Origin of the sequence: Streptomyces sp. NBC_01077, from assembly GCF_045162855.1 — a bacterium.
In the GTDB taxonomy this organism is placed as follows: Bacteria; Actinomycetota; Actinomycetes; order Streptomycetales; family Streptomycetaceae; genus Streptomyces.
Genome location: NZ_CP108669.1, coordinates 8498784 through 8556090 on the forward strand (window position 1 = coordinate 8498784; position 57307 = coordinate 8556090).

General features: G+C 71.6%; 48 protein-coding genes and 1 pseudogene (2 of these 49 only partly in view). 28 read left to right on the forward strand and 21 right to left on the reverse strand.

Going from position 1 to position 57307, the window contains the following annotated elements; genetic code table 11:
• Window positions 1–305, reverse strand: the 5' portion of a protein-coding gene (locus tag OG462_RS38225; RefSeq protein ID WP_406065103.1) for a CGNR zinc finger domain-containing protein. It extends 286 nt beyond the left edge of the window; 305 of the gene's 591 nt are visible here — the first part of the coding sequence; its start codon is at window positions 303–305; the stop codon falls past the left edge of the window.
• Window positions 306–447: 142 nt separating this feature from the next.
• Between OG462_RS38225 and OG462_RS38230 the strand changes: the two genes are divergently transcribed.
• Entirely contained in the window at window positions 448–1704 is a 1257-nt protein-coding gene (locus tag OG462_RS38230) for an MFS transporter (protein WP_406065105.1), read from the forward strand.
• 60 nt (window positions 1705–1764) lie between these two features.
• Window positions 1765–1916: pseudogene (locus OG462_RS38235) on the forward strand (transposase); the annotation flags it as partial.
• An 86-nt stretch (window positions 1917–2002) separates the two neighbouring features.
• Here OG462_RS38235 and OG462_RS38240 read toward each other — a convergent pair.
• On the reverse strand, window positions 2003–2509 hold the full coding sequence (locus OG462_RS38240) for a DinB family protein (RefSeq protein WP_406065106.1): 507 nt from the start codon (window positions 2507–2509) through the stop codon (window positions 2003–2005).
• Between the two features lie 407 nt (window positions 2510–2916).
• On the opposite strand from OG462_RS38240, the gene OG462_RS38245 reads away from it, so the two are divergent.
• On the forward strand, window positions 2917–3291 hold the full coding sequence (locus tag OG462_RS38245; protein ID WP_406065108.1) for a VOC family protein: 375 nt from the start codon (window positions 2917–2919) through the stop codon (window positions 3289–3291).
• 75 nt (window positions 3292–3366) lie between these two features.
• On the opposite strand, the gene OG462_RS38250 is transcribed toward OG462_RS38245, so the two are convergent.
• From OG462_RS38250 to OG462_RS38260, 3 genes are all read right to left on the reverse strand, one after another.
• On the reverse strand, window positions 3367–4731 hold the full coding sequence (locus OG462_RS38250; protein WP_406065109.1) for an amidohydrolase: 1365 nt from the start codon (window positions 4729–4731) through the stop codon (window positions 3367–3369).
• Between the two features lie 196 nt (window positions 4732–4927).
• Window positions 4928–6223, reverse strand: coding sequence for an amidohydrolase family protein (locus tag OG462_RS38255; protein WP_406065110.1), 1296 nt, complete (start codon window positions 6221–6223; stop codon window positions 4928–4930).
• Window positions 6224–6432: 209 nt separating this feature from the next.
• Window positions 6433–7062 carry a GntR family transcriptional regulator gene (locus tag OG462_RS38260; protein WP_406066869.1) on the reverse strand — a complete coding sequence of 210 codons (630 nt, stop codon included), beginning with the start codon at window positions 7060–7062 and terminating at the stop codon, window positions 6433–6435.
• 288 nt (window positions 7063–7350) lie between these two features.
• Here OG462_RS38260 and OG462_RS38265 point away from each other — a divergent pair, with 288 nt between their 5' ends.
• Window positions 7351–9084 carry a BCCT family transporter gene (locus tag OG462_RS38265; protein ID WP_406065111.1) on the forward strand — a complete coding sequence of 578 codons (1734 nt, stop codon included), beginning with the start codon at window positions 7351–7353 and terminating at the stop codon, window positions 9082–9084.
• A gap of 21 nt (window positions 9085–9105) precedes the next feature.
• Here the strand turns inward: OG462_RS38265 and OG462_RS38270 are convergent, their stop codons facing one another.
• The 3 genes from OG462_RS38270 to OG462_RS38280 form a co-directional block, all read right to left on the reverse strand.
• Complete coding sequence (locus OG462_RS38270) at window positions 9106–10392, reverse strand: sugar ABC transporter permease (RefSeq protein WP_406065113.1); 1287 nt, start codon at window positions 10390–10392, stop codon at window positions 9106–9108.
• Window positions 10389–11174 carry an ATP-binding cassette domain-containing protein gene (locus OG462_RS38275; protein ID WP_406065115.1) on the reverse strand — a complete coding sequence of 262 codons (786 nt, stop codon included), beginning with the start codon at window positions 11172–11174 and terminating at the stop codon, window positions 10389–10391. Before OG462_RS38275 ends, OG462_RS38270 begins: the two co-directional genes overlap by 4 nt.
• 141 nt (window positions 11175–11315) lie before the next feature.
• A complete protein-coding gene (locus tag OG462_RS38280) occupies window positions 11316–12407 on the reverse strand; it encodes a sugar ABC transporter substrate-binding protein (RefSeq protein ID WP_406065117.1) in 1092 nt (363 codons plus the stop codon).
• A 172-nt stretch (window positions 12408–12579) separates the two neighbouring features.
• On the opposite strand from OG462_RS38280, the gene OG462_RS38285 reads away from it, so the two are divergent.
• Window positions 12580–13344, forward strand: a complete 765-nt coding sequence (locus OG462_RS38285; protein ID WP_406065119.1) for an ankyrin repeat domain-containing protein — start codon at window positions 12580–12582, stop codon at window positions 13342–13344.
• A gap of 72 nt (window positions 13345–13416) precedes the next feature.
• On the opposite strand, the gene OG462_RS38290 is transcribed toward OG462_RS38285, so the two are convergent.
• Together OG462_RS38290 and OG462_RS38295 are read right to left on the reverse strand one after the other, a co-directional pair.
• Window positions 13417–17484: a molybdopterin-dependent oxidoreductase gene (locus OG462_RS38290; protein ID WP_406066870.1), complete on the reverse strand. Its 4068-nt coding sequence runs from the start codon at window positions 17482–17484 to the stop codon at window positions 13417–13419.
• 276 nt (window positions 17485–17760) lie between these two features.
• Window positions 17761–18534 carry a hypothetical protein gene (locus tag OG462_RS38295; protein WP_406065121.1) on the reverse strand — a complete coding sequence of 258 codons (774 nt, stop codon included), beginning with the start codon at window positions 18532–18534 and terminating at the stop codon, window positions 17761–17763.
• Between the two features lie 182 nt (window positions 18535–18716).
• Between OG462_RS38295 and OG462_RS38300 the strand changes: the two genes are divergently transcribed.
• Window positions 18717–19169, forward strand: coding sequence for an SRPBCC family protein (locus OG462_RS38300; protein WP_406065123.1), 453 nt, complete (start codon window positions 18717–18719; stop codon window positions 19167–19169).
• Window positions 19170–19278: 109 nt separating this feature from the next.
• Here OG462_RS38300 and OG462_RS38305 read toward each other — a convergent pair whose 3' ends face one another.
• From OG462_RS38305 to OG462_RS38320, 4 genes are all read right to left on the reverse strand, one after another.
• Window positions 19279–20535, reverse strand: a complete 1257-nt coding sequence (locus OG462_RS38305) for a serine hydrolase domain-containing protein (protein ID WP_406065125.1) — start codon at window positions 20533–20535, stop codon at window positions 19279–19281.
• A gap of 160 nt (window positions 20536–20695) precedes the next feature.
• The gene (locus OG462_RS38310; RefSeq protein WP_406065127.1) at window positions 20696–21577 is read right to left on the reverse strand and encodes a DUF4436 domain-containing protein; all 882 of its coding nucleotides are present in this window, start codon (window positions 21575–21577) and stop codon (window positions 20696–20698) included.
• A gap of 46 nt (window positions 21578–21623) precedes the next feature.
• Window positions 21624–22808 carry an agmatine/peptidylarginine deiminase gene (locus OG462_RS38315; RefSeq protein WP_406065128.1) on the reverse strand — a complete coding sequence of 395 codons (1185 nt, stop codon included), beginning with the start codon at window positions 22806–22808 and terminating at the stop codon, window positions 21624–21626.
• 341 nt (window positions 22809–23149) lie between these two features.
• The gene (locus OG462_RS38320) at window positions 23150–23782 is read right to left on the reverse strand and encodes a TetR/AcrR family transcriptional regulator (RefSeq protein ID WP_406065130.1); all 633 of its coding nucleotides are present in this window, start codon (window positions 23780–23782) and stop codon (window positions 23150–23152) included.
• A gap of 176 nt (window positions 23783–23958) precedes the next feature.
• On the opposite strand from OG462_RS38320, the gene OG462_RS38325 reads away from it, so the two are divergent.
• The 15 genes from OG462_RS38325 to OG462_RS38395 all read left to right on the forward strand — a co-directional run bounded on the left by OG462_RS38325 (window position 23959) and on the right by OG462_RS38395 (window position 39911).
• Window positions 23959–25596: a protein kinase domain-containing protein gene (locus tag OG462_RS38325; protein ID WP_406065132.1), complete on the forward strand. Its 1638-nt coding sequence runs from the start codon at window positions 23959–23961 to the stop codon at window positions 25594–25596.
• Window positions 25597–25677: 81 nt separating this feature from the next.
• Window positions 25678–26259, forward strand: a complete 582-nt coding sequence (locus OG462_RS38330; RefSeq protein ID WP_406065134.1) for a TetR/AcrR family transcriptional regulator — start codon at window positions 25678–25680, stop codon at window positions 26257–26259.
• Between the two features lie 367 nt (window positions 26260–26626).
• The gene (ureA, locus tag OG462_RS38335) at window positions 26627–27391 is read left to right on the forward strand and encodes an urease subunit gamma (protein WP_406065136.1); all 765 of its coding nucleotides are present in this window, start codon (window positions 26627–26629) and stop codon (window positions 27389–27391) included.
• A complete protein-coding gene (locus tag OG462_RS38340; RefSeq protein ID WP_406065138.1) occupies window positions 27388–29139 on the forward strand; it encodes an urease subunit alpha in 1752 nt (583 codons plus the stop codon). Before ureA ends, OG462_RS38340 begins: the two co-directional genes overlap by 4 nt.
• Window positions 29140–29229: 90 nt before the next feature.
• On the forward strand, window positions 29230–30243 hold the full coding sequence (locus OG462_RS38345; RefSeq protein WP_406065140.1) for an agmatine/peptidylarginine deiminase: 1014 nt from the start codon (window positions 29230–29232) through the stop codon (window positions 30241–30243).
• Between the two features lie 74 nt (window positions 30244–30317).
• Window positions 30318–32006 (forward strand): ABC transporter substrate-binding protein, encoded by a 1689-nt coding sequence (locus tag OG462_RS38350; RefSeq protein WP_406065142.1) that lies wholly within the window; start codon window positions 30318–30320, stop codon window positions 32004–32006.
• Window positions 32003–32962 carry an ABC transporter permease gene (locus tag OG462_RS38355; RefSeq protein WP_406065144.1) on the forward strand — a complete coding sequence of 320 codons (960 nt, stop codon included), beginning with the start codon at window positions 32003–32005 and terminating at the stop codon, window positions 32960–32962. The genes OG462_RS38350 and OG462_RS38355 overlap by 4 nt, the downstream gene beginning before the upstream one ends.
• Complete coding sequence (locus OG462_RS38360) at window positions 32959–33819, forward strand: ABC transporter permease (protein ID WP_406065146.1); 861 nt, start codon at window positions 32959–32961, stop codon at window positions 33817–33819. The genes OG462_RS38355 and OG462_RS38360 overlap by 4 nt, the downstream gene beginning before the upstream one ends.
• A complete protein-coding gene (locus OG462_RS38365; protein WP_406065148.1) occupies window positions 33816–34829 on the forward strand; it encodes an ABC transporter ATP-binding protein in 1014 nt (337 codons plus the stop codon). The genes OG462_RS38360 and OG462_RS38365 overlap by 4 nt, the downstream gene beginning before the upstream one ends.
• Window positions 34822–35673, forward strand: a complete 852-nt coding sequence (locus OG462_RS38370; protein WP_406065150.1) for an ABC transporter ATP-binding protein — start codon at window positions 34822–34824, stop codon at window positions 35671–35673. The genes OG462_RS38365 and OG462_RS38370 overlap by 8 nt, the downstream gene beginning before the upstream one ends.
• The gene (locus tag OG462_RS38375; RefSeq protein ID WP_406065152.1) at window positions 35660–36823 is read left to right on the forward strand and encodes an agmatine/peptidylarginine deiminase; all 1164 of its coding nucleotides are present in this window, start codon (window positions 35660–35662) and stop codon (window positions 36821–36823) included. Before OG462_RS38370 ends, OG462_RS38375 begins: the two co-directional genes overlap by 14 nt.
• A 219-nt stretch (window positions 36824–37042) precedes the next feature.
• On the forward strand, window positions 37043–37531 hold the full coding sequence (locus OG462_RS38380; RefSeq protein WP_406065154.1) for a DUF1269 domain-containing protein: 489 nt from the start codon (window positions 37043–37045) through the stop codon (window positions 37529–37531).
• A gap of 50 nt (window positions 37532–37581) precedes the next feature.
• Window positions 37582–38676, forward strand: coding sequence for a chemotaxis protein (locus tag OG462_RS38385; protein WP_406065156.1), 1095 nt, complete (start codon window positions 37582–37584; stop codon window positions 38674–38676).
• Window positions 38677–38724: 48 nt separating this feature from the next.
• Window positions 38725–39366, forward strand: a complete 642-nt coding sequence (locus OG462_RS38390) for an FxLYD domain-containing protein (RefSeq protein ID WP_406065158.1) — start codon at window positions 38725–38727, stop codon at window positions 39364–39366.
• Between the two features lie 41 nt (window positions 39367–39407).
• Window positions 39408–39911, forward strand: coding sequence for a DUF1269 domain-containing protein (locus tag OG462_RS38395; RefSeq protein WP_406065160.1), 504 nt, complete (start codon window positions 39408–39410; stop codon window positions 39909–39911).
• Window positions 39912–39980: 69 nt separating this feature from the next.
• On the opposite strand, the gene OG462_RS38400 is transcribed toward OG462_RS38395, so the two are convergent.
• Together OG462_RS38400 and OG462_RS38405 are read right to left on the reverse strand one after the other, a co-directional pair.
• Window positions 39981–41243: an arginine deiminase gene (locus OG462_RS38400; RefSeq protein WP_406065162.1), complete on the reverse strand. Its 1263-nt coding sequence runs from the start codon at window positions 41241–41243 to the stop codon at window positions 39981–39983.
• Between the two features lie 69 nt (window positions 41244–41312).
• Window positions 41313–42773, reverse strand: coding sequence for a basic amino acid/polyamine antiporter (locus OG462_RS38405; RefSeq protein WP_406065164.1), 1461 nt, complete (start codon window positions 42771–42773; stop codon window positions 41313–41315).
• Between the two features lie 439 nt (window positions 42774–43212).
• Between OG462_RS38405 and OG462_RS38410 the strand changes: the two genes are divergently transcribed.
• The 3 genes from OG462_RS38410 (at window position 43213) to OG462_RS38420 (ending at window position 46969) form a co-directional block, all read left to right on the forward strand.
• On the forward strand, window positions 43213–44622 hold the full coding sequence (locus OG462_RS38410) for a family 2B encapsulin nanocompartment shell protein (protein ID WP_406065166.1): 1410 nt from the start codon (window positions 43213–43215) through the stop codon (window positions 44620–44622).
• A gap of 110 nt (window positions 44623–44732) precedes the next feature.
• Window positions 44733–46070 (forward strand): family 2 encapsulin nanocompartment cargo protein terpene cyclase, encoded by a 1338-nt coding sequence (locus OG462_RS38415; protein WP_406065168.1) that lies wholly within the window; start codon window positions 44733–44735, stop codon window positions 46068–46070.
• 14 nt (window positions 46071–46084) lie between these two features.
• A complete protein-coding gene (locus OG462_RS38420; protein ID WP_406065170.1) occupies window positions 46085–46969 on the forward strand; it encodes a geranyl diphosphate 2-C-methyltransferase in 885 nt (294 codons plus the stop codon).
• 76 nt (window positions 46970–47045) lie between these two features.
• Here the strand turns inward: OG462_RS38420 and OG462_RS38425 are convergent, their stop codons facing one another.
• Window positions 47046–47954, reverse strand: a complete 909-nt coding sequence (locus OG462_RS38425) for an adenosine kinase (RefSeq protein ID WP_406065172.1) — start codon at window positions 47952–47954, stop codon at window positions 47046–47048.
• 249 nt (window positions 47955–48203) lie between these two features.
• On the opposite strand from OG462_RS38425, the gene OG462_RS38430 reads away from it, so the two are divergent.
• The 3 genes from OG462_RS38430 to OG462_RS38440 all read left to right on the forward strand — a co-directional run bounded on the left by OG462_RS38430 (window position 48204) and on the right by OG462_RS38440 (window position 51783).
• A complete protein-coding gene (locus OG462_RS38430) occupies window positions 48204–49346 on the forward strand; it encodes a S1 family peptidase (protein WP_406065174.1) in 1143 nt (380 codons plus the stop codon).
• A gap of 148 nt (window positions 49347–49494) precedes the next feature.
• Window positions 49495–50559: a chitinase gene (locus OG462_RS38435; protein WP_406065176.1), complete on the forward strand. Its 1065-nt coding sequence runs from the start codon at window positions 49495–49497 to the stop codon at window positions 50557–50559.
• A gap of 360 nt (window positions 50560–50919) precedes the next feature.
• Window positions 50920–51783, forward strand: coding sequence for a DUF1684 domain-containing protein (locus tag OG462_RS38440; protein ID WP_406065178.1), 864 nt, complete (start codon window positions 50920–50922; stop codon window positions 51781–51783).
• Here OG462_RS38440 and OG462_RS38445 read toward each other — a convergent pair.
• Window positions 51773–53134, reverse strand: coding sequence for an amidohydrolase (locus OG462_RS38445; RefSeq protein WP_406065180.1), 1362 nt, complete (start codon window positions 53132–53134; stop codon window positions 51773–51775). The two genes, OG462_RS38440 and OG462_RS38445, sit on opposite strands and share 11 nt — an antisense overlap.
• Window positions 53135–53285: 151 nt before the next feature.
• On the opposite strand from OG462_RS38445, the gene OG462_RS38450 reads away from it, so the two are divergent.
• On the forward strand, window positions 53286–53456 hold the full coding sequence (locus OG462_RS38450; RefSeq protein WP_030757923.1) for a thiazolylpeptide-type bacteriocin: 171 nt from the start codon (window positions 53286–53288) through the stop codon (window positions 53454–53456).
• 98 nt (window positions 53457–53554) lie between these two features.
• Here OG462_RS38450 and OG462_RS38455 read toward each other — a convergent pair whose 3' ends face one another.
• From OG462_RS38455 to OG462_RS38465, 3 genes are all read right to left on the reverse strand, one after another.
• A complete protein-coding gene (locus OG462_RS38455; RefSeq protein WP_406066871.1) occupies window positions 53555–55474 on the reverse strand; it encodes a TOMM precursor leader peptide-binding protein in 1920 nt (639 codons plus the stop codon).
• Window positions 55475–55587: 113 nt separating this feature from the next.
• Window positions 55588–56343, reverse strand: coding sequence for an ABC transporter permease (locus OG462_RS38460; protein WP_406065182.1), 756 nt, complete (start codon window positions 56341–56343; stop codon window positions 55588–55590).
• A 2-nt stretch (window positions 56344–56345) separates the two neighbouring features.
• Window positions 56346–57307: the 3' portion of an ABC transporter ATP-binding protein gene (locus OG462_RS38465; protein WP_406065184.1), read on the reverse strand. 10 nt of this gene lie beyond the right edge of the window; 962 of the gene's 972 nt are visible here — the last part of the coding sequence; its start codon lies off the right edge, out of view — the gene reads right to left on this strand; its stop codon occupies window positions 56346–56348.

The following is a 57307-nucleotide window of genomic DNA, read 5'->3' on the forward strand; positions in this document are numbered from 1 at the left end:
GCCGCCCGGTACATGTCTGCGAGGTCCGCAGAGGCTTCGGTGTCGTCCTCGAAGAGGGCCGCGTAGGCCCTCTCGCGTGCTTCGACGACCTGCTTCCGTTCCCGCTCGGCCCGGGCGTCGTCGCGGCCGGCGAGATCGCGCAGGGATGCGGCCTCGTCCGCGCTGATCAGGCCGGCTTCGATGCACCAGTCGAGGACGTCGGTGAAGGTGTTCAGCCCCTCCTTGCGTTCGGATCCGCCGAGCCGCCAGGCCACGGTGTTCACCAGGTCGAGCATGCGGTCACCCGAGATGTGGCCGAACCTCACCCTCAGCTCCTCTCGCAGCCCGAAGCTCTGCTGCCCGCCGGAAAGATCTCATGGTCAAAAGCATTATTGCATGTGAGGTCATCTTCTTGGCATCATGCCCAATCGGCCCATCGCCCGTGAGATCACCGCCAGGAGACCGACCGTGCCCGCTGCTGTCCTCAGACCGTTCACCGCGCTGTGGGCGTCCCAGGCGTCCTCGAACCTCGCCGACGGGCTGCTGCAGGCCGCCGCCCCGCTGCTCGTCGCCACACTGACCCGTGACCCGCTCGTGGTGGCGGGCATGACGGTGGTGCAGTTCCTGCCCTGGCTGGTCGTGACCCTCCCCGCCGGCGCGCTGGCCGACCGCATGGACAGGCGCCGGATACTCGTCGTCGGCAACGGGCTGCGCGCGGCCGGGTTTGCGCTGCTCGCCCTCGCTCTGGCCAGTGGATGGCACCACGTCGCCCTCCTCTACGCCGCGGTGTTCATAGCCGGCTGTGCCGAAACGATGGTCGACAACGCCGCCCTGACGATCCCGCCCCGCCTCCTGCCCCGGGAGAAGCTGGAGCGCGCCAACGGCAGGCTGTTCGCCACACAATCCGTCATCAACACGTTCGTCGGTCCGCCCGCCGGCGCGGCGTTGTTCGCGCTGGCGGCATCGGCGGCCTTCTACACCGGCGCCGCCGCGTTCGCCCTCGCCGGCCTGGCGGCCCTGCTGCTGCCCCCGCTGCTCCCCGCCGGAGAGGAACACGGGCACCGCGGCTCGCCCCGGACCGGCATCACCCAGGACATCCGCTCCGGATGGGCTCACTTCTGGGGCCACGGCCTGCTGCGTCGAGTCGCGTTCATCTCGGCGGCCATCAACTTCTTCAGCGCGGCCACCGGCGGACTCCTCGTCCTGCTGCTCACCGGCCCGTACCGCATTCCCCTGTCGGGCTACGGCCTGTTCGTCGCCGTTCCCGCCGCCGGCGCGATCGCCGGCTCACTGCTCGCCGCGCACGTCGTGCCCCGCATCGGCGGCGGCCCCACCACCTGGCTCGCCGCCCTCGCCCCGGCCGCCGGCTACGCCGTCCTCGGCCTGGGCCACAGCACACCCCTCGCCTTGGCCGCCATGTTCGGCGCCGCTCTCGCCACCTCGCTGAACCAGATCGTCGTCAGCACCCTGCGCCAGGCGGCTGTCCCCGACGAACTCCTCGGCCGCGTCACCGCCGCCTACCGCCTGGTCGTCCTGGGCGTCGTTCCCTTCGGGGCCCTCACCGGCGGCCTGCTCGGACGAACCCTGGGACTACGCGCCACCTTCGTCGCCGCGGCCCTCGGACTCGCCCTCGCCGCGATTCCCCTCGCCTCCCGGGTCACCACCCGAGCCCTCCGCGACGCCGAGACGGCCCCCTCGCCCGCGCTCCGCACCGGTTCCCACTGACCCCTAGGGCTTGTCCGGCGGATCTTGTGACCGTCGCGGCTTCGGGTCGTTGGCATGAGCATGGGGCGGGGAGATTCAACGCATGCGGCGTGGGCCCGGCTGAATCGCATCTGCCGAAGTCCGGGCAGCGCGGCGGCCGCTGGACCGGCCACCGCAGGGTCATCGACGGGATCCTGTACCGACTGCGCACGGGGGTGCCGTGGCGGGATCTAGTGCCGAATCGCGCGGCTACGTCTTCCACAGCACCGTCACCGTCGCCTCGATCCGACTCCGGCTCCGCCCGTGATGTCCGCCGGATCTAGCCGCCGGTTGTGCCGTCGAGCATCTCGCGCAGGATGTCCAGGTGGCCGTTGTGGCGGGCGGTCTCCTCGGTGAGGTGGAGGAGGATCCAGCGCAGGTCGACGTGGAGGCCGTTGCGGATGGCTCGCTGGGCCTGCTTGTCCAGGTCGTTCCCGGCGACCAGTTCGCGGTAGCGGGCGCTCTGTTCGGCGTATTCGTCGAGCAACTGCGTGAGCGGGAAGTCGACGGCGATACGCATCTCGCGGTCGGGGTCCTCATCGGTCCAGGGGCCCTGGTCCTCCTCGCCGAGGAAGACCATCTGGAACCAGTAGTACTCGACCCAGCGGAGGTGGTTGATCACTCCGCTCATGGTCATCAGCGGTGAGCCCGGCAGGAGCGCCTTGCGGGCGTTCTCCGCCGAGACGCCATCGCACTTGGCGCGGGCGGTGTCACGTGCGTAGTCGAGAAACGTGGTGAGCTGGGTGCGCTCGTCCCACGCGGGCGGCGTGTCGTCGATTCTTGTCATCGCGCGAAGCGTCCCCGATCACCGCGCCCGATGTCGAGGCATTAAACGGCGGGCCCAACCTGCCCACCAGCTCCTTGTCCGGTGGGTCGCCACCGCCGGTCAGCGCCGGTGGGCGCCCGGCAAGATCCGCCGGACAGGCCCTGGTCCACGCGACCGCCTTGCCGACCAGCGGCGGAGCCTCTCATCGGCGGCGGGCCGACCCTTGCCACTGTGCTTTTGATCAAGTAGCGTCGCTCGACGTGAACACCGGACCGGCGATTCGACGCCATACACAGACGGGCCATCCGGTGGACGACTGATCGCTTCGTGGGTGCGTCGAAAGCACCCTCTCGGTTCGGCACGCGGACCCCCCAGTGCTCAAGCACTGCGGTTCCCATTCGTGTCGAATCAACAGCGAGGTCATCCACATGGCAGTCACGTTCAACCACACCATCATCGCCGCCAAGGACCGCCACGAGTCGGCGCGGTTCTTCCGGGAGTTGCTGGAACTTCCCGAAGCGCCGTCCTGGGGTCCCTTCATCAACGTTCAGCTCGCCGACGGCGTGCTGATCCAGTTCGCCGAGCCTCCGGTGGACATCCAGATGCAGCACTACGCCTTCCTCGTCGACGACGAGCTCTTCGAGCGGGCGTACGGGCGACTCCGTGACCAGGGGGTCGAGCACTGGGCCGACCCGCAGATGACGCGGCCCGGCGAGACGAACACCGAGCACGGCGGTCGCGGGGTCTACTTCAAGGACCCCGGCGGCCACGCGTTCGAGCTGATCACCCGGCCCTACCTGTAGGGACGCCGGGTCTCGGTAGGGCCGTGGCCGGTCGGGCACCCGAGCGGGGTGCCCGACCGGCCACCGGCGGCACTCTCAGTCGAGGAACTCGCCATCGCGGGCCACCACGACACCGCCGTGCACGACCATGTCGCGGCGAGGCATGTCCACGACCACCTGCGGCAGGCACTCACCCCGGACGAGTACGAAGTCGGCCGGGGCGCCTGCCGTGAAGTCCGCGTGCGCCAGGCCCATCACGTCCGCGCCCCCGTGCGCCGCGACGCTGTAACAGTCCGTCAGTTCCTCGTCGAGACGCACGTCCGTCACCCATCCGAGGATGTGAGCCCGGTGCATCATGTCGGCGTTCCCGAACGGGCTCCACGAGTCACGCACACCGTCGGAACCGAGCCCGACCCGCACCCCGTGCTCGCGCAGACGCGCGATCGGCAGGACCAGCGAGTCGGACGGCGCGACGGTGGTCAGGGCGATGTCCTGGTCCCCCAAGTCGGTTGCCATCGACCCGAGTTCACGGTCCGTCAGTTCGGGCAGGCAGAAGACGTGGCTGACCGTGACCTTCCCCGCGAGGGACAGGGCGCGCGTGCGGTCGACGATGCCGCGCATCGCCTTCATGCCCTTCTCGCCGCGATCGTGCAGGTGGATGTCCACGCCGACGCCGTGCCGGTCCGCGATGCCGAAGACGACATCGAGCTGCTCGTCGAGGGCGTTGTCGAAACCGATCGGGTCGATGCCGCCGATCATGTCGATGAGACCCTCGCGCGCCGCCTTCTCGAGGAGCGCGGCCGTACCCGGGGTCCGGATCACGCCGTGCTGCGGGAAGGCCACGATCTGGACGTCGAGTGCGTGACGCAGCTTCTCGCGTGCCGCTGCCACGCCCTCCACCCCCGCCAGACCGTAGGCCGGTGCCACGTCCGCGTGGGCACGCATGCCCCGGGTGCCCCGGGACACGGCGTGCGACATCAGCCCGTACGCCCGCTCGACGACGGGGCGGCGCTGGCTGTGGAACAGCTCGACATCCTGGGCGACGTAGTCGGCGATGCCGCTCGCCGGCCGTCGCGACACCCAGGAGCCGCCCCAGGTCGTCTTGTCGGGGTGGATGTGCGCGTCCACGAGCGACGGCAGCGCGATGCGGCCGCCGCCGTCGACGACCTTGGCGCCACGGGGGGCCGGACGGTCCGAGACGCGGCCGTCGACGACCACGAGGTCCATGGCCTTCGCCCGGCCGAACGGACGTACGTCACGGAAGACCACGGTCTTTTCCCGACGCCCCGAGGTGCCGGAAGCCGCCGCTTCGGGGGTCACGGGGGATCCTGCCTGCGCCGGCGCGGCCGTGGCGGCCGCCGTGGCCGTAGCGCCTGCCAGCGCGGCGGCTCCCGCCAGCATCGTGCGACGGGAGAGCGCGCCGGGGGAGGACGGGGCCGAGGACGAGGGTGACTGCTGCATGGGGGACTCCTTCGAGGGGGGAGGGGGAGGCGGGGAGGGCCGTACGGCGAACTGGTGTGGTGAGGGCAGGGCAAGGGGCACCGCGCCGCGGGCGGGCTGAGTGGCGATGCGGTGTATGGGGGCTCGGGGGTGGCTTGCAGGCGGGGGTGCGGTGGTGCGAGCGGTGAGGTGCTTCGTACGGGGGAGGGGCCCGGCCTCAGACCACAACCCCGGCCCGGACCACTCCCACCGGCTGACTCAGCACCCTCATGTCGGTGAGCGGGTCCCCCGAGAGCAGGAGCGCGTCGCCCGCATAGCCGCGGGCGAGGCGGCCCGCCGTGCGGTCGAGGCGCAGGAGGCGGGCTGCGCCTGTCGTTGCCGTGCGGATCGCGTCGAGGGGTGACAGGCCCGCGGAGTGCATCAGTGCGACCTCCCCGCCGATCGGGTCCACCACGCCGCCCGACGAGTCGGTGCCGGCGGCCAGGGGGACGCCGAGTTCGTGCGCGGCGAGGACCGCTCGCTTCAGGATCGGGAGGTACGTGCGTCCGCGCTCGGCGAGGATCGGGTCCGAGGACTCCGCGAGGCCGGCGATGGCGGTGAGGGTGGGCGTGAAGTACGTGCCCCTGCGCCGCATTTCGCGCAACGTGCGTTCGCCGACGAACGCGCCGTGCTCCAGGGAGCGGATGCCCGCCATGACGGCGTCGTGGCAGCCCTGCTCGCTGTAGCTGTGGCAGAGGACGCCCTTGCCGCGTCGCCGGGCCGCGCCGACGATCTCGGCGAGTTGTTCGCGCGAGTAGACCTGTGCCAGCGGGTCCTGCTCCGGGAGTCCGGCACGTTCGTTCACCCGGGTCTTGATCACGTCCGCGCCACGGGCGAGGTTCACCTCGACCACCCGCCGCAGCGCTTCGGCCGAGCGCACGCCGTCCTTGAGGCGGGCGAGTGGGGTGAGGTCCGGGTCGGCCAGCACGGTGTCGCCGAGGTTCGGGGTGACGAAGACTCCGGCGGCCTTCAGCCGGGGCGCCAGTGCGGGGCTGTGCCGGGCGAGTTCGCGGACGGCGATGTCCTGGTAGAACGCGGTCGATCCGCTGCGCGCGCTCGTCGCGCCCTGGCGGACGGCGTCGCGCGCCTCGGCGGCGGTACTGAGGTGGATGTGCGCGTCCACCAGGCCCGGCAGGATCCAGCGGTCGTGGGCGTCGAGCACCTCGACGTCCCGCGGCACGGCGACCTTGCCCCGGCGGCCGGCCGCGCGGACGATGCCGTCCTCGATGACGACGACGGCGTTCTCGGTGACCTCGCCGGTGGCCGGGTCGAGGAGGGTGCCGCCCTGGATCACGAGGTGCCCCACGCGCGCGGTGGCTCCGGCGGCACGGCGACCGGGGGCGGCTCCGTGGTCACCGGCGGCGGCCGCTGCCTGGCCGGCCGCGGCCATGGTGCCGGCGAGGGCGGCTGCTCCGGCGAGGATGCCGCGACGGGTCAGCTTGCTGGAGGGCGGCGGAGTGGCTTCGACGCACATGGGTGCTCCTTGGGGGAGTGGGCCGACGGCTTCCCCGTTTTGTATACCAAGCTGAAGGCGGCGGACAAGGGTGATGATCCAGTGATCCGGAAACACCCGTTCCGTACCCATCGCGGCCCGTCCGGGCGCATCGGAGGGATGCGTGATCGCCCATCTTGGTATACGAATAGCCTGCGGTGCTTAACCCTCAGGGGCCCTCGGGTGGGCCCTCAGGCGTCGCCGAAGAGGGAGCGCAGGGCGACCGCCCTGCTGTCCCGTACGTGCAGCAGCGCGCTCGCGGCCGCCGCTTCCGTGTCCCCCGCGGCGATGTGCCGGTACATCTCGGCGTGCTGGGCCCGCATGTGTGCGGGCTCCTCGCGCAGGCCGAACACCAGCCGCAGCTGCCAGCTCAGCTGCTCCATCGTGCGGGCGAGCAGCGGGTTGCCCGACATGGCCACCACGCTCTCGTGGAACGCCGTGTGAGCGGCCACCTCGCGCGTCGCCTCGTCCGCGGCGGCCGCCGACTCGGCCTGGCGGAGGGTCGCCTCAAGGGCGGCGAGTCCCTCGGTGTCGCCCGCCGCACGCGCCCGCGCCGCCAGCCGGGACGCCTGGACCGTGAGCGGCTCCCACACCTCGTACAGGTGCTCCACGTCGATGCGTTCGAGGCGTCGTACGCGAACGCCGCTGTGCGGGAGCAGTTCGAGGAGGCCCTCGGTGACCAGTGCGCGCAGCGCCTCGCGCACCGGTACGCGGGACATGCCGAGTTCCTCGGCGACCTCGCGCTCGACCAGGCGGGCGCCCTGTGCGTACCGCCGGTCGACGATGCGCTGAAGCACCGCCTCACGCGCGCGCGTGCTCAGCGGGGGCGCGGCCGGTGCCGGGCCCGCGCTCGGCGTCCGGCCGCCCGTGGCCGCCGAGTCGGTCCTGTGTCTGTCCGCCACCCGTTCCGACCTCTTCCGTGCTCCGCAGTGCTCTGCCGTCCCCTGTTCGGGGTGCCCGGGGCGAGGATACGTCGGGCCGTCGCCGGTCACCGGTCAAGCCGTAGAGGTCTGTTGGTCCGCGCTGTTCGGCCTCGGCTGTGGTACTGCCTTACGGAGACATCATCAGGTTTGTGATGAAATACCGCATTGCCGTGAAAGGTGCCATCTGTGTCACAGGAAGATCAGGGACCGGACGGTCGCCGAACAGGCGCCGAACGGGGCGGGCGGGAAGGGCTGCCGGTGACGGCGGACCTCCCGGGCCGCCCCGACTCTCACCATCGCGCCCGTACCGACCGGATCGTGTTCGGTGTCACCGCCGTCCTCACCGTGGCCTTCGTCGTCTGGGGCGCCACGGGCACGGACAGCCTGGAGAGCGCGTCGAGCGACCTCCTCGACGGGCTGATCCGCAACGGCGGCTGGGCGTTCATGCTGGCCGCGTCCGGCTTCGTCGTCTTCGCGCTATGGCTGGCCATCAGCCGCTACGGCCGGATCAAACTCGGCCAGGAGAGCGAGGGCCCGGAGTTCCGGACGGTGTCATGGATCGCCATGATGTTCAGCGCCGGTATGGGCATCGGCCTGATGTTCTACGGTGTGAGCGAGCCGCTGGCCCACTACGGGACCCCGCCGCCCGGCACCCAGCCCGTCGACTCGGCCGAGCGGATGCAGACCGCCATGGCCACCACGCTCTTCCACTGGACGCTCCACCCCTGGGCGATCTACGCCGTCGTCGGACTCGCCATCGCGTACTCCACGTTCCGGAGGCGGCGTCGGCAGACCATCAGCGCCGTGTTCGTCCCGCTGATGGGCGAGCGGGCGGCGTACGGCGGGCCCGGTCGGGTCATCGACATCCTGGCCATCTTCGCCACGCTGTTCGGCTCCGCCGCCTCGCTCGGTCTGGGCGCGCTCCAGATCGGCAGCGGCTTCGAGGAGCTGGGCTGGATGGAGAAGACCGGCACCGGGCTGCTCGTCGCCATCATCGCCGTCCTGACCGTCGCCTTCGTCTTCTCCGCCGTGTCCGGTGTCGAGAAGGGCATCCAGTGGCTCTCCAACATCAACATGGTGCTTGCCGGGGTGCTCGCCCTGTTCGTGTTCATCGCGGGCCCCACCATCATCGTGCTCGATCTGCTGCCCACCTCGATCGCCGCCTATATCGACGACCTGCCCCAGCTGGCGGGCCGTACCGAGGCGACCAGTGGTGCGAACATCCACGACTGGCTGGGTAGTTGGACGGTCTTCTACTGGGCCTGGTGGATCTCGTGGACGCCCTTCGTCGGCATGTTCATCGCGCGGATCAGCCGGGGCCGGACCATCCGCCAGTTCGTCGGCGGCGTCATCCTGGTGCCCAGCACCGTCAGCCTGGTGTGGTTCGCGGTCTTCGGCGGTACGGCGATGAAGCTCAGCGAACAGGGCGACCTTGCAGGGGAGACCACCCCGGAGGGGCAACTCTTCGGCGTGCTCCAGCAGTTCCCTCTCACCGGCACCATGAGTCTGCTCGTGATGATCCTCGTCGGGATCTTCTTCGTGTCGGGCGCGGACGCCGCATCGATCGTCATGGGCACGCTCTCCCAGCGTGGCGCCTTCGAACCCGCTCGACCCGTCGTGGTGTTCTGGGGCGTGGTGACCGGAGCGGTCGCCGCCATCATGCTGCTCATCGGCGACGGTCAGGGCGACGCCCTCGCGGGCCTGCAGAACCTCACGATCCTGGTGGCGGCACCGTTCGTCCTGGTGATGATCGGCATGTGCGTGGCGCTGATGCGGGACCTCCGCAAGGACCCGCTGATCGTCCGGGGCGAGGTGGGCGTGGAGGTCGTCGAACTCGCCGTGATCGCCGGACACGAGCAGTACGACGGCGACTTCGAGCTGAGGATCGGCCCAGGCACCCAGGACTCCGACGGGCCTTGAGCGACGACCGCAGGTCCTGACTCACGCCCTGCCCGCCGCCTTCTGGGTGCGGCGGGACAGGGAGTCGACCACCACGGCGGCCAGCAGGACCGAACCCGTGATCATGAACTGGACGGCGTTGCTGACGCCCATGATGTTCATGCCCGACTGGATGGAGCCGATCACCAGCGCGCCGAGCAGCGCCGACCAGACGGTGCCGCGGCCGCCGAAGAGGCTGGTGCCGCCGATGACGGCGGCGGCGATCACGTTCATCAGGAGGTTGCCGCCGCCGGACGTCTGGCTGGCCGACTGGATCTGGCCGGCGAGGAAGATGCCGCCGACCGCCGCCATGGTCCCGGCGATCGAGAAGACGGTCATCCGGACGAACGGCACGCTGATGCCCGCCCTGCGCGCGCCCTCGATGTTGCCGCCGACCGCGAAGATCCGGCGGCCGTACGTGGTGCGCCGGAGCACGAAGTCCAGCAGCACCAGCACGATCAGGAAGATCAGCAGCGCCAGCGGCAGACCCTGGTACTGGTTGAGGATGTACGCCGTGGCGAAGGCGAGGGCCGCGATCACGACCGTCCGCAGGACGATCTCGGCGACCGGACGGAACGGCACCCGGGCCTTCCGGCGGCGCCCGGCGTCCAGGAGCGAGGCCGTCAGGAACAACCCGACTCCGACGGCCGCCGTCACATACGCGGCCGCCGGGCTGTGGTAGATCGTCGAGTACAGCTTGGAGACGATGCTCTCGCTGGGGATGTTGACCGTGCCGCTGGTGCCGAGCACCTGGAGCATGAGTCCGTTCCAGGCGAGGTTGCCCGCCAGGGTCACCACGAACGCCGGTACGCCGACCTTCGCGAAGAAGAATCCCTGGATGAGCCCGACGGCGGCGCCGCCCGCGATGGCGACGAGCAGCGCCAGCCACTGGTTCATGCCGTTCAGGACATTGAGTACGGCGAAGATCGCGGCGCACAGACCGCTGACCGAGCCGACGGAGAGGTCGATCTCGCCGAGCAGCAGGACGAACACGATCCCGACCGCGATCATGCCCGTGCCGACGATCTGCTGACTGAGGTCGGACAGGTTCTGCGCCGAGAGGAACGTGCTGTTCAGGCTGCCGAACACCGTCCAGATGATGATCACGGCGAGCACGACGGGCAGCGACCCCAGCTCCCCGCTGCGCATCTTGCGCCGGAACTCGCCGAGGTACCCCTTGAGGCCCTCCTCGCGGACGAGGAGGCGGGTGTCGACGGCGGGCATGGCACCCGTCGCCGGTTCCTGGGCGTCGTCGGCGCCGGAGGGGCCGCGGCCTCGGTCGCGTCTCATCGCTCCTCCTCCTCATCCCGCTTACGGGCCTGACGGCGGGTGACGGCGCTGTCGGTGGCCCCCGTGATCGCCGAGATGATCTCCTCGGTCGTCGTCGAGCGCTTGTCGAAGAAGCCGTTGTTCCGGCCGAGGCGCATCACCGCGATCCGGTCGGCCACCGCCATCACGTCCACCATGTTGTGGCTGATCAGGATGGTGCCGAGGCCCTGCTCACGGAGCCGCTCGACCAGGTCGAGCACCTCGGCGGTCTGCTCCACGCCCAGCGCGGCGGTGGGCTCGTCCAGGATGACGACCTTCGGTGCGCCGATCAGCGAGCGGGCGATCGCCACCGTCTGGCGCTGACCGCCGGACAAGGAGGCGACGGGGATGCGGACGCTCGGGATTCGGATGGACAGGGTGTCCAGCAGCTCGCGCGCACGCTGGTCCATCCTGACCTCGTCGAGTACGCCGAAGCGCCGCAGCTCCCGGCCGAGGAACAGGTTGGCGACCACGTCGAGGTTGTCGCACAGGGCCAGGTCCTGGTAGACGGTGGCGATCCCGAGGTTCTGGGCGTCGTGCGGCCGGTGGATGGAGACCGGCCTGCCCTCCCACGTGATGACGCCCTCGTCGGGCGGGTTCACCCCGGCGATCGACTTGACGGCGGTGGACTTGCCGGCGCCGTTGTCGCCGACCAGCGCGACCACCTCACCGGGGTGTACGTCCAGGTCGAAGTCCTTCAACGCCTGGACGGCGCCGAACCGCTTGGAGATCCCCCGCAGTGAGAGCACGGGTGGCTCCGGCAAAGGAACCGCCTCCTCCGCTCGCCCGCTCGCGCGGGCCGCTCCGCCCCACCGGGGCGGAAGGGCCGCGCGCCGGGATGGAACGCCCGGGACCGAAGCGCCCGGGACGGACATGCCGTGTGCCGGGACGGAAACATCGCGCGGCTACTGGAGGCCGGCCTCCTTGCACGCCGCGGCATAGGTCGGAGTGCAGATCTCCTGGACCGTGTACAGGCCGTCCTTGACGACGGTGTCCTTGATGTTGGTCTTGTCGACCACGACCGGCGTCAGCAGGTTGGCCGGGACCTTCTGGCCGCTGCCGCTGGTGACGGTGGTGGGTACCAGATCGGCGGGCAGGGGCTTGCCTTCGGCGAAGTCGACCGCCATCGTGGCCGCGATGTCCGCCTCCGGCTTGTACGGCTTCATGACGGTGATCGTCTGGGTGCCGAGCAGGATCCGCTGGATCGCGTCGAGCTGCGCGTCCTGGCCGGTCAGCGGCACGTTCATGCCCGCCCCCTTCAGGGCGGTGGCGATGCCGGCGGCCAGTCCGTCATTGGCCGAGTAGACACCGACGATCTTGTCCTTGCCCAGGGCACTGATAGCACCGGACATCTGCTGGTTGGCGTTGTTCGGGTCCCAGTTCGGTGTGTCGTACTCCTTGCCGATCTTCACCTTGCCGTCCAGGACCGAATGCGCGCCGGCCTTGAACTCCGCCGCGTTCGGGTCGGTCGGCGACCCGTTGTGCATCACGATCACGCCGCTCCCGGCCTTGTCGCCGAGTGCGTCGAGGAGCGCCTGGCCCTGCAGCTCACCCACCTTGCGGTTGTCGTACGAGACGTACGAGTCGACCGGGCCCTGCGCGAGGCGGTCGTACGCGACGACCTTCACGCCCGCGTCATGGGCCTTCTGCACCGACGACTGGATCGACTTGGCGTCCACGGCGTCCAGGATGAGGACCTTGTCGCCCTTGGCGAGCGCCGTGTTCACCTGCTGTTGCTGGGTCGTCGCACTCTCGGCGGCGTTGTAGTAGTCGATCTGGGCGCCCGGCGCCAGTTCCTTGATCTTGGCCTCGATGTACGGCCGGTCGAACTTCTCGTACCGCGTGGTCTTGCTCTCCGGCAGCAGCAGGCCGATCCGCACGTCTTCCTGTGCCGCCGACCCCGAGCCGGGCTGGGCCGCCCCGCTGGTCGCCACCGCGCCCAGACAGAAGGCGGTGGCTCCGGCCAGGGCTATCGCGCCCCGCAATGTACGGGTCATGGGAGGCTCCTTCCGTACTCCGCCTTCCCGCCGCCTGATGAGTGCGGGAAGGAGGATGCACACGTGGCCTATATATCGACATTAGCGGCAAGCTGAGGACCGGCAAGCGGGTGAATCGGCTCGGGCCGGGCCGGTCCGTGCACGGCCGCCTCCGGTGCGGCACCCTGGCGGCATGCCGACCCCGCGCACGCTCAGCTCCCAGGACCCGGTGGCCGTCGCCGTCACCGAGGCCATCGTCACCGGCGACCTCGACGCCCTGCGCGCGCTGCTCGCCGAGGATCCCGGGCTGGCCCGGGCCCGGGTCGTCGAGGACCGGGAGGGCTGCGGACCCGGCGGGCGGAGCCTGCTGCACCTCGCGACCGACTGGCCGGGCCATCGGCCGCACGGCCCGGAGACCGTCGCCGTCCTGGTCGCGGCGGGCGCCGACCCGGACGCCCGCTTCACCGGGGCCCACCGGGAGACGCCCCTGCACTGGGCGGCGAGCAACGACGACGTCGCGATGATCGACGCGCTCGTCGCCGCCGGAGCCGACATCGAGGCCGACGGAGCCGTGATCGCCGGCGGTACACCGCTGGCCGACGCCCGCGCCTTCGGGCAGTGGCGTGCGGCCCGCCGGCTGCTCGAACTCGGCGCCCTCCCCACCTTCCAGGACGCCGCGACCCTCGGCCTCCTCGACCTGGTCGAGGCCCGTCTCACCGACTCCCCGGCACTCTCGCCCGAGGAGATCGACCAGGCGTTCTGGGGCGCCTGCCAGGGCGGGTGGCTCCCCGTCGCCGTACGGCTCCTGGAAGCCGGCGCGGACATCGACCGGATCGGCTGGAACGACCTCACGCCACTCGACATCGCCCGCGCCGAGAAGGCGGAGGAGATCGTCGGCTGGCTGACGGCCCGGGGGGCGCGGACACGCGCCGGCCACGGGGCGGCCGACGGCGGGTGAGTCCGGCCGACGGCGGGTGAGTGGGGCTGCCGACGATGAGGGAGGGGGCGGCCCGGCTCTTCCCCCCGGGCCTCAGTACACGTCCCGGACGTACCGCTTGTCGGCGGCCAGTTGCTTGACGTACACCCCCGCCGACTCCTCGTCGAGGCCGCCGTGGGCGACGGCGATGTCGCGCAGCGCCCGGTCGACGTCCTTCGCCATCCGGGCCGCGTCACCGCAGACGTAGAAGTGCGCGCCGGACTGGAGCCAGGACCACAACTGCGGGCCGTGCTCCCGCATCCGGTCCTGGACGTAGACCTTGGCGCGCTGGTCGCGGGAGAAGGCGGTGTCGAGGCGGTCGAGGGTGCCGTCGGCGAGCAGGGCGGTGAGCTCCTCCTCGTAGTAGAAGTCCGTGGCGCGGTGCTGTTCGCCGAAGAAGAGCCAGTTCGGGGCCCGATGGCCGAGTGCCCGGCGCTCGTCGAGGAAGCCGACGAACGGGGCCACGCCCGTGCCGGGTCCCACCATCACCATCGGCGTCGTGGGGTCGGCGGGAGGCCGGAAGTGCGGCGCGCGCTGGACGAAGACGGGCACCGGGGTGCCGGGTTCGGCGTCGGCCAGGAACGGCGAGCAGACGCCCTTGCGGGGGCGCCCGCGACGGTTCTCGTAGCGGACCACGGAGACGGTCAGGGACACCTGGTGGGGGTCGCTGAGCGGGCTGGAGGAGATCGAGTACAGGCGTGGCCTGAGGCGGCCCAGAACGTCGGCCCACTCCTGTGCGGCTGCGCGTACGGGGTGCTCGGCGAGGACGTCCACGGCCTGTCGGCCCCACGTCCACTGGGCGAGCCCGTCCTTGTTGTCGGGCCGGAGCAGCCGCTTGAGGTCGCGGTCGCCGGTCCGTTCGGTGACGAAGCCGAGGAGGGCGGGGGCGACGCGGGTGATGTCGAGGTGGCGGTGGAGGGCCTCGCCGAAGGGAACGGGGCCGAGGCCGGACAGGTCCACGGGGGAGTCCGCGTCGATACCGGTGACGGCCAGCCATTCGGCCACGAGCTCCGGGCAGTTGACGGGCTGCACGCCGAGCGCGTCTCCGGCCTCGTATCCGAGCGGCGACCCGATGCCGGTGCCGCTCCCGATCCCGCTCTCGCTCGTGTCGAAGGTGAAGCGCCGCACCTCCTTGCCCGCGCCCGGCAGGCTGAGCAGCCGATTGCCGACGAGCCGGGCGGAGGTGGTGGCGGGCCCGGAGCGGCGGGTGGGCGCAGCGGCGGCGGGGGCCCGGGGGGTGGGGGACACTGTCGTCGGTTCCTCGGACAGACCTGCCAGGACCTGGTCGAGCCAGGCGTGGGCAGAAGGCTCGTAGTCGGGTTCGCAGTCGGTACGGGGTGCCAGCCGGACGCCCCCGAGCTCGTCCAGGCGCTGGTCCAGGCGCCGCCCGTGCCCGCAGAAGTCGCCGTACGAGGAGTCCCCGAGGGCGAGTACGGCATAGCGGCGGCCGTCGAGGCGCGGGGTGTCGGGCGCGGCCAGCGCGTCCCAGAAGCCGGAGCCGTTGTCGGGCGCGTCCCCGTCCCCGAACGTACTGGTGATCAGCAGCAGATCGGCCGCGGGCGGCAGCGTCGTGAGGTCCGTCCGGTCCATGCCCGCGAGCGCGGCCCGGTGGCCGGCCGACAGGAGCCGCTCGGCGGTGGCGGCCGCGAAGTCCTCGGCATTGCCGGTCTGCGAGGCCCACAGCACGATGACCTCACGGCCCGCCGAGCCCACGCCGCCGACGGGGGCGGATTGCGGTGCGCGGGAGTACAGGCCGGCCAGGACGCCGTTCACCCAGCGTGCGTGGTCCTCGCGGAAGGGCGCGCCGGGCGGCAGGACGGGCACACCGGGCGCGCCCGTCTCCAGACCGGCGAGGAAGCCGACGAGATACTGCCGCTCCTCGGCGGTGAGGACGGGCGGCGGAGCGGGTTCGAGGCCGAAGGCGGCGGTGAGGACGGGCGGTTGGGCGGGTCCGAGGCCGAAGGGGGCGGTGGGGCCGGGCGGCCTGCCGCCACTCGGGATGACCACCTTCGGGATCACGGGGGTCCGAGCCGTCGCCGCCGGGACCGCCGCCTTCGTCAGCGCCACCGCGCACACCTTCAGCTCGGGCTGGAAGGAGAGCGGATCGACGGCGTCGTTGGTGACGGCGTTCACGCACAGGTCCTCGCCGAAGAGGTCGTTCCAGTGGAAGGGAGCGAAGCAACTCCCCGGCGCCACGCGGTCGGTGACCACGGCCGGCAGCACGGCCCTCCCGCGCCGCGAGGCGATCTCCACGGGGTCGTCCTCCGCGATGCCCAGCCTCAGGGCGTCCTCGGGGTGCAGCTCGACGAACGGCGCCGGGTTGAGCCTGTTGAGCTTGGCGACCTTCCCGGTCTTCGTGAGGGTGTGCCACTGGTGCTGGAGACGGCCGGTGTTGAGCACGAACGGGTGGGCGTCGTCGGGCATTTCGGCCGGGTCGATGTGCGGCCGGGCGTGGAAGACGGCCCGGCCGCTCGCCGTCGGGAAGACGGGGCCGGAGCCGTCGCCCGCCACGTACCGGATCGGGTTCCGTGCCGGTCCTCCGCTCGCGGCCGGCCACTGGACGGGGGTGGTGCGCAGGCGCTCGTACGACGCTCCGCTCAGGTCGTAGCCGGTCCTGGGGTTCCCGGCGCGCCTGATCTCCTCGAAGATCTCCTCGGCGCTGTCGTAGGCGAACGCCTTCTCGTACCCCATCGCGCACGCGATTCGGGCGATGATCCGCCAGTCGGCGAGGGCCTCACCGGGCGGGTCGACGGCGGGTCGGGCGAGGGTGAGGGTGCGCTCACTGTTGATCAGTACGCCCTCGGTCTCGGTCCACAGGGCGGCGGGCAGGACGACGTCCGCGTGGGCGTTGGTCTCCGTGTCGGCGAACGCGTCCTGGGTGATGACGAGTTCGGCGGCCCGCAGGCCCTCCACGACGGTGGCGCGGTTGCCGACGGAGGCGACCGGATTGGTGCAGATGATCCAGCACGCCTTGATCTCGCCGTCCGCCATGCGCCGGAAGAGGTCGACCGTGCCCTGCCCGGAGCCGTCCTCGCGGATCGTGCCGGGCGGGAGGCCCCAGAGTTCCTCGGTGAAGGCCCTGTCCTCGGCGACCAGGGCCGAGCGCTGTCCGGGGAGGCCGGGGCCCATGTAGCCCATCTCGCGGCCGCCCATGGCGTTGGGCTGGCCGGTCAGGGAGAAGGGGCCCGAGCCGGGACGGCAGATCGCGCCGGTCGCCAGGTGCAGGTTGATCAGGGCGTTGGTGTTCCAGGTGCCGTGGGTCGACTGGTTGAGGCCCATGGTCCAGCAACTGGTCCAGTCGCCCGCCGTGCCGATCCACTCGGCGGCCGTACGGATGTCGGCCTCGGGTATGCCGGTGACACGGGCGACGGTGGCGGGCGGGTAGTCGGCGAGGAACGACGGCATGGCCTCCCAGCCCTCGGTGTGCGAGGCGACGAAGGCGGGGTCGGTGTGCCCGTTCTCGTGGAGCAGGTGCAGGAGCCCGTTGAGCAGCGCGAGGTCCGTGCCCGGCTTGATTCGCAGGAAGAGGTCGGCCTTGTCCGCGGTGGCGGTCCGACGGGGGTCGACGACGATCAGCTTCGCCCCGGCCTTGACCCGCTCCATCATGCGCAGGAACAGGATGGGGTGGCAGTCGGCCATGTTGGAGCCGATGACGAGGAAGACATCGGCCCGATCGAGGTCGTCGTAGGAGCCGGGTGGGCCGTCGGCGCCGAGGGAGAGCTTGTAGCCGGTGCCGGCGCTGGCCATGCAGAGCCGTGAGTTGGACTCGATCTGGTTGGTGCCGATGAACCCCTTGGCGAGCTTGTTGGCGAGGTACTGGGCCTCCAGACTCATCTGGCCGGAGACGTACAGGGCGACGGCGTCGGGCCCGTGCTCGTCGACGATCGCGCGCAGCCGGCGGGCGGTCTCGGTGAGAGCCCGGTCGGTATCGGTCGGGACTTGGTCGGCCCCGCGCTCCTCCCGTACGAGCGTGGTGGCCAGGCGACCGGGGGCGGCGAGCAGGTCGGCGGTGGTGGCGCCCTTGGTGCACAGGCGCCCCCGGTTGGCCGGGTGGTCCTTGTCGCCCGTCGCCCTGAGGACCGTACGGCGCCCGTCGGGCCCGGTGCCGATGTCGAGGAGCATGCCGCACCCCACACCGCAGTACGAGCAGACGGTCCGCAGCTGGTCGGGCGCACCGGCCGTACCGGCCCGGGCGTCCGGCGGGTCCTGTGGGGTCAACGGGGCGCCTCTCTGTGGAACCGTTCGAGCCCCGACCGTACGAAATGCCCGTTACACCTGTGTCAACCGGACGGATCATGGTCCGTAACGCTGGTCACACAGCGGCGCCGGGCGCGGTGTGAGAACCCAGGGTACGCGCGTGTGGCGCGGGGCCGGCCGGCCGGGGAGCGCGAGGGCACGTCACGAAGAGGCGGGGCCTCCGGCGACCTCGGTGACGTCGGTGGCGCGCAGCAGCCTCAGGAAGGCCTTCAGGCCGGTGATGATCTCCTCGTTGTCGGTGAGGCGGTTCACCGTCGCCTCGAACTCCCGCGCCAGCGCGGAGATCTTCCGGTCGGTCTCGTCGGCGCGCTGATGCGAGGAGAGCGCGACGGCGTCCACCGTACGGCGCAGCTCGGCGAGGGCCCGGTACTGCTCCTCCGCCTTGGCGTCGAGCACCGAGGCCCCGCTCTCCAGGGCGGCGACCCGCCCGGTCAGCGCCACCACGTCGTCACGCGGGAAGGTCACGTCCCTGAGCAGGACGTGGAGCCTGCGCCGCAGCTGACCGAAGTACGCGCCGGCCGGTCTGAAGAACGTACTGATCAGGAAGAACCCGGCGAACCAGTAGCCCGCCTCGCGGCCGGTCGCCCCGGCAACGGCGAGCGCCGCGCCGGCCGTCACCACATGCCCGGCGACGGCGACCCGCAGCATCACGCGCGCGATACGCCGTGCCTCGGTGTCCCGCTCCTTGGAGACGGCGATCCCCTTCTCCCGGCTGGTCGCGATCTCGGCGAGGACCGCGTGGGCGCGGAAGTACAGGTTCCATGGAGCGGTGAGGAGCAGCAGGAGCCAGAGCAGCCCGAGGGCCCCCGCCCCCACGGCGAGCAACGTGCCGGGCGGTACCCCCACCGCGTACGCCAGTACCAGTGCGCCGACCGCGAGCCCCGCAGCCACGAACACACCCACGACCTTGCTCATGTCGCCCCCTCCGAGCCGGTTCACACCTTGGCGACATGGTCCCGCCGGGCCCCGCTCCCGGCCATGAGTACCGGTACTCAGATCGGCGCCGGTGGGCCGGTCTCCGGCAGTGGCAGCCGTCTGCCTCACATGGGACGATTCGTATGAAGCACCAAGCCCACGTGGGGGACGAAGAGGGCGCCATGTCTGCCATCAAGGAATCCATCGACATTGCCCGCAAGCCCGCGGAGGTCTTCTCCTACGTGACCGACCCGACGCATCTGCCCCAGTGGCAGGAGAGCGCGGTCTCGGTCCGCAAGCTCGGTGGCGACCCCATCGCGGTCGGCTCGAAGGTCGCCGTCACACGGCGGCTCGGGCGGCGGGAGTTCACCTCGACCATGCAGGTCATCGAGCTCGATCCGCCGCGCCACTGGCACGTGCACGGCATCGACGGACCGGTACGCGGCGACATCCAGGGCACGATCGAGCCACTGGACGACGGCGAGCGCTCGCGCGTGACGCTCTCCCTCGACTTCGAGGGGCACGGCATCGGGAAGGCACTCGTCCCCCTGGTCGTCCGTCCGCATGTGCGGAAGGAGATGCCGAAGGACGAGCGGACCCTCAAGGGCATCCTGGAGAGCGGCGCGGCCACCTGACGCGTGGGAGCCGTGGTCGTGCTCCGGGAGCGGCCGTCCATGCGTCGGACCGGTGAGGCTCCGCCGGAGGGCGGCGGAGCCTCGGTGGGGAAGGTCCACGCCCCGGGGCTCAGCCGATCGCGAGCGGGATCCCCGGCGCGAGCGCGGCCGCGATCCGCTCGGCGACCACCTCGGCCGTGTTGCCGTCGGGCGTGGTCGCGGTCTTGGTCGACGAGACCGCGATGGCGAGACGCTTGGACGGAAGGTACGCCTGGATGGCCGCGTACCCCGAGAACGACGGGTTCTGCAGGATCCAGCCGTTGACCACGATGACGCCGAGACCGAAGTGCGCGGCCTCTGTCTGCTTCAGACAGATCGTCGCGGGGCAGGTCTCGGTCCCGCCGCCGAGTCCGACCGTGCCCGGGTTGAGCAGGGTGCGGTACGAGCGGGGTGAGAGCAGCTCGCCGCTGCCGATGGCCTGCGCCGAGCGGGCCAGGTCGCAGATGTGGGTGGTGATGACCGCGCCGGGCGCGGTGGTCCACGAGGGGTTCCAGAAGGTGGACTCCTCGTACAGGCCGCGCTCCGAGGTGAAGGCGTGCAGGGCCGGACGCGGGATCTCGGGCGTGAAGTTGTTCTGCGTGTCACGCAGCTCCAGCGGCCCCGTGACCTTCTCCTTCACGAGCCGGTCGATCCGTACTCCGGTGATCTTCTCGAGCGCGGCGACGAGGAGGACGTAGTTGGCGTGGGAGTAGCTCCAGCTCTTGCCCGGCTCGTACCAGAAGGAGTGGCGGAGCGGGAACGCGACCAGCTCCTCGGGGGTCCACGCCCGGAAGGGGTGTGCCTCCAGTTCCTTCAGGAACTCCGGGTCGGTGACGTAGTCGTGGAGGCCCGTGGTGTTGGTCGCCAGCATGCGCAGGGTGATCTTGTCCGCCTTGGGCAGGTCGGGCAGCCAGCGCTCCACCGTGTCGTCGAGCCGGACGCGCCGCTCCTCGACCAGCCGGAGGAGGGCCGTGGCGATATGCGCGAAGGCCACGGAACCGGCGCGGAAGTGCATGTCCGGCTCGGCCGGGACGCCGGTCATGGACTCGCCGAGCGCGTCCGTGAGGACCTCGCGCCCGTCGATCGTGACCCGCACCTGCACGGCGTTGAGACGGAGGTCCTTCTTGGCCTTGCGGGTGATGTCCAGGACCTGGCGGGCCTTGCCGTCGAGGTGGCCCCGGGTCCGCACGCAGTCGGATCCGCCACGGCCGACCGGACCCTCTGCGAGCGCAGGGGCGACGGCGGTCGTCTGGACGGTGAGCGCGAGGAGGGCGGCGCAGAGCAGAGCCCTGCGGGACCGCGCACGCGCACGCGTGCGCGTGCGCGGGGAGAGGGGGGTGTGCGTCATGCCCCGCACTATGTCCGGGTGAGCGGGGCACCCGGGCTGAACACTCCGCAGACCGCACCAGACCCGCCCATGTGGGGCAGACGACAGCGCCGTCCGGCCGCGTCACGGGACGGGCGGCGTCACGTCACGAGACGGCCGCCGCGCGTCACGGACGACCTCGTCAGGGGACGGGCGCGCCGCGCGGGGGCGGTGGGTCCTCCGCGCGGACGGCCCGGACGACCACGACGATCACGCAGAACGCGATCAGCGTCTCGGCCCAGAAGAACGCCAGGTAGTCGAGCAGACTGCCGATGGGCGGCGCGCCCGGAGCGGTGTTCCGGAAGGCGGCCAGGGCGAACAGCGTGGCCGCCATCCAGCCGAGCGCCGGCCAGGTCAGCCCCGTGCGGCGCCGCACGAGATGCCAGCCGCCCATGAGAACGGCGACGGCGAGGGCCCACATCGCCAGCATCATGAACACGGCGAAGACGAGCACGCTGCGGGAGCGCGCCGCCTCCGCCGAGAAGACGGCCGCACCGTTGATCTCCGACGTGTCGACACCCAGGGAGAACAGGGCGTCCCGGTTGGTGAGCGTCATGCGTACGGGGACGCTCTCGCCGCCCTGCACGGCGCCGAACTCCATGTCCGTCTCGTACGCGTCGAACGGATAGTCCGTGATCGCGCCGCCCGTCAGCGTGACGGGCACGTCGACGGTCGCGATCCGGCTGTGCGCCGGGAACGTGAGGTCGCCTCGTACGGACGACGAGGTCTGGAGCGTCAGGTTCTCGGCGGGGGAGATGCCGCCCACCTCCGCGAGCGCGCCGCGCGGGGTGACGAGGAGGCGCAGGACCAGCTCCCGGCCGGCGGCGTCGACGCGCTGCACGGAGGCGTCGATGTCGATCCGGTCGGGAGCCTGTCCTCCGGCGGTGTGGCGGGTGTCCAGGTCCTGGCGTTCGCCGAACTGGAGCCACAGCCCGCACAGAGCGGCCGCCGCGACGGCCAGGAGCACGAGTCCCGTACTCAGCGGCCCGCCGGGGGGCCGTGGTTGACGTCGCTTCAGGGACACGGCCGTGCTCCAGTGCAGAAGGGAGGAGGGAGGCGGGGAGGAGCCGTCAGGCGGCGGGCTTGCCCGGCTGGTCGTGGGTCGCGCAGTGGATGCCGCCGCCACCGGAGGCGATGGTGTCGATCTGGACCTGTACGACGTCCCGCTTGGGGAAGTGCTCCTGGAGGATGCCCTTCGCCCGGTCGTCGGCCGTCCGGTCGCCGAACCTGGGCATGAAGACCGAGTCGTTGGCGACATAGAAATTGGCGTACGTCGACACGAAGTCGTCGCCCTCACCCGTGATGCGGTCGAGGTCGGGCTGCGGCAGGTCGACGATCTCGAAGCGCCGGCCCCGCGCGTCGGTCGCCTTCTCGAGGACCGAGCGGGCCTGGTCCGCCGAGCGCGACCAGGAGTCGGCGGGCGAGCCGGGGAACGCCTGGTCCAGGAGGACGACGCCGGGCGCGGTGAACCGTACGAGACTGTCCACGTGCGCATCGGTGATGTCCTCGCCGCGCACACCCGCCAGCCAGACCACCTTCTCGACGCCGAGCGCGTCGATCAGCTCGTCCTCGATCTGGTCCCGGGTCTTCCCCCGGTTGCGGTTGTCGTTGACGATCGAGCTCTCGGTGACGAGGAGTGTGCCCTCGCCGTCGGTCTCGAACGAGCCGCCCTCGGCGACGAGGGGCGCCTCCTCGCGGGGGATGCCGTACTTGCGGAGCAGCAGACGGCCCACCTCGGCGTCGTTGGTGTGCTCCTGCTTGTTGCCCCAGCCGTTGAAGTTGAAGTCGACCCCGATGAGCTCGCCGCCGTCCTCCACGAAGACGGGAACGATGTCACGGGCCCACAGGTCGTCGACCGGGAGCGGGATGACCTCGACCTGGGAGCCGCACGCCCGCTGGGCCGCGGAGACCTGGTCCGGCCGGGCCATCATGACGACGGCCTCGTACTCGGCGACGGCACGGGCGATACGGGCGATGTCCTCCCGTACGTAGGGCAGGTCGCCCTCCCAGACGGAGGCGAGCGCCGGCCACGACATGAACGTACGGGTGTGGCTGTCCCACTCGGCTCCGAAGCGGCGCTCGCCGCCCTCGGAGGCGGGGCGGGCCGAGCCGGTGGCCGGGCGGGTGGAGGCGCCGGTGGCACCGGCAGGCGTGGACTCGCCTGGGCCGCAGGCCGCGGCGCCGAAGGCGAGGACGCCACCGAAGCCGGCGAACGCGCGCAGGGTCGTGCGGCGGGAAGGAGGGTGGTGGGACACGCTGTGCTCCGATCGTGGGCTGGCGAGACTATCCAGCGGCGGCGGGCGGATCGTGATGACGCGCACGCGGCGTTGGCGGGATTCGCGGGCCTGGGCTTCACGCGGGTGACCGACGTACGGAGACGGGATACCCGGACGTGAGTGGGGGTGGGCCGTGGCGTCACTGTGACACTGACTGGATCTTCAGTCAAATGAGTGAGGGCGTGCCTTCGGGCGCGCTGGACTGGATGGGGGCGTGCGTCGTGGACGGGCTCGACGCGCACGTGCCGGTCCGGTCGGCCCGCCGTGGACACCACGCCCCGGTCCGGTCAGGCTGCCGCGCATGCCGCCTGCCGGTCCGGTCAGCCCGCCGCGCACACCGCCTGCCGGTCCGGCAGGCCCAGCAGGTGCGCCTCCGCCGCGACCGCTTCCCGCATCAGTTCGCGCGCGTGGTCCACCGGCAGGATCCCGATGAGCCAGCGGGTGCTCAGCCCCTCCAGGAGGGCGGTGAGCCGCTCCGCCGCCGCGACGAGATCGGCGTCCGGGACCGAGGGGGTTCCCGGGCCCAAGAGGTCCGCGACCTCGCGGACCCAGTCCACGCGCGCCCGCGCCAGCTCCTTCCGCAGCTCGGGATCGAAGACCGCGCCGGCCCGCAACTCGCCCCACGCCGTGCTGTTCTCCCGGACCTCGGGCACGTCCTGGAGCTCCAGCAGAAGTCGCCGCTCCAGCTCCCCGAGGGGGGAGTCGGGTGTGTGCGGGCGCGGTGGATCCCGGTGCGTGTACCGCTCCGCGCGGGCTCCGATGAACTCCAGCGTGCTGCGCAGCAGACCCGCGCGGTCCTCGAAGTGGTAGTAGACGAGCGCCTTGGAGACCCCCGCGTCGGCGGCCAGTTCCTCGACCCGGAGCCCGCGCACACCTCGGCGCGCGATCACCCGGGCGGCCGCTTCCAGGATCGCCCGTCTCCGGTCCTTGGTTCCGTATTCCTTCTCTCTCATTCCGTACTCCTACTCTCCGGTTCCCGGGCCAGGCGGTCCGACCCGTGTTGACTGAAACTTTAGTCAACGGCACGATCAGGTACAGGGCGCGCCGTGTGCCCGTACGCGCACCACCGGGCCGCGGATGTCGCCGACCTGCCCCGGGGTGCCGTCCCGCACCGCCGAAAGAGCCGCCCATGTCCTCCACCCACCCCGCCGGGGCGCAGCCGGCCCGCGCGCCGCTGTCGCTCGACGACCCCACCGAGATCGGCGGCTACCGGGTGCACGCCCGCCTCGGCGCCGGCGGGATGGGTGTCGTCTACCTCGCCTCCACACCGGGCGGGCGACCGATCGCCGTGAAGGTCGTCCGCGAGGACTTCGCCGCCGACCCCGAGTTCCGCCGGCGGTTCGCCCAGGAGGTCGCGAGCGCATGCCGGATCCACGGGCTCTTCACGGCGCAGGTGGTGGACCACGGCGTCGACGAGGCCGTTCCCTGGCTCGCCACCGCGTACGTTCCGGGGCCTTCCCTCCAGCAGGTGGTCGAGCGCCACGGGCCGCTTCCGGCGCGTACGGTCCTCCTTCTCGTCGCGGGCATCGCGGAGGCCCTCCAGGCCATTCACGCGGCGGGGGTCGTCCACCGCGACCTCAAGCCCGCGAACGTCCTGATCGCCGAGGACGGACCCCGTGTCATCGACTTCGGCATCGCGCGAGCGGCCGACACCACAGGGCTCACGGGCACCGGAGTGCGCATCGGAACGGCCGCCTACATGGCGCCCGAGCAGGCGCTCGGCCTTCCGGTGACGTCCGCGACCGACGTCTTCGCGCTGGGCGCCCTCGCCGCGTACGTGGCCGGTGGGGCCCTGCCGTTCGGGGTCGGTCCCGAATCGGCCGCGCTGTACCGGGTGGTCCACGAGCCGGCCGACCTCTCGCGCGTGTCGGGGGAGCTGCGCGCCCTTCTCGGCTGGTGCCTGGCCAAGCGGCCGGAGGAACGGCCCACCCCCGCCGAGCTCATCGCGGCGGTACGCGCGCATCCGGCGGTCGGCCCCACGCCGGAGTTCTCCGAGGGCTGGCTGCCCGGAGCGGTGCGACAGGAGATCGCGGGGCGGGGAGCGGGCCAGACTCCCGCCCCTCACTCGGCTCCTGCCCCTCACTCGGCTCCCGCCCCTCACTCGGCTCCGGCCCTTCACTCCCCTCCCGCCCCTCACACGGATCCCGCGTCGCCGCCTCCGCACGCCCAGCCCACGCGCGCGGCCACCCCGGCTCCGGTCCGGCTGCCCACGCAGCGGGTCCCGGCGGACGAGGGCGCCTCCGAGCCGTCGCCACAGACCGGCGCACGCGTGCGACGCGGTCGGCGTACGGCCCTGCTCGCGGGGGCCGTCGTCGCCGTACTCGCCCTCGGTGGCGGCACCGTGTACTACCTGAGCGCCCCGGAGTCGCCGTCCGGGGGCGCCCCCGGCACCACGTACGCGCGTGGCTACTCCGAGGTGGAGCTGACCGCACCCGACAAGGGCTACGAGTTCGATCTCGCCGCCGGGAAGGTGGTGCCCGCCGAGACCGCGACCTGGTACCTCGCCCGCGAGGGCGAGGAGCTCGTCGTGCCCGGGAACACGGACGCCTTCGTCGCCTCCGGCTACTCGCTGAGCCCCGCCGACTGCGAGCGGGGGATCGACTCGGAACCGGTCACGCGCCTGCCGCTCGACGACCTCGCCGACGAGCGGCCGTTCTGCGTCCGCAGCTCCGACGGCGGACGGCTCGTCATCGCGCGGCTGGTCGAGGCGGGTCCCGCCGGCGGCCCCGTCACGGTCGTGGTCAGCGAGCACCGGACGAACCGCTGAGCGGGAGCCGGGAGCCGGGAGCCGGGAGGCAGAACGACGGCGGCGATCACATCGACCCGACGTCCGGATAGGGTTCACGGCATGTCGTCTCGCAGTACTCAGATCCTGGAAGCGGCCGCCCGGGTGATCGCCCGGCGCGGGGTGCGCGGCCTTCGCGTGGAGGAACTGGCCGCGGAGGCCGGGGTCTCCACCGGCCTCATCTACTACCACTTCAAGGACCGGACCGGGATCCTGCGGCACACGCTGGAGTTCATCAACGACCGCGCCGAGCGGTACACCACGCTGCGCGACCCCGACGAGGAGCCGCTCAGCGCCCGCGAGGAGCTCGACGAGGTCCTCCTCCTGGAACTCCAGGACACCCCGGAGGTACGGGAGAACAGCTCGGCCTGGGGCGAGCTGCGGGCGAGCGCCGTCTTCGACCCGGTCCTGCGCGAGGACCTGGCGCGGGCGACCCTGGTCTGGGTGCAGGAAGTGGCCGCGCTCCTGGGCCAGGTGCAGCCCATGGCACCGGCGGCCACGCTCGCCGCTGCCGCGGAACGGCTCACGGCCCTCCTGGAGGGCCTGAGCATGCGCTGGCTGAGCGGCGGCCTCGCGATCGACCACGCGCGCACGCTGCTGCGGGAAGCCGTCGATGTGGAGCTGGCCTCGCTGCGGCAGCCGTAGTCCGTGGAGCTGGCCTCGTTGCGTCAGCCGTAGTCCGTGGAGCTTGCCCAGCCGCGTCAGCCGTAGAGGGTGCCTTGCCGATCAGGCCGGGCTCGCGACCGGCCTGATGGGCAAGGCACCCCCTGGTCCGTGGCCGGAATCAGGGCCCCGCGTCACCCCCTCTCCCTATGCGCTGTTCACGCTTGCTTCATCTCTTGACTGATTTTTCAGTCAGTGCCACAGTGTGGGCATCGCCGGGCTCGCCGGCCCCGCTCGCCCCACAGGGGGAGCGAGCGGCCGAGGCGCAGCGCCCGCCCCCTCTCTCTCCCCGCCTCTTCGCCGGGGAGGAAGGAAGCACCCCCATGTACGTGACGTACGCGAGGCCGACATGCCGTTGACCCCCACCGAGCGGGACCGTCTGTTGTTGTTCACCGCCGCCGAACTCGCCCGTGCCCGCCACGCGCGCGGTCTGCGGCTCAATGTCCCCGAGGCGACCGCGCTCATCGCGGACACGGTCTGCGAGGCGGCCCGTGACGGCCTGCGCCTGGCCGAGGCCGTCGAGCGGGGACGCGGCACGCTGGGCCCCGACGACGTGCTGCCCGGGGTCGTCGACGTGGTCACCGAGATCCAGGTCGAGGCCGTCTTCGACGACGGCACCCGGCTCGCCGTCGTCGGCGAGCCGTTCGGCGCCCAGGACAGGAACGACGGCGCCCCCGGTGCCGTACTGCCCGGCCCCGAGGTCATCACCACGCCGGAGCCGGTCGTGACCCTCGCGGTGCGGAACACGGCGAGCGTGCCCGTCAGCGTCACCTCGCACTTCCACTTCTTCGAGGCCAATCCGCGCCTCGACTTCGACCGCGCCGCCGCGTACGGCATGCGGCTCGCCGCCCCCGCCGGCTCGTCGACACGGTTCGACGCCGGCCAGGTCGTCGAGGTGGGCCTCGTCCCGGTCGGCGGCGCCCGTATCGCCATCGGCTTCGCCGGCCTGGTGGACGGTCCGCTCGACGCGCCCGGCGCCAGGAACCGGGCCCTGGAACGGGCCGCGGCCTGCGGCTACCTGGGCGCGGAGCCGGCCACGGTCACCGAGGCGCCCGGCCCGGAAGCCCGCCCGGAAGCCGCCCCGGAAGTCGGTTCGGAAGGAATACGCGCATGAGCAGGCCCACGAGGCACAGCGACCACTGCGTCCCCGGCACCAGCCGGCACGTCGACCCGCACGAGTACGCCACCGTCCATGGCCCCCGCGCGGGGGACCGGGTCCGGCTGGGTGACTCCGGGCTCGTCGTCCGGGTGGAGTCCGACTCCCAGAAGCCGGGGGACGAGTTCCTGGCCGGCTTCGGCAAGACCGCCCGCGACGGTCTGCATCTGAAGGCGGCGGCCGTCCGCGAGACCTGTGACGTCGTGATCAGCAACGTCCTGGTGATCGACGCCGTCCTGGGCATCCGCAAGGTGTCCGTCGGTATCCGTGAGGGCCGGATCCACGCGATCGGCCGGGCCGGCAACCCCGACACCCTCGACGGGGTCGACGTCGTCGTCGGCACGGGAACGACCATGATTCCGGGCGAGGGTCTGATCGCCACCGCCGGAGCCGTCGACACCCACGTCCACCTGCTCTCCCCGCGCATCATGGAGGCCTCGCTCGCGAGCGGTGTCACCACGATCATCGGCCAGGAGATCGGGCCGAGTTGGGGTGTCGGCGTGAACTCGCCGTGGGCGCTCCGTCACGCGTTCAACGCCTTCGACGCCTGGCCGGTCAACATCGGCTTCCTGGCCCGTGGTTCGTCCTCGGACCCGGCTCCGCTCGTGGAGGCGCTCGCCGAGGGCGGTGCGTCCGGCTTCAAGGTCCACGAGGACATGGGCGCCCACACCCGCGCCCTCGACACGGCGCTCCGCGTGGCGGAGGAGTACGACGTCCAGGTCGCCCTGCACAGCGACGGCCTGAACGAGTGCCTCTCGGTCGAGGACACCCTGCGGGTCCTGGACGGCCGTACGATCCACGCCTTCCACATCGAGGGCTGCGGCGGCGGCCACGTACCCAACGTCCTGAAGATGGCGGGCGTCCCGAACGTCATCGGCTCCTCCACCAACCCCACGCTCCCCTTCGGCCGCGACGCAGTCGCCGAGCACTACGGGATGATCGTCTCCGTCCACGCGCTCAAGACCGACCTCCCCGGTGACGCCGCCATGGCGCGCGACCGGATCCGGGCCGGGACCATGGGCGCGGAAGACGTCCTGCACGACCTCGGCGCCATTGCCATCACCTCCTCCGACGCGCAGGGGATGGGAAGGGCGGGGGAGACCGTCCGCCGTACGTTCGCGATGGCGGGCAAGATGAAGGCCGAGCTGGGGCCCCTTGAGGGCGACGGCCCGGACGACGACAACGCGCGCGTGCTGCGGTACGTCGCCAAGCTCACCATCAACCCGGCGATCGCCCACGGCCTCGCGCACGAGATCGGTTCGATCGAGGTCGGCAAACTGGCCGACATCGTGCTGTGGCGGCCACCGTTCTTCGGAGCCAAGCCCCAGATGGTCATCAAGAACGGTTTCCCCGCCTACGGAGTCACCGGCGATCCGAACGCCGCCACCGACACCTGTGAACCGCTCGTCCTCGGACCGCTGTTCGGCGCGCACGGCGCCGCGCCCGCCGACCTCTCCGTGGCCTTCGTCAGCCGCGCCGCCGCCGAGTCCGGATCCTTCGGGCGCCCGTACGACGCCATGGCCACCAGGCGCCGCAGGGTCGCCGTGCGGGGCACCCGAGGCATCGGACCCGCGAACATGATCGGCAACGCGCGCGTGGGGGACGTCCAGGTCGACGCGCGCGACGGCCTGGTGACGCTCGACGGTGCACCGCTGCGCTCGGAGCCGGCGCGTGAGGTCTCCCTCAGCCGTCTCTACTTCCTCTGAGCCGGCGCACACTCTTTTTTCACGCCCACGCTCTTGACTGAAAATTCAGTTAGGGACACGATCCTTCCCAACGATCGAAATGAGACACCGATGACCGAGTTCCGTATGCCCGCCGAATGGTCCGCGCACGAGGGCTGTCTGATGGCGTGGCCCACCCGCGGGGACCTGTGGAACGACGTCCTGGACGCCGTGAAGCAGGAGTGCGCGGACGTCGCCCGCGCCGTCGCGCGGTTCGAACCCGTCACCATGGTCGCCCCGCCCGGCTTCGGCGACGACGCCCGCGCCCACTGCGGCGAGGACGTCACCGTCGTGGAACTGCCCCTCGACGACTCCTGGTTCCGCGACTCCGCGCCGCTGTTCGTCCTGGACGGCGACGGACGCCGTGCCGGCGTCGACTTCCGCTTCAACGCCTGGGGCCGCAAGCACCACCCCTACGACTCCGACGACCGGATCAGCGCCCTGCTCCTGGAGCACCTCGGTGTCGACCGCATCGCCTCCGAGATGATCCTGGAGGGCGGTGCGATCACCGTCGACGGCGAGGGCACGCTCATCACCACCGAGCAGTGCCTCCTCCACCCCAACCGCAACCCGGACCTGACCCGCGAGCAGATCGAGGCCGAGCTCAAGAGCCGGCTCGGCGTCAGCAAGGTGATCTGGCTGCCGTACGGCGGACTCCTCGACACCGAGACCGACGGTCACGTGGACGGTGTCTGCGCCTTCGCCGCCCCCGGCAAGGTCGTCGTCTCCCTGCCCGACGACCCCGAGCACCCCGACTACGCCCGGATGCGCGCCAACCGCGCGGTCCTGGAGGTCTCCACCGACGCCCGGGGCCGCGCCCTGGAGATCGTCGACGTCCCCCAGGTCGCGTTCGCCGAGGTCGCCGGCGGCCAGGTGGAGGTCTCGTACCTGAACTTCTACGTCGCCAACGGCGGCGTCGTAGTCCCGGTGGCCGGTGTGCCGCAGGACATGGCCGCCCTCGAGGTCATCGCCACCGCCTACCCGGACCGCAAGGTCGTCGGGGTGCGGGCGCCGGTGATCGCGTACGGCGGTGGCGGAGTGCACTGCATCACCCAGCAGATCCCGGCGGCCCGCCCGGCCGTGTGACGACCCCCACCTCAGCACCGCCGTCCAGCCTCAGCAACGCCGCCCAGCCCGCCGTACCGAAAGAGAGCGCGACGATGACACCCGCACCCCCACCCCGCGTCTTCAGACGCCGCCCCGGTCCGTTCCGCGGCCGCTCCGTCCCCGCGACGGCCGCGCGGGCCGCGCTCGCGGTCCTGTCCTCGTGCGCCGTGCTCGCCGCCTGTGCCGGTCCGCCGCGCGACGGGACGGACGGCCCAGGGTCGTCGTACGCGCTCTCCGCCGGGACGCCGAAGCCCAAGGGGGACATCGACTCCTTCACCTGGGCCGTGTACGCCGAGCCGCCGACGCTCGACTACACCGTGGCGTTCGACTACCCGCAGAACACCGTCCTCTCCAACGTGTGCGAGAGCCTGATGCGCTGGACCCCCGGCCTCACGCTCGAACCGGGCCTCGCCCGGAAGGCGTCCAACCCCGACCCGACCACCTGGGTGTACGACCTCCGGAGCGGGGTGCGCTTCCACGACGGCCGTACCATGAGCGCCGACGACGTCGTGTTCAGCCTCGGCCGCCAGATGGACCCGAACAACGCGGCGGCCTGGGCGCAGAACTTCGAGAACGTGGCCTCCATACGGAGGACGGGCCCGCTCCAGGTCACCGTCAAGCTCAAGAAGCCCGACTCCCAGTTCCCCCAGTACATGGCGACCGCCGCGGGTGTCGTCGCCTCCAGGGCCGGAGTCACCGCCGCCGGGAAGGACTACGGCACGTCCGGCGGCCTCGCCTGCACCGGGCCGTTCTCGCTGGGAGCCTGGCAGAAGGGGCAGTCGCTCGAACTCGACCGCTTCGACGACTACTGGGGCACCCGGGCCAAGGCGGGCAAGGTCGTCTTCCGCTTCCTGACCGATCCCTCGGCCCGGACCAACGCCCTGCTCAGCGGGGAGGCCGACGGCGGCTACCTCATCCCGACCGAGAGCTACGCCCGCCTCAAGGGCAGCGGCGTCGGCACCCTCTACTTCGGCGAGGGCCTCAGCACCGTCAACGTCAACGTCACCGACATCAAGGGCCCGCTCGGCGACGTCCGCGTCCGCAAGGCGCTCTCCCTCGCCCTGGACCGCTCCGGCTTCGTGAAGGCGGGACTCGGCGGCGCGGGCAGCGTCACCAACTCCCTCACCACCCGCGCCGTCTGGGCGGGGGCGTCGCCGGAGACCCGTAAGGCGGCCTTCGCGGGACTGCCGCCCACCGACCGGGACATCGAGAAGGCCCGCGAGCTCGTCCAGGAGGCCGGCGCCACCGGCAAGACCCTGACCGTCGCCACCAGCTCGATCGGCCAGGACGTCTCGCTCCTCGCCACCGCCGTGCAGGGCGCCGGCAGCCGGATCGGGCTGAACATCAACCTCAAGTCCGTCGCCCCCAACGCCTTCACGGCCCTCTTCACCGACCCCGAGGCGCGCAAGGGCATCGACATGTTCCCGCTCACCTACTACGACTCGATCACCGACCCGCTGGACCTCCTCACCAACTTCAGGACCGGCGCGTACCTCAACTTCGCGGGCTACAGCGACAAGCGGTACGACGAGCTCGTCGACCGGGCCACCGCCACCTACGACCGGGACGCCCGGCTCCGGATCGAGACCGAGCTCCAGAAGCTGGCCGCCGAGCAGCTGCCGTGGATCCCGGTCGCGGAGTGGCCCACCGCCGTCTTCCTCAACAAGAGGATCACCGGCGCCCCCACGACCATCGCGTACATGTACTACCCGTGGGCCGCCGACGTGGGGGCCGCGCCGTGAACTTCGTGAGATTCGCCGTCCGGCGGGCCGCCGAGATGGCGGCCACCCTCCTCGTCGCGTCGTTCGTCGTCTTCGGCGCGATGTACCTGGCGCCGGGCAGCCCCGCGAGCTTCCTGCTCTCGGGCCGCTCGGCCTCCCCGGAGGCGCTCGCCGCCGTCAACGCCCAGTACCACCTCGACGACCCGTTCGCGGTGCGCTATCTGCGCTGGCTCGGCGACATGGTCCAGGGCGACTTCGGCCGCTCCCTCACCTACCGCACCGACGTCTCCCGGATCCTCGCCGACCGCCTGCCCACCACCCTGCTGCTCATCGTCATGGCGCTCATCGTGGTGGTCACCCTCGGTCTGCTGCTGGGCCGGATCGCCGCCGTACGCGGCGGAGCCACCGACTCGGCCGTCCTCGTCGCCACCACCCTCGCCGTCGGCACCCCGTCCTTCGTCGCCGCCGTCCTGCTCCAGGGCCTCTTCGCCGTCAAGCTCGGCTGGTTCCCCAGCGGCGGCGCGGGTGACGGATTCCTCGACCAGGTCTGGCACTTGACCCTCCCGGCGGTCGCCCTCGCGCTCTACCTCATCGGGATGCTCGCCCGGGTCACCCGCTCGGCGATGCTCGAAGCGCTCGCCGGTGAACACGTCACGGTCGCCCGAAGCCGGGGCGTCCCCGAGCGGCAGGTCATCCGCCGGCACGTGCTGCGCAACTCGCTCGGGACCGTCCTCACCACCGGGGGACTGATCGTCTCCACCCTGCTGGTCTGCACGATCCTCGTGGAGACCGCCTTCAGCATCGGCGGCATCGGGCAGCTCCTCGAACTCTCCACCACGACCAAGGACTTCCCGACCGTCCAGGCCATCTCCCTCATCATCGTGGCCCTGTTCATGACGGTGAACCTGATCGTCGACCTGCTGCTGCCGCTCGTCGACCCCCGGATCACCCTCGGCACGAGAGGGGTGGACGCATGAGTACCGTGCTCACGCGGCGGCCCGGACTCGGCAGACTCCGCGCCTCGTCCGGTCGTTCGCCCCTGCACCTCGTCTCGCTCGGCCTCGTCGGGACCGTGGTCCTCGCCGCGCTCCTCGCGCCCTGGCTCGCGCCCCACGACCCCAACGCCGTCGACCTCGGGGCCGCGCTCGCCGGGCCCTCCGCCGAGCACCCGTTCGGCGTCGACGCCGCGGGCCGCGACACTCTCTCGCGGCTGCTCCTCGGCGCCCGCACCTCCCTGCTCGGTCCGCTCGGCGTCGTCGTCTTCTCCACGCTCGCCGGGGTCGCCATCGGCACGGCGGCGGCCTGGCGCGGCGGCTGGCTCGACTCGGTCCTCTCCCGCGCCACCGAACTCGTCTTCGCCTTCCCCGGGATGCTCCTCGCGGTCCTCGTCATCTCCGTGTACGGCGAAGGGCTGCTCGCCCCCGTCGTCGCCCTCGGCCTGGCCTACCTGCCGTACGTCAGCCGGCTCACCCGCTCCCTCGTCCTGGCCGAACGCGCCCGCCCCTACGTCAGCGCCTACCTGGTGCAGGGCCACTCGGCGCTCCAGATCTGCCTGCGCCACCTCCTTCCCAACATCGCGCCCGTCGTCCTCGCGCAGTCCACCATCAACTTCGGCTACGCCCTCATGGACCTGGCCGGCCTGTCCTTCCTCGGCCTCGGCGTACCGCCGCTCACACCGGACTGGGGCCGCATGGTCTTCGACGGCCAGACGGCCGTCCAGTACGGCTACCCGCTCTCCGCGATCCTGCCGAGCCTCCTCGTCGTCCTGACCGTCGTCGCGTTCAACGTGGTCGGCGAGCGCTGGGCCGACCGCGTCGCCAGGAGAGACCGATGACACCAGACCACTCCAAGACCCCCGCGACCACGACGCTCGACATCCGAGGCCTGCGGATCGCCCTCCCCGGAACCGCCCGGCCCGTCCTCGACGGCATCGACCTCGCCGTCGGCAGCGGCGAGACCGTCGCCCTCGTCGGCGAGTCCGGCTCCGGGAAGACCCTCACCTCACGCAGCGCCCTCGGCCTGCTGCCGCCCGGCGCCACCACCGAAGGCACGGTGCTCGTGGAAGGGCACGACGTCCTGGCCATGGGCACGGACCGGTTGCGCGCCCTGCGCGCGGAGACCGTCGCCATGATCTTCCAGGACCCGCGGGCGGCTCTCAACCCACTGCGCCGCATCGGTGACTTCCTCACCGAGGGCGTGTGCTCGGCCCGGACCATGGACCGGACGGCGGCCACCGCGCGCGCCGTCGAGCTCCTCGAAGCGGTCGGTCTGGACGACACCGCCCTGCGGAAGTATCCGAGCCAGGTGTCCGGAGGCATGCTCCAGCGCGTCATGATCGCCGCCGCGCTCATGGGCGACCCCGCCCTTCTCCTCGCCGACGAACCCACCACCGCGCTCGACGTCACCACCCAGGCAGAGGTGATCGCCCTTCTCGCCCGACTGCGGGAACGCTTCGGCACCGGACTGCTCTTCGTCACCCACGACCTCGACCTGGCGGCGGCGATCAGTGACCGCGTGTACGTCATGTACGCCGGCCGGATCGCCGAGACGGGCCCCGCCGAGGCCCTCTTCGCGCGCCCCCGCCACCCGTACACCGCGGCCCTGTTCGCGTCCACGCCCCGCCTGACCACCCCGGGCGGCCGGCTCGCCGCCATCCCCGGACAGCCGCCGGACCTGCGGACACCTCTCACCGGCTGCGCCTTCGCTGCCCGCTGCCCGCTCGCCACCGAGATCTGCGAGGAAGTGGCGCCGGAACCACGGCCCACCGACGGGCCACCGGTGCACCTCGCCGCCTGCCACCACAGCGACCGTCTCGTCACCGAAGGGAGCGTCGTCGATGCCTGAACCCCTTCTGCAGACCGTGGACCTGCGGCGCAGCTTCGGACCCGTCCACGCCGTGGACGGCGTGTCCTTCACCCTCCCCGAGGGAGGCTCGCTCGGCATCGTCGGCGGCTCCGGCTCGGGCAAGACGACCACCGCGCGCATCGTCGTCGGCCTGGAACGGGCGGACGCGGGTGAGGTACGCGTACGGGGCCGGGTCCGGCCCGCCCGGGCACGCGGCCGGGAACAGCGCCTGGCCAGGGCCCGCGAGGTACAGATGGTCTTCCAGGACCCCTATCTGTCCCTCGACCCGAGGACCAGCGTCGACGGGGTCCTGCGCGAGACCCTGCGCCTGCACTTCCCCGACCGGGACCCCGAACCCCGTATCCGCGAACTCCTCGACCAGGTGGGCCTCGGCACCCGCGCCGCCGACGCCCTGCCCCGCCGGCTGTCCGGCGGCCAGCGCCAGCGCGTCGCCATCGCCCGCGCCCTCGCCGTCGAACCGGCGGTCCTCGTCCTCGACGAGGCCGTCGCCGCCCTCGACGTGTCCGTGCAGGCCCAGATCCTCAACCTGCTCGCCGACATCCGCGAACAGACTCCCATCGGCTACCTGTTCATCACCCACGACCTCGGCGTGGTCCGGTGCGTCACCGACGAGGTCCTCGTCATGCGCCACGGCAGCGTCGTCGAGGCCGGCGCCACCGCAGAGGTGCTCGCCGCGCCGCAACACCCGTACACCCGGCTCCTCCTGGCGTCCGTCCCGCACCCGGGCTGGAACCCCGACCGGATCGCGGCGGCCCGGCAGGAGCTCGCGTCCCCCCTCGCACCGCCCACCCAGCACACAGGAGGCAGCAGTGAACCGACCTGAGGCGAACCCCGCCGGCGCGAACCGGCGGCACGCCCGACCGGGCCTGAACAGGCGCGGATTCCTCATCGCGGCCGGCGCGACCGCCGCGGGCGCGGCCCTCGCGACGACCACCCAGGGCAACGCCCGCGCCACCGCGGCCGCGGGCACCTTCAGGGTCCCGGTCGAGGACGTCCGGCACTCCCGTACGTGGATGGCCTGGCCGGACAGCACGTCGATCTGGGGCAACAAGCTGAGCGGCGTCCAGGCGGACATCGCCCTGATCGCCCGCACGGTCGCGAAGTACGAACCGGTCGTGATGTGCGCCAACTCCGCAAGCGCGGCGAAGGCCCGTCAGCTGTGCGGCTCCACGGTCACCGTCATCAGCTCCATCCCCGTCGACGACTGCTGGATGCGTGACACCGGGCCCGTCTTCCGTACCGACGGGACCGGCGGTCTGGACGCCGTCGGCCTCAACTTCAACGGCTGGGGCAACAAGCAGACCCACGCCAAGGACGCCCTCGTCGCCGGACGGATCGCCTCCTACGTGGGCGTGCCGATCACCTACGCCGACCTGGTCGGCGAGGGCGGAGCCATCGAGCAGGACGGCGCCGGCACCCTGATGGCCACCCGCAGCAGCCTCGTGAACCGCAACCGCAACCCCGGGGTGTCCGAGCGGCAGCTGGAGGCGGCCATGTGCGAGGCCTACGGCGCCTCCAAGGTGATCTGGTTCGACGGTGTCCGCGGCCAGGACATCACCGACGACCACGTCGACGCCACGTCCCGCTTCCTCGCCCCCGGCGAGGCCCTCGTCCAGATGCCCCTCGCGTCCGACAACGACGCCTACGCCAAGGACGCCCGCCAGCAGTTCAGCGTCCTGTCCGCCTCGACGACCGCCACCGGCGTCCCGATGGACACGATGCGCCTCCAGGGACCGGACTACTACAAGATCCGCTCCACCGACCAGGAGTTCCTCGCCTCCTACGCCAACTTCTACCTCTGCAACGGCGCCGTGATCAGTGCCCACTTCGGCGACACCCGGGCGGACCAGGCGGCGAAGGCCACCCTGGCCCGCCTCTACCCCGACCGTGTCATCGAGCAGCTGAACATCGACCGCCTCGGCACGGGCGGCGGCGGCATCCACTGCGTCACCCAGCAGCAGCCGGTGGCGTAGCCGATCCGTACGGCGGCCCCCGTTCCCCGGGGTGCCGCAGCAGGCGCCCCGCACCGGCTTCGGTCCAGCCGGCGCGGGGCGCTTTCGCCCGTTGAGGGGACACCGAGTCGCGACCCTGTACATATCGGGACAAGATGACATTTCGTGGCCCCGGAGAGGCCGTCCGGGGCTCTCCACAGGAAGGGAGACCTTGAGGATCCCTTCTCCCAGGAGGCGGGAATGGCTGAGCTCATCGTCATCGGATACGACGACCCCCAGGTGGCCGAGCGGGCGTACGACACGGTGCAGGATCTGCAACGCGACTACGTCGTGCATCTGAACGGTCTCGCCGTCGTCTCCGTGGACGCCGACGGCAGCACCCACGTCGACACCAACAGCCGTATCGTCGGCGTCTCCGCCGCCTCCGGGGCCATGTGGGGAGCCATCTTCGGCCTCCTCTTCCTGTTTCCCGGCGTGGGACTCCTGACGGGAGCCGCCCTCGGCGGCCTCGTCGGCAAACTCAGCAAGTCCGGCGTCGACGACCGGTTCCGCCGGCAGGTGGAGGACCTCCTCAAGCCCGGCTCGTCCGCCGTCGTGATCATGGCCTCGAAGATCACCGACGACAAGTTCACGGTGGCCATGCAGCCGCACGGCGGCACCGTCCTCAAGACCTCGCTCAGCGACGAGGACGAGAAGGACCTGGCCGAGCAGCTCGCCGGCCCCCAGTAGCCGGCCGCCCCGCCCGCAGAACCGCCGCAATTCGCCAGGAAGGCTTCCCCATGGACCCCGCGCTCAGCAGCGACGTACTCGCGAAGCTGCGACAGCCCCGCCCGTACCCCGCCGTGTCCCTCGTGATGCCCACACACCGCCGCGAGCCGGACAACGCCCAGGATCCCGTCCGCCTCCGCAACCTCGTGGCCGCGGCGGAGAAGGCGATCCAGGACGACCCGGCGGTGTCCCGCGAGCGGCGCGCCGACGTCCTGGACCAACTGCGCCGGGCGGTGGCCGAGACCGACCTCGCGCACGCCGAGGACGGCCTGGTGATCTTCGTCGCCCCGGGGGAGCACTACGTGTGGACGGTGGCCCGGTCGGTCCCCGAGCGCGTCGTCCTCGCCGACACCTTCCTCACCCGCAACCTCGTCGCCGCCCAGGCCGCCGAGCAGCCCTCGTGGGCGCTCGCGGTCGCGGCCGACCGCGTCTCGCTGTGGAGCGGCAGCCCCGAGCGGGTCACCGAGCACACCGGGGACGGCTTCCCGCTCACCCGCAGCCTCGAAGACCCGGACGCGGAGCGCAAGGAGCGCATCGGCGACCTCCCCAGTACCTTCCAGGACGAGGCCACCCGCCAGTTCCTGCGCGAGGCGCACACGGCACTGCGCGCCGTCCTCGCCTCCGAGCCGCGCCCGCTGTACGTGATCGGTGAACCCGCCGCCCTCGCGCTCCTGGAGGACACCGGGCAGGGCCGGCAAGGTGCGACAGCCATCCACCACGGAGGGCTCGCGAAGGGACCGGCGACCGCGGTCCACGAGGCCGTCGAGCCCGCCCGCGCCGCCCGCGAGGCCGCGGCGGCGACCACCGTCCTGGCCGAACTCGACGCGGCCCGGGGACGGCGCGAGTTCGCCGGCGGCATCGACGAGGTGTGGCAGGCCGTGAAGGACGGCCGGATCCGGCTCCTCGCCGTCGAGGACCACTACCGGACCGTCGTACGGGACGAGGGCGACCATCTGGAACCCGCCGAGCCCTCCGAGGCCGAGGCGCGGGACGACATGGTCGACGAGATCGTCGAGCGCGCCCTCGACACCGGCGCCGAGGTCCAGTTCGTCCGCGACGACGCCCTGCTCGACATGGGCCGCATCGCCGGTGTCCTGCGCTACTGACGACGACCGCACACGAGAACGACCGCTCACGAGAAGAGGACGCATCCTGTGAACCCCACATCGGCGCGCGCGAGCCGGTCGGTCCGCGCCCGGGCGGTGAGCGCGGCCGCCGCCGTCGTCGTCACGGCCCTCGGCGCGGTCGGCCTCGTGTCCTGCGACACCGGGAACGACGACACCGGCGGTCCCACCTTCAGCGAACGCCCCACAGCCCCCGACACGGCCGGCTTCTCGGGTGAACTGCCCTCCTCCGTCGCCTCCTCGGCGGCGGAGGTGGTCGAGTCCGCCCGGGCGTCCGCCTCCTCCGCGGCGGCCTCGGCCTCCGCACGGGAGGCCGAGCGCAAGGCGTCCATCGGGGCGGAGATCGAGCGTTCCCGCCAGGCGGCCCAGGACGCCCTGAAGGGCGTGCAGGGCCGGGGCAACGCGCTGGCCGAGGTCGCGATGACCGGCAAGCCCCGGGCGGACACCGGCGGTGTGCTGACCGTCGTCGTGACCATCACCAACAGGACGGCAGAGGAAGCCTCCTACGCCGTACAGGTCGACTTCCTCGACCCTTCGGGCAAGGTCGTCGAGACGCAGTTCGTCGGTGCCGAGGACCTCGAACCGGGCGAACGCAAACAGCCGTTGGTCATCAGCAGGCAGCCTCCCGAGCCGGTGCTGACCCCGAGGCTCACCAAGGCGCAGCGGTACTGACACCGGTACTGGCGGCAGTACTGACACAGGAGGAGAGCGGTATGTCCGAACTCATCGTCCTCGGCTACGACGATCGCGCAGTCGCGAACAGGGCCTTCGCCGTGGTTCAGGAGCTCGAACGCAGCCAGGTGGTCGAACTGACCGGACTCGCCGTGGTCTCGGTGGACGCGGACGGCAAGACCCATGTGGACACCCCGGCGAGGCGAGAGGGCAAGGTCGCGCTCTCGGCCACCGCCGGCGCCCTCTGGGGCATGGTCTTCGGCATGATCATCCTCACGCCGGGGATCGGCGTGGTGGGCGCCGCCGTCGGCGGGCTCATCGGCAAGCTGAACCAGATGGGCGTCGACAACAAGTTCCGCGACAAGGTGCAGTCGCTGCTGGCGCCCGGCTCGTCCGCCGTCGTGGTCATGGCGTCGAAGGTCACCGAGGACAGGTTCGCCGCGGCCCTGGAGAAGTTCGGCGGAACCGTGCTCAAGACCTCGCTCTCGGAGCAGAGCGAGCGGGAGCTCGCCGAGCAGCTGGCGGGCCCGGACGCGACGGACTGAACCGGGCCGCCCGGAACGCGCCGAACCGGCCACCCCCTCCACGGGGGTGGCCGGCTCTTTCACATGTCGTCAGAACTCGACCGCGTCGCGGATCAGCGGGCACGTCATGCAGTGCCCGCCGCCGCGGCCCCGGCCGAGTTCGGCGCCCACGATGGTGATGACCTCGACGCCCGCCTTGCGCAGCAGCGTGTTGGTCTGGGTGTTCCGGTCGTACGTGAAGACGACGCCGGGTTCGAGGGCGACGGCGTTGTTGCCGCTGTCCCACTGCTGCCGCTCCGAGGCGTACACGTCGCCGCCGGTCTCGATGACCTGGAGCTTCGGCAGGCCGAGGCCCTTGGCGACCACGTCCACGAAGGGGGTGCCGCCCTCGTCGGTGATGTCGACGCCGGGGGCCTTGTCACCGGGCCGCAGCGTGAAGGTGTGGACCGAGTCCATGATCTTCGGGTAGAGCGTGACGATGTCTCGGTCGGCAAAGGTGAAGACGGTGTCCAGGTGCATCGCGGCGCGCAGCTTCGGCATGCCCGCGACGATGACCCGATCGGCCGCGCCGTCCTCGAACAGCGAGGCCGCGACCTGGGTGATGGCCTGCCGGGAGGTGCGTTCGCTCATGCCCATGAGGACGACGCCGTTGCCGACGGGCATGATGTCGCCGCCCTCGAAGGTGGCCTGGCCCCAGTCCTGCTCGGGGTCACCCCACCAGACGGTGGCGTCCTTGTAGTCGGGGTGGAAGCTGTAGATCGCCTTCATGAGCAGGGTCTCGCCGTGCCGGGCGGGCCAGTACAGCGGGTTGAGGGTCACTCCGCCGTACAGCCAGCAGGTGGTGTCCCGGGTGTAGAGCGTGTTCGGCAGCGGCGGCATCAGGTACTCGCGTACTCCGGTGGCCTCGCGGGCCAGGGAGACGTATCCGGAACGGAACGCGTCGGGCAGGTCGGCCGTCGACAGGCCGCCGATCAGGTACTCGGCCAGATCGCGGGGCGCGACGGAGTCGAGGAAGGCGCGGGTGTCGTCGATCAGGCCCAGGCCGACCTCGTTGGCGATGATCTTCCGGTCGAGGAGCCAGGCCCGCGCCTCGGGGATCGCCATCGTCTCGGTGAGCAGATTGTGCAGCTCCACGACCTCGACGCCCCGCTGGGTCAGCTTGTCGACGAAGTCGGCATGGTCGCGCTGCGCGTTCTCCACCCACATCACGTCGTCGAACAGCAGGTCGTCGGAGTTGGTCGGGGTCAGCCGACGGTGGGCGAGCCCCGGGGAGCAGACCAGGACCTTGCGGAGCCGTCCGACCTCGGAGTACACGCCGAGCGCGGGCTTGGCGGAAGCGTCGTTGCTGGTCATGCGGGGCCTTTCGGGTGCGGGGTGAGGACGGGACGGGGGAGGAGGGTGAGGCGGGCGAGGGGGAGGGGCTCAGAGGCTGATCCAGCCGGCGGCGAGGGCCACGACCCCCATGACGGCGCCGGCGATCGAGACGGCGAGGATCACCAGCTCGCGCGGGGAGAAGAGCCGTCTGCCCTGTTCGCGCCGGGCCTTGACGAACAGGAAGGTCGCGGGCGCGTAGAGGATGAAGGAGACCAGGACGAACTTGAGCCCGGCCGCGTACAGCAGGAACGCCGTGTAGATCGTGGCGAGGATGCCGACGACCAGTTCCCGGCGGGTGCTCCGGCCCGAGACCCGCTCCTGCTCGGGTCTCAGCGCGATCTTCACCGCGAAGGCGGCGGCGAGCAGGAACGGGATCAGGCTGAGCGCGCTGGTCAGGTCGAGGGCGAAGTTGAACGCGTCGTCGGAGAACGCCGTGACGACCAGGACGACCTGGCTGAGGGCCGTGGTCATCAGCAGGGCGGGCACGGGGACGTCGTCGCCGGTGGAGCGCCCCAGGAAGCGCGGCATGTCCTCGTCCTTGGCCGCCACGAAGAGCACCTCGGCGGCCATCAGGGTCCAGGCGAGATAGGCACCGAGGACGGAGATGATCAGGCCGACGCTGACGAAGACGCTGCCCCAGGTGCCGACGGCCGCCTCCAGGACGCCCGCCATGGAGGGCTGGCGCAGCTCGGCGATCTCGCTCATCGGCAGGATCCCGTACGACACGATGGTGACCGAGGCGAAGACGGCGAAGACGCTGAGGAAGCCCAGGATCGTCGCCCTGCCCACGTCCTCGCGGCGCTTGGCGTGCCGGGAGTACACGCTGGCGCCCTCGACACCGAGGAAGACGAAGACCGTGGCGAGCATGGTGCCGCGGACCTGGTTGAACAGCGAGCCGGCGTAGTCGGCGCCACCCCAGTTGTCGGCGAAGACGGACGGGTCCAGACAGAACAGGGCCAGGATGACGAAGACGAGGATGGGCACGACCTTCGCCACCGTCACGATCCGGTTGATCGCGGCGGCCTCCTTCACCCCGCGCCGGATGAGCAGGAAGAACGCCCACAGTCCGGCCGAGGACAGGATGATCGCGAGGGCGGTGTCGCCGTCGCCGAGCGCCGGCCAGATCGCGCCGATCGTCGACATGATGAGCACCCAGTACGTCACGTTGCCGACGCAGGCGCTCGCCCAGTAGCCGAAGGCCGAGAAGAAGCCCAGGTATTCGCCGAAGCCGGCCTTCGCGTACGCGTAGACACCGGCGTCCAGGTCCGGGCGGCGCACCGCGAGCGCCTGGAAGACGAACGCGAGCATCAGCATGCCGAAGCCGGCGATCGCCCAGGCGATCAGCGCGCCCGCGACGCCCGTCTCCTGCGCGAACCGCCGGGGCAGTGAGAAGACTCCGGCGCCCACCATGGATCCGACGACCATCGCGGTCAGCGTGACGAGCGTCAGTTTGGCCGCTTTCGGGGACCCGGCGGTGGTGGCGTCTGTTCCGGTATCGACGTTCGACATGACCTGCCCGCCCCTTGCAGCAACGAGAGATGACTGGAAGCCGAATCTAGCCCGCGTGCACCGGTTTGTCGCAGTAGCACACTATATGTCCTCTTGGCGTCGGTCGTCGAGGAGCCCCGACGCCGACGGGCCGAACCTTGACGCGGCATTCGAACCGGAACGTGGACGGACGGGCCGGCAGACCCACGGCCTCTCGGCCACATGGCCCGAATAGCGCAGTTCACCTGCTTAAACCTCGCAGGGAGCAAGATCGCCGTTTCGAGGTAATGCCCTCGAACTGATGGGGTGCGCCGGGTGTACCGGCCGTTACTGTTCCCCGGGATCTGGACGGATTCCCAGAACTTCATCCTCCTTTTTCCCCTTTCCCGACTTTCTCCTCTTTCACCGACCGGGGCACCCGTGTGCCGGTCGCCACCCCCTGCGAAGGAGAGCCCGCCCCATGACCGTTGACACGAGCCCGGACGCACAGCTGGACACGCCCAAGCAGTCCAGCCTCAGTACCGCGGCTGCCCGGAACCTCGCCACCACGACCAAGTCCGCCCCGCAGATGCAGGAGATCAGCTCCCGCTGGCTGCTGCGGATGCTCCCCTGGGTCGAGACCAAGGGCGGCGCCTACCGGGTCAACCGCCGGCTGAGCTACACCGTCGGCGACGGGCGCATCGATTTCGTCCAGGACGGAGCCCACGTCCGGGTGATCCCCCGTGAGCTCGGTGAACTCGCGCTGCTGCGCGGCTTCGAGGACGAGGAGGTGCTGAACGCGCTGGCCGCCCGGTGCGTCCAGCGCGACTTCAGCGCCGGCGAGGTGCTGGTCGAGCGCGGCGCCCCCGCCGAGCAGATCCACCTCGTCGCCCACGGACGCATCAACCAGACCTCCCTCGGCAAGTACGACGACGAGGTGGCCGTGGCGGTACTCGCCGACGGCGACCGCTTCGGTGAGAACGCCCTTCTGGACGCCGACGCCCGATGGGACTACACCGCCACCGCCGAGACCTCCGGCACGCTGCTCACCCTCTCCCGCGCCGAGTTCGCCGCGGTGATGGCCTCCGCGCCGGCCCTCCAGGCACACATCCAGGAGTTCAGCTCGCTCCCGCTCCAGCGGCAGAACCGTCACGGCGAGGCCGAGATCGCGATGTCGGCCGGCCACACCGGCGAGGTCGCGCTGCCGGGCGCCTTCGTCGACTACGAGCTCAAGCCGCGTGAGTACGAACTCTCCGTCGCGCAGACCGTTCTGCGGGTCCACACCAGGGTCGCCGACCTCTACAACGGGCCGATGAACCAGACCGAGGAGCAGCTCAGGCTCACCATCGAGGCGCTGCGCGAGCGCCAGGAGCACGAGCTGATCAACAACCGGGAGTTCGGCCTGCTCCACAACGCCGACTTCAAGCAGCGGATCCAGACCCACTCGGGCCCGCCCACCCCGGACGACCTCGACGAGCTCCTCTGCCGCCGCCGCGGCACCAAGCTCTTCCTCGCCCACCCCAGGGCGATCGCGGCGATCGGGCGCGAGTGGAACGCCCGCGGGCTCAACCCGGGCACCGTCGACCTCGACGGGCAGCAGGTCCTGAGCTGGCGGGGCGTCCCGCTGCTGCCCTGCAACAAGATCCCCATCACCAAGGAGAACACCAGCTCGATCCTGGCCATGCGCCTCGGCGAGGACAACCAGGGCGTCATCGGCCTCCGCCAGACCGGTCTTCCGGAGGAGTACGAGCCCGGCCTCTCGGTGCGCTTCATGGGGATCAGCGAGCAGGCGATCATGTCGTACCTCGTCACCACGTACTACTCCGCCGCCATCCTCGTGCCCAACGCGCTGGGCGTGCTCGAGAACGTGGAGATCGCCCGCAGGCACTAGAGGAGCTGACCCGCGGCCGCCACGACGGCCACGACAGCCCGGACCGTCCCGGGCCGGCCGACCGTACCCGGGACCCCGGACAGCCCATCACCCTCACCAAGGAGTCACGGATGCCCGAACCCGGGCTTTCCCCTCTGCAGTCGAGCCTGCCCACGGCCGCCGCCCACTTCGGGGCCCACGTCCTCGCCCGGGCGGCCGCTCCCACCGAGACGGCGGGGTCCGCCGGGGTGGCGGCCCTCGCGACCGCTGCCGCCGCGACCGCCGCAGCGATGGCTCCCCCCGCCGCGACCGCTCCCGCAGCCGTGACCGCACCCGACGTCGTGGCCGCTCCCGTGACCGCGCCGCCGGTCCCCGACCTGGGACGCATCCTGCGGGGTCCCACCGGCCTCGGCACGGCAGCGCTGTCCCTGGCCCGGCGGGAGGACGCGCCCCCGCTGCCGGAACCTCCGACGCCCGGGGCGCCGGAGGAGGGCCGGCCGATCCCGGGCCTCTACTACCACCCCGTACCCGAACCGGACCCCGTACGGGTGGACGAGGTCAGTCGCAGGATCAAGTCCTGGGCGCTCGACGAGGTGCAGCTCTACCCCGACGACTGGGAGGGCGAGTTCGACGGATTCTCCGTCGGGCGTTACATGGTCGCCTGCCACCCGGACGCCCCGACCGTCGAGCACCTGATGCTCGCCACACGCCTGATGGTCGCCGAGAACGCCGTCGACGACTGCTACTGCGAGGACCACGGCGGTTCGCCCATCGGCCTCGGCGGACGCCTCCTCCTCGCGCACACCGCCCTCGACCCGCTGCACACGACGCGGGAGTACCAGCCGTCGTGGGCGGAGTCGCTCCACGAGGACGCCCCCCGGCGCGCCTACCGCTCCGCCATGGAGTACTTCGTCGACCAGTCGACCCCCTCGCAGGCCGACCGGTTCCGGCACGACATGGCCCGACTGCACCTCGGCTACCTCGCCGAGGCCGCCTGGGCCGAGACGGACCACATGCCGGAGGTGTGGGAGTACCTGGCGATGCGCCAGTTCAACAACTTCCGCCCCTGCCCCACCATCACCGACACCGTCGGCGGCTACGAACTCCCGGCGGACCTGCACGCCCAGCCGGCCATGCAGCGCGTCCTCGCGCTCGCCGGGAACGCGACCACCATCGTGAACGACCTGTACTCGTACATGAAGGAACTCGCCGGCCCCGGCAAGCACCTGAACCTGCCCGTGGTGATCGCCGACCGTGAGGGCGTCTCCGACCGCGAGGGCTATCTGAAGGCCGTCGAGGTCCACAACGACCTCATGCGCGACTTCGAGGCCGAGGCCGCCGCCCTCGCCGCCGCCTGCCCCGTCCCGACCGTGCAGCGCTTCCTGCGGGGCGTGGCCGTGTGGGTCGACGGCAACCACTACTGGCACCAGACCAACACCTATCGCTACAGCCTGCCCGATTTCTGGTAAGAAATGGATTATCTGTGACCAGCACCGAGTACACCACTGTCAACGGCACCTCCGCGTTCGTCCCGTCCCCGGCGACGCCGTACCAGGGTGACATCGCCCGTTACTGGAACGACGAGGCCAGGCCCGTCAACCTGCGCCTGGGTGACGTCGACGGGCTCTACCACCACCACTACGGCATCGGCGCCGTCGACCACGCCGCCCTCGGGGACAGGGCGGACAGCGAGTACGAGAAGAAGCTGATCACCGAACTGCACCGGCTGGAGTCCGCGCAGGCCGAGGTCCTCCTGGACAACCTCGGAGCCATCGGGCGTGACGACACGCTCGTGGACGCCGGCTGTGGCCGCGGCGGTTCGAGCGTCATGGCCCACCAGCGCTTCGGCTGCAAGGTCGAGGGCGTCACCCTTTCCTCCACGCAGGCCGATTTCGGCAACAAGCGCGCGAAGGAGCTCGGCATCGACGACCACGTCCATGCCCAGGTCTGCAACATGCTGGACACCCCGTTCGAGAAGGGCAGCATCGCCGCCTCGTGGAACAACGAGTCGAGCATGTACGTCGAGCTCGACGACCTCTTCGCCGAGCACTCCCGCTTCCTCAAGGTCGGCGGCCGCTACGTGACCATCACCGGCTGCTGGAACCCGCGGTACGGCCAGCCCTCGAAGTGGGTCTCCCAGATCAACGCGCACTTCGAGTGCAACATCCACTCCCGCCGCGAGTACCTGCGCGCGATGGCCGACAACCGTCTCGTCCCGCAGGCCGTCATCGACCTGACGCCGGACACCCTGCCCTACTGGGAGCTGCGCGCCACGTCGTCCCTGGTCACCGGCATCGAGGAGGCGTTCATCAACTCCTACAAGGATGGCTCCTTCCAGTACGTCCTGATCGCGGCCGACCGGGTCTGATCCACCTGATCCTGTGTGTACCGAAGGGCCCGGTCCGTCGCGCGACGGACCGGGCCCTTCCGGGCGTTCCTCCCGGTCAGCCCAGTGCCGTGGCGACCTCGTCGAGGAGCCGCGCGCGGTCGATGGCGTCGCTCCCGGTGGCCGGCACGGTGCACGCGTGGGCGCCCGCCACCGCGCCGTAGAGCGCGCACCGGTCGAGGTCCTCGCCGGTCAGCCGCCCGAAGAGGAAGCCTGCGGCGAAGGCGTCGCCCGCGCCGTTGGAATCGACCACGGGGTCGCGCGGCGCGACGACCGGTACGTGGACGAGCCCGTCGGCCGTCAGCATGTAGGCGCCCTCGGCTCCGGCGGTGGCGACCACGACCTCCGCCCGGCCCCGCTCCAGGATGCGGCGCATGGTCCACTCCGTGTCCGTCAGGGCCGTGGTCGAGACGAAGACGATGTCCGCGCCGTAGGCGAACGGCTCGTGATAGGGGTTCTCGCCGTCCCAGTTGTGGAGATCCGTGGAGATCGTCAGGCCCGCTTCCCGCAGCTGCGGAACGGCGAAGGCACAGGGGTACGTGATCGAGACGTGGGCGTGCCGGCTCGCCGACGCCAGGGAGCGGACCAGCTCCTCGGGCAGCCGGTCGGACTCCTGGGAGCGGCTGTCGTCGTAGAGCGAGAGCCGGCGGCCGTCGGGGCCGACGAGGTTGACGGCCCGCTTCGTCCCGCCGGGCAGGGGCACTTCGGTGAAGGCGATGCCGCGGTCGCGGTGGAACGCCCGGACGAGGTCGCCCGCGGGGTCGTCACCGAGCATGTCGATGTGGTGCGTCCGCAGGCCGAGCGTGCTGAGGCCGAGGGCGACGAAGTCGCCGGTCTGCCCGGCGCGGGTCTCGATACCCGGCCTGATCATGTAGCTGTCGGCGTACGGGAGGGGGAGCTCGGGAACGTACACGATCGTGTCGACGCCCGACCCGCCCAGGACGAGGACGTCGTACTGACTGGTCATCGATGTTCCTCTCGTGCGCGTGGGGCGGCTCAACTGCCCGTGTCCGTCGGTGAGTCAAGCAGTCCGTGACGCCTGTCGGCAAGATCTTGCAGATTGTTTCGGCAGGTAGTTGCGGGCGTTCGTCCCCGCCATCCTCCGATCGGAATGTCCGGTCGTGGTCTGGACCTGACAAGTGGAGTCTCGCTACGGTGGCTTCCGCGCTCGCTTGAGAGCGCTCTCAGTGCCTGCTCCCCCCACTAGGAGGCTCCTGTGAAACGTACGTCCGCCCTGCGCGCCGCCGCCGCGGCCCTTCTGCTCACCGTCGGACTCGGCGCCGCCCAAGCCGCCCCCGCGAGCGCCATCCCCACCGGCGCCGCGCCCACCGCCTCGGCAGGTCTCCTCGACGCCATGCGCCAGGACCTCGGGCTCACCGCGCAGCAGGCCGAGGAGCGGCTGACGGCCGAACGCGCGGCGGCCCGCGTGGAGTCCGAGGCCAGGAAGACCGCCGGTGCCTCGTACGGCGGCTCCTGGTTCGACGCGCGCACCGGGCGGCTCGTCGTCGCCCTCACCGACCGCCACGAGGAGGCCGAGGTCAGGGCGCTGGGCACCGACACCCGGCTCGTCCGGCACAGCGCCGGCGCACTCGACCGGGCCAAGGCCGGGCTCGACGCGCGGTCGGCCCCCGCCGGCGTCGCCGGCTGGCACGTCGACCCCCGCTCCAACAGCGTCGTCGTCACCGTCGTCCGCGCCGACCGGAACGCCCCCGCCGTGCGGGCCTTCGTCGAGCGGGCGCGCGAGACCGGACCCGTCACCGTCGCCGAAACGGCGACCGCGCCCCGTACCTACGCCGCCGGAACCGTCGGTGGCGATCCGTACTACACCGGCAACGTCCGCTGTTCCATCGGCTTCTCCGTGCACGGCGGCTTCGTCACCGCCGGACACTGTGCGGGGGCCGGAGCCGCCGTCCGGGGCTGGGACGGATCCGCGATGGGGACCTTCCAGGGCTCCTCGTTCCCCGGGAACGACTACGCGTACGTGAGCATCCACAGCGGCTGGTGGACGGTACCCGTGGTGCTCGGCTGGGGGACGGTGTCGGACCGGCTCGTCCGGGGCTCCGCCGAGGCGCCGATAGGGGCGTCGATCTGCCGCTCGGGGTCCACGACCAAGTGGCACTGCGGAAGCGTGCTGGCCAAGAACGAGACCGTGAACTACAGCCAGGGCGCCGTCCATCAGATGACGAAGACCAGCGTGTGCGCGGAGGGCGGCGACTCCGGTGGCGCGTTCATCAGCGGTGACCAGGCGCAGGGCGTCACCTCCGGCGGCTGGGGCAACTGCTCGACCGGCGGAGAGACCTGGTTCCAGCCGGTGAACGAGATCCTCGGTCGCTACGGCCTGACGCTGCACACGGCCTGACGCTGCCCACGGCCTGACGGTCTGACGGTGGGAGGTCGGTAACACCCTTGCCCGCGAGGGTGGTTGACGAATGGTCTGGACCAACCTACGGTCTGCTGGAGCGCGCGCCATACCTAGGACCACCCCCCCCACGTCCCCAGGAGCACGCATGCCAGCCCCCCGGATCGCTCGTCTCCTCGGAGCGGGTCTCGCCACCCTGCTCGCCGCCGCCCTCGCGGCCCCCACCGCCGTGGCCGCCCCGTCCGCCGCCGCCGCGGACACCTGTGCCCTCAAGCAGAAGCCGGCCGGAAAAGTACTCCAGGGCTACTGGGAGAACTGGGACGGCGCGGCCAACGGCGTCCACCCGCCCTTCGGTTGGGCACCCATCGACGACCCGCGCTTCGCGACCCACGGCTACAACGTCATCAACGCCGCGTTCCCCGTGATCCGTTCGGACGGGACGGTGCTGTGGGAGGACGGCATGGACAGCACCGTCCGTGTCTCCACCCCGGCGCAGATGTGCAACGCCAAGGCGGCGGGGGCGACGCTCCTCATGTCCATCGGCGGAGCCGCCGCGGGGATCGACCTCAACTCCCGTGCCGTCGCCGACCGGTTCATCGCGACCATCGTGCCCATCCTGAAGACGTACAACTTCGACGGGATCGACATCGACATCGAGACCGGTCTTGTCGGCAGCGGCAGCATCGGCACCCTGTCCGCGTCGCAGGCCAACCTGGTGTACATCATCGACGGCGTCCTCGCCCGCATGCCCGCCGGGTTCGGACTGACGATGGCACCGGAGACCGCGTACGTCACCGGTGGCAGCGTCGCCTACGGCTCGATCTGGGGGGCGTACCTGCCGATCGTCAAGAAGTACGCCGACAACGGACGCCTGTGGTGGCTCAACATGCAGTACTACAACGGCAGCATGTACGGATGCTCGGGCGACTCCTACTCGGCGGGCACCGTCGCCGGGTTCGTCGCGCAGACCGACTGTCTGAACCGCGGCCTCGTGATCCAGGGCACCACCATCCGGGTGCCGTACGACAAGCAGGTCCCCGGCCTTCCCGCACAGCCGGGCGCGGGCGGTGGCCACATGGCGCCGTCGCTCGTGGCGCAGGCGTGGAACCACTACGGCGGGGCACTCAAGGGCCTGATGACCTGGTCGGCGAACTGGGACGGGTCGAAGGGCTGGACGTTCGGCGACAACGTGAAGGCCCTCCAGGGCCGCTAGGGCCTGTCTGACGATCTTCGTCGGCTCCGCCCGACCGGCGCGTGCCGTGCTCCGGACCCGGTGATCCAGAATCTGGGATCACTGGTCCGGAGCGCGGCAGTTGTGCTTTGCTGGCCGTATGACCCTGCTCGTGACGCGCCGACACGTGGACTACGTGCGCGTCACGACCACGTCCTGTTCCGGCTGACCCGAGGCCCTCGTCCCGGCAGCCGGCCGTCGCCCGCGCGACCACCGTGCCCCCGTCACACTCCTGAGCGTCACCCTCCGGCCGCCCCTTCGGGCCCCGTCGGCACGGGCGGGCGCGAGCGGCCTCCCGGTGCAAGCCCCGCACGCGATGCGCAGACGACATCAGGAGGACCCATGACCACCCGCAACGCCCCCGTTCCCACGACCGAGGCCGACGTCGACGCCGACTCCGGAGTGAAGGCCTTCACCGCCGAGTGGGAGGAGTGGCACCGCGACAAGGACGCCAGGCTCGCCGCCGAGCACGGCTTCCTCGCCATCACCGGCCTGCACTGGCTCAACGACGAGCCCCAGCGCGTCCCCGACGCCCCCGGGCTCTGGTCGACCGGACCCGACGGCGTCACCGTCGAACTCGACGAGGGGACCGAACTCGTCGTCGACGGGACGGCCGTCCGGGGACGGTACGACTTCGGCGTCGTCCCCGAGCGCGGCGGCGTCGACGCCGTCTGGGGAGACACCGTGATCGAGGTCGCCAAGCGCGGCGGCCACGACGTGGTCCGGCCGAGGAACCCCGGGCACCCGCTGCGGGTCGCCTTCGCCGGAACACCCGCGTACACGCCCGATCCGCGCTGGGTCGTCACCGGCCGGTACGTCCCCTTCGACGAGCCGCGTCCGACCACCGTCGGCGCCTCCGTCGAGGGGCTGCGGCACGTCTACGACGCACCGGGCAGGATCACCTTCCGGCTCGACGGCCGGGAACTGAGCCTCACCGCGTTCAACGGGTACACCCCCGGCGGATTCACGGTGCTCTTCACCGACGCCACCTCGGGCGTCACCACGTACGCGGCCAACCGCAGCCTGCGGATCGACGCACCAGGGCCCGAGGGCGAGGTGGTGATCGACTTCAACCGCGCCACCAATCTGCCCTGCGCGTACACCGACTTCGCGACCTGCCCGCTGCCGCCGGCCGAGAACCGGCTCCCCGTCGCGGTCGAGGCCGGGGAGAAGATCCCGCACGAGCGCGGCCCGGTCACCCCGTGAGTGATCGGCCCGGAGTCTCCGGCGCCGTCCCCGGGGCGGCGCCGAGGGCCGGCCGGCTCAGCGCCGCCGCCGTCAGGGCGGTGATGGCCGGCGGCAGGGCCGTCCGCACGTCGGGGGCGAAGAGAGGGGAGTGGTTCGGCGGGAGCCGGCCGGCCGAGGCCGCCCACTGACGGGGGCTCGCGGTCCCGACCATCCAGTAGACGAGCGGTACGTCCCTCTCGCCATGGAGTGCGACCCCCGCGCCGCCGTACAGCGGGAAGTCCTCCGAGGCCATCGACGGCGGCCAGTCGGCGACCCGGGCGGGGCCGTGGAGGGCGGTGTGGGCGGCGCGGACCGCCCGGGTCGCGGCCGGATCTCCCCACAGGGCCGGGGTGCGGGAGACGGTCGTGATCTCGGGTTCGCGCGGGCAGGCGGAGGCCGCGCACTCGGCCCGGACGATGCGCTCCACCGCCGCGAGCGCGCGGTCCAGGGACGCGTCCGTGAGGGCCCGCAGCCCGATGCCCAACTCCGCGGTGTCCGGCACCACGTTCACCGCCGTGCCGGCCCGCAGGGTGCCGACAGTGAGCGTGAGCTGGTCGGCGGGGGCGCTTTCGCGGGAGACGATCGTCTGGAGACGGGTGATCACGGCCGCTGCCGTCACCACGGGGTCCACGGCCAGGTGGGGGGTTCCGGCGTGACCGCCGCGGCCGTGCAGGACGACGGCGAGCGCGGTGCTCGCCGCGGTCATCGGACCCTGCGGGGTGCCGTGCGCGACCATGCCCGCCGGGAGCGGTGCCGTGTGCTGGGCTAGGACGACGTCCGGCCTGCCGAAACGCTCGTACAGGCCCTCCCCGAGCATCGCGCGGGCGCCCGTCAGCGTCTCCTCGGCCGGCTGACCGAGGACGACCAGGGTGCCCCGCCAGTGCGCGGCCGTGCGGGCCAGGACGTCCGCCGCCCCGGCCGCGGCGGCGAGGTGGAGGTCGTGGCCGCAGGCGTGCATGGCGCCGTTCCCGCTCGCGTACGGCAGCCCGGTCCGCTCCTCCAGCGGCAGGGCGTCCAGTTCGGCCCGCAGGTACACCCGCGGGCCCGTGCCGTTGCGCAGGACGCCGGCCACGCCATGACCTCCGATGCCCCGGGTGACCTCCAGACCCAGGGCCGCGAGTCGGTCCGCGAACAGCGCGGACGTGCGGCGCTCCTCGCCCGACAGCTCCGGGGTCCGGTGGACGTCCAGGTAGAGCGTGAGGGCGGGCCGGAGCGCCTCCCCGACCGAGGCGAGGGCGGGGTGGAGGGGCTGGGGTCGGTCGGCCGGGTCGGGGTGGGCGGGCGCGGGCCGGCCCGCCGGGTCGGGGTGAAGGTGTTCGGGCCGGTTCACGAGGCTCCAAGGGGGAGGAGGCGCGCCGCTGGCGTCGCGTGCCAGCGATGTGCGTGCGGGAGACGTGCCGAACGGTGAGCGGGCGGCGGTGGAATGAGGGACGTACACCCCCGGACGGTCCCGCCCGGGACCGTGGTCAAGAGGAGGCGCCATGAACAAGGACCTGAGCACGCTCGCCGACGAGATCCTCGAGCTCGAGGCCGAGACCTTCGAGATCTCCGACTACTCGGACGCCAGCGAGGTCGTCCTCGCCGGTTCCACCAGCACCAGCTCGACCTCGACCTGCAGCTCCACCACCAGCACCACCTCCTGCTCGGCCTGATCCACGTCCCGCCGGCCGCATCGCGGCCGGAGGCGCGCCCGGTATCCGTTCCCCGGATGCCGGGCGCCTTCCGTTCCGCTCCTCGCGCAGCCCTGCGGTCACGGGAAAGGGTGCGGGACCATGCGGATCTCGGCGTCGGTCAGGTCCGTCGCCCGGTGGCCGCCGCGGCGCAGGGCCGTCCGCAGCCGGGGCAGCAGCGGCGCCCGCTGCCGGTTCCAGCCGAAGTCGATCGGCAGCAGACCCGGGACGAGGGTGCTCACCGTGCACAGCCCCATCCGCTCCTGCTCGGGGGTGGTCTGGTCGACGACGATCACATCGTGGCCGGCCCCCGCGAGCATGTCGGTCACCGCCCGGACGTCGTCCCGGAGATCGCTCGTCCGGGGGCGGCCGGTCGACTCCCAGTCCCGGTAGACCTCGTCGAAGGGACGTACCGACAGGGGCTCCAGGTAGCCCCGGGCGTGCTCCGCCATGCGCGGCAGCCCGTACAGCTGCGCATGGTCCTTGAGATGGCGCACCCGGTTGAAGTCCTCGGCCATGGCCTCCAGTTCGGCCCTGCGCTCCCGCGTCTGGCGGGAGAGGTGCGGGATGTAGGTGAGCACCTCCGACAGCGCGCCCTCCACGGCGGACCGCGGGTCGAGGGAGGCCGCCGCGGCGAAGGAGAGGGTGCCGGGGCCTCCGTCCCTGCGTACGGCCACCGCGGTGGCCACGGGCACCGGCAGGTCGATGCGGTTGTCCAGGACGTGGACGTCGTACCCCTGCAGGCCCGCACGCTCCGCCATGGCCGCGGACGTCCGGCCGCCGACCGTGGCCAGGTCGATCTCGGTGAGCCGGGCGTCGCCGTACCAGGCGTTCAGGAACGCGTCGCGCTCGACGAGTTCGAGCAGCCCGCCCAGGACCGCCTCTTCGAGAGAGCCGCCGATGGCGCAGCCGTTGGAGCACTCGAAGACGAAGTTGTCGGCCGCGAGACCGGCGCTGTAGTACACGAGGCGGGAGGGGACCAGGACCGGGCGCTCGTCGCGGAGCGACCAGCCCCACTCCCAGGGGATCGCGCGGTCCGGGTCGAACGGGTCGACCAGCGGGTCGTCCCGGTAGGTGCGCGGATCGTAGAAGCCGCACGACGCGGGGTCGACGGCGTCGGCCCGCAGCTCGTTCCACGAGCCGGTCACGGGAGTGTGCCGGCCGCGCCGGTGGGTTCCGGCGTACCGCTCGAGGCCCTCCAGGAAGGCCAGGGTGCGGCTGGTGGAGAAGGTGTTCTCCTGACCGCTCCATGTGACGTCGTTGAGACCGGCGTAACCCCGGACGAAGACGCTCCCGGCGACCGGAGCCGTGGTCGGTGAGGTGACGCTGATCCACGTGCCGCCCCCGAGCGCGCCGCAGACCGGGTTGGCGAGCGCCTCGCGCGGGAGGGGATACGAGGACGCGGGACGCAGCCGGTAAGTGCCGGGGTCGGGCTTCGGCCGCTCGACCAGGGCCATCGGCCGGGGCCCGGCCGGGACACGGTCGGGGGCGCAGTCGGGGCAGAGCGGATCGGCGAGGACGGGGTACGTGCGGACCACGAGCGTCGTCAGGTCGATACGGGTGACCTGGGGCAGCGTCCGGTCGGCGGGGTCCGACGAGGCGGCCTCGGCGCCGGGACCGTCGAGCACCGCCTCGTGGAGGGCCGCGACCGCGTCGTACACGTGGTCGGTGAGCAGGGGCCACACCCCGGCCGGGCGCGGCCCCTCCGGACCGCCGGTCTCCAGCGCGTCGCGCTCGCTGCGGCTGCGTAACCGCTGCCAGCGCAGGGCGAGGCAGCGGCCGCAGGCGGGCGCGGTTCCGTCGCCGCCCCAGGGGCCGATGAGCACCGCGGAGGCGGTGAGGTGGACGCGTGCGCCGGAGCGTTCGGCCGCCCACGGGTCCGGGGCTCCCCGGCCGCCGAGCGGAGCGGCGGCGTCCGTGACGCCGACCGGGACGACGGGGATGTCCCGGCCGAGGCGCCGGGCGAGAGCGGCCCGGAGCCCGGCGCGTGCCTCGTCCATCGGCAGGGGCAGCGGCGGGGTCCGGTCGACGGTGCTGACGGCGGCCCGGTCCGGCCCCGTCCGGACGACCTTGCTGACGGCCGCCCGGTCCGGCCGCGTACGGTCGGCGGCGCTCATGACGACCGGGTCCAGCGGAAGGTCTTCACCGCGACCGCGCCGAAGACCAGGGCGAACACGAGGAGTCCGAGGCATCCCACCCACACGTCGGAGGAGTCGCCGCGGCCGGCGAGCGCGTGGGACACGGCGTCGTTCAGATAGCGCAGCGGCATGGCCAGGGAGACCTTCTGCAGCCAGGACGGCATGGAGTCGAGCGGGAAGAAGGACCCGGACAGGAACGCCATCGGCAGCATCAGGAAGTTGGCGACGGCGGCGACCGACTCGGGAGTGTTGGCGAAGGACCCGATGATCACCCCGAGCAGCAGGAAGGTGGTGATGCCCAGGATCAGGACCGGGGCCAACAGGGGCCAGCCGGAAGCCGGTTCGAGGCCGAACACCGGTAGCATCGCCACCCCGATGAAGAGCACCGACTGGACGGCTCCGACGACGAGCGCGATCACGTAGCGGGAGCCGATGACGGCGGAGAGCGGGGCCGGGGACATCCGGATCAGCCGCAGGATGTCGTCGGTGCGCCACTGCATGAGGGTGAACGCGATGCCGAACACGGCGGCGTTCGCCACACCCCAGGACAGCACACCGGCCGCGGTGTACGAGAGATAGGTCAGCCCGCTCTCCTCCACGGCCTGGCCGCGGAAGATCAACCCGAAGACGACGAGGAAGAGGAGCGGGAAGGCGAACGTGAAGAAGAGGGTGGTCTTGTCGCGGACCTGGGCCCGGTAACCCGCCCCGGTCAGTGCGGCGTAGGCGCTCATGGTCACAGCTCCGTGGTCTCGGCGTGCGGGTGGGCGGACCGCCCGGCACCGGTGAGGCGGGCGGTCAGGTCGAGGTAGACGTCTTCGAGGCTGGCGGTGCGGGTCTGGACGCCGTCGAGACCGACGAGCTTGTCCACGGCGGAGAGGACCCGACCGGCCGCGTGGGTCTCCAGGACGAGCGAGCCGCCCTCGACGCCGACCCGTTCGACGCCCTCGATGGCCGCCGCCTGTCCCTCGTCGAGGCGGCCCAGGGGAAGCATGAGACGACTCGGGGCCCGCGACGCGCCGACCAGGTTGTGCGGCGAGTCGGTCACGGCGATCCGGCCGTCCACCAGGATGGCGATCCGGTCGCAGAGCGCCTCCGCCTCGTCGAGGTGGTGGGTGGTGTGCACGATGGTGCGCCCCTCCGCCTTCAGACCGCGCAGCACCTCCCACAGGGCGCGGCGCGCCTGCGGGTCGAGTGCGGCCGTCGGCTCGTCGAGGAAGATCAGCTCGGGGCCGTGGACGAGCGCGGAGGCGATCGCGAGCCGCTGCCGCTGGCCGCCGGAGAGGTTCTCGACCTGGACACCGCGCTGCTCGGTGAGGCCCACGGATTCGAGGGTGGCGTCGACGGCGTTCCGGGGTGCTCCGTAGAGCGCGGCGACGGTACGCAGATGCTCGCCCGCGGTCTGCCGTACGAAGAACGCCGAACTCTGGGTCTGTACGCCGAGACGGGGAAGCAACGCGGTGTTGCGGGGCCAGGGCGACTCCCCGAAGACGGCGACCGTGCCCGTGTCGGCGCGGCGCAGTCCCTCCATGATCTCGATCAGGGTGGACTTGCCCGCACCGTTGGGGCCGAGGAGACCGAAGAACTCGCCCCGGTGGATCTCCAGGGAGACGTCGTCCACCGCCTGTCGGTCCCCGTACCGCTTGGAGACTCCCTGGACCTGGACGGCGGGGGTCGGCGAACCGCCCGCGGCGGATG

Bases quoted from the DNA above. Each gene is read 5' to 3' on its own strand.
- OG462_RS38240 (WP_406065106.1), bottom strand. From the start codon at position 2,509: ATGACAAGAATCGACGACACGCCGCCCGCGTGGGACGAGCGCACCCAG.
- OG462_RS38245 (WP_406065108.1), top strand. From the start codon at position 2,917: ATGGCAGTCACGTTCAACCACACCATCATCGCCGCCAAGGACCGCCAC.
- OG462_RS38250 (WP_406065109.1), bottom strand. From the start codon at position 4,731: ATGCAGCAGTCACCCTCGTCCTCGGCCCCGTCCTCCCCCGGCGCGCTC.
- OG462_RS38255 (WP_406065110.1), bottom strand. From the start codon at position 6,223: ATGTGCGTCGAAGCCACTCCGCCGCCCTCCAGCAAGCTGACCCGTCGC.
- OG462_RS38270 (WP_406065113.1), bottom strand. From the start codon at position 10,392: ATGAGACGCGACCGAGGCCGCGGCCCCTCCGGCGCCGACGACGCCCAG.
- OG462_RS38280 (WP_406065117.1), bottom strand. From the start codon at position 12,407: ATGACCCGTACATTGCGGGGCGCGATAGCCCTGGCCGGAGCCACCGCC.
- OG462_RS38285 (WP_406065119.1), top strand. From the start codon at position 12,580: ATGCCGACCCCGCGCACGCTCAGCTCCCAGGACCCGGTGGCCGTCGCC.
- OG462_RS38290 (WP_406066870.1), bottom strand. From the start codon at position 17,484: ATGCTCCTCGACATCGGCACCGGGCCCGACGGGCGCCGTACGGTCCTC.
- OG462_RS38295 (WP_406065121.1), bottom strand. From the start codon at position 18,534: ATGAGCAAGGTCGTGGGTGTGTTCGTGGCTGCGGGGCTCGCGGTCGGC.
- OG462_RS38300 (WP_406065123.1), top strand. From the start codon at position 18,717: ATGTCTGCCATCAAGGAATCCATCGACATTGCCCGCAAGCCCGCGGAG.
- OG462_RS38305 (WP_406065125.1), bottom strand. From the start codon at position 20,535: ATGACGCACACCCCCCTCTCCCCGCGCACGCGCACGCGTGCGCGTGCG.
- OG462_RS38320 (WP_406065130.1), bottom strand. From the start codon at position 23,782: ATGAGAGAGAAGGAATACGGAACCAAGGACCGGAGACGGGCGATCCTG.
- OG462_RS38325 (WP_406065132.1), top strand. From the start codon at position 23,959: ATGTCCTCCACCCACCCCGCCGGGGCGCAGCCGGCCCGCGCGCCGCTG.
- OG462_RS38330 (WP_406065134.1), top strand. From the start codon at position 25,678: ATGTCGTCTCGCAGTACTCAGATCCTGGAAGCGGCCGCCCGGGTGATC.
- ureA (WP_406065136.1), top strand. From the start codon at position 26,627: ATGCCGTTGACCCCCACCGAGCGGGACCGTCTGTTGTTGTTCACCGCC.
- OG462_RS38340 (WP_406065138.1), top strand. From the start codon at position 27,388: ATGAGCAGGCCCACGAGGCACAGCGACCACTGCGTCCCCGGCACCAGC.
- OG462_RS38345 (WP_406065140.1), top strand. From the start codon at position 29,230: ATGACCGAGTTCCGTATGCCCGCCGAATGGTCCGCGCACGAGGGCTGT.
- OG462_RS38350 (WP_406065142.1), top strand. From the start codon at position 30,318: ATGACACCCGCACCCCCACCCCGCGTCTTCAGACGCCGCCCCGGTCCG.
- OG462_RS38360 (WP_406065146.1), top strand. From the start codon at position 32,959: ATGAGTACCGTGCTCACGCGGCGGCCCGGACTCGGCAGACTCCGCGCC.
- OG462_RS38365 (WP_406065148.1), top strand. From the start codon at position 33,816: ATGACACCAGACCACTCCAAGACCCCCGCGACCACGACGCTCGACATC.
- OG462_RS38370 (WP_406065150.1), top strand. From the start codon at position 34,822: ATGCCTGAACCCCTTCTGCAGACCGTGGACCTGCGGCGCAGCTTCGGA.
- OG462_RS38380 (WP_406065154.1), top strand. From the start codon at position 37,043: ATGGCTGAGCTCATCGTCATCGGATACGACGACCCCCAGGTGGCCGAG.
- OG462_RS38385 (WP_406065156.1), top strand. From the start codon at position 37,582: ATGGACCCCGCGCTCAGCAGCGACGTACTCGCGAAGCTGCGACAGCCC.
- OG462_RS38395 (WP_406065160.1), top strand. From the start codon at position 39,408: ATGTCCGAACTCATCGTCCTCGGCTACGACGATCGCGCAGTCGCGAAC.
- OG462_RS38400 (WP_406065162.1), bottom strand. From the start codon at position 41,243: ATGACCAGCAACGACGCTTCCGCCAAGCCCGCGCTCGGCGTGTACTCC.
- OG462_RS38405 (WP_406065164.1), bottom strand. From the start codon at position 42,773: ATGTCGAACGTCGATACCGGAACAGACGCCACCACCGCCGGGTCCCCG.
- OG462_RS38410 (WP_406065166.1), top strand. From the start codon at position 43,213: ATGACCGTTGACACGAGCCCGGACGCACAGCTGGACACGCCCAAGCAG.
- OG462_RS38415 (WP_406065168.1), top strand. From the start codon at position 44,733: ATGCCCGAACCCGGGCTTTCCCCTCTGCAGTCGAGCCTGCCCACGGCC.
- OG462_RS38425 (WP_406065172.1), bottom strand. From the start codon at position 47,954: ATGACCAGTCAGTACGACGTCCTCGTCCTGGGCGGGTCGGGCGTCGAC.
- OG462_RS38435 (WP_406065176.1), top strand. From the start codon at position 49,495: ATGCCAGCCCCCCGGATCGCTCGTCTCCTCGGAGCGGGTCTCGCCACC.
- OG462_RS38440 (WP_406065178.1), top strand. From the start codon at position 50,920: ATGACCACCCGCAACGCCCCCGTTCCCACGACCGAGGCCGACGTCGAC.
- OG462_RS38450 (WP_030757923.1), top strand. From the start codon at position 53,286: ATGAACAAGGACCTGAGCACGCTCGCCGACGAGATCCTCGAGCTCGAG.
- OG462_RS38455 (WP_406066871.1), bottom strand. From the start codon at position 55,474: ATGGACGAGGCACGCGCCGGGCTCCGGGCCGCTCTCGCCCGGCGCCTC.
- OG462_RS38460 (WP_406065182.1), bottom strand. From the start codon at position 56,343: ATGAGCGCCTACGCCGCACTGACCGGGGCGGGTTACCGGGCCCAGGTC.